The sequence below is a fragment of the Rhodoferax sp. ZS1R8 genome (genome assembly GCF_056521325.1).
Genome location: NZ_JBWMBA010000003.1, coordinates 1 through 56,836, shown reverse-complemented (window position 1 = coordinate 56,836; position 56,836 = coordinate 1). Strand labels below are relative to the sequence as shown.

Here is a 56,836-nt window from a genome sequence, read left to right as displayed (position 1 = left end):
GCGCAAAAGCTCGGGCGTGGCTGTGCTGCCCGGCAAGCTGACCGATTGTGAAAGCAAGGACACGGCTTACAACGAGGTCTTCCTGGTCGAGGGCGATTCCGCAGGCGGCAGTGCCAAGATGGGCCGTGACAAGGAAAACCAGGCCATATTGCCCTTGCGTGGCAAAGTGCTCAACACCTGGGAGGTCGACCGCGACCGCCTGTTTGCCAATACCGAAATCCACGACATCTCGGTGGCAATTGGCGTCGATCCACATGGCCCCAATGACACACCCGACATGTCCGGCTTGCGCTACGGCAAGGTTTGCATCCTGTCGGATGCGGACGTGGACGGCTCCCATATTCAGGTGCTGTTGCTGACTCTATTCTTCCGCCACTTCCCCAAGCTGATTGAATCCGGTAACGTATTTGTGGCCCGTCCGCCGCTTTTCCGTGTCGACGCGCCGGCGCGTGGCAAGAAGCCCGCATCCAAGGCATACGCGCTGGATGAAGGCGAGTTGACCGCCATTTTGGACAAATTGCGCAAAGAAGGCGTACGCGAGGGCGCGTGGAGCATCAGCCGCTTCAAGGGCCTGGGGGAAATGAATGCCGAGCAGCTGTGGGACACCACGCTGAACCCCGACACCCGCCGACTGCTGCCTGTCACTCTCGGTGTTATCGATTTCGGCCAGACCGAAGCCCTGATCACCAAGCTGATGGGCAAGGGTGAGGCTGCGGCCCGGCGCGAACTGATGGAGTTGCACGGCGACTCGGTCGAGGTGGACGTCTGATGCAAGCACGATACGAGAGCCAAAGGCCCCTGGCCAAACGGGCCCGTGCGTTTGCGCTGGCCATAGCGGCATTGCTGGCCAGCCACGCAGCCCGTGCCGACATGTGGATTTACACCGATGCGCAGGGCGTCAAACATTTCGCGTCCAGCCAGCTGGACCAACGTTACAAGCTTATGTTTAGGGGCATGCCTGCGCCAAGTACCGGCGAGGCCGAGAGCACAGGCGGTGCAGCCATGGATGCCCGTGTGGTCGGCTCAGCGGGAGTGTCTACCAAAAGCCTGGCTGCGATGGAGGCCTCTCCACGCTTCATGGCTGTCAAGGAACACCTGCACACGGCGGCCGACGCCAATCAGCTCGATGTTGCGCTGTTGCAGGCCGTCATCACCGCCGAGTCCGGGTTTAACCCGGGGGCAGTGTCTCCCAAGGGCGCCGTCGGTTTGATGCAGGTCATGCCGGCAACTGCGCAGCGTTATGGCGTGGCCAATGACCAGCGCGGAACTGTGTCGGCCAAGCTGACGGACCCCAAGACCAACATCCATACCGGCGCGCGCTACCTGCGCGATTTGATCAATATGTTCCCTGGCCAGCTGGAATTGGCCGTTGCAGCCTACAACGCTGGCGAGGGCGCAGTGCAAAGAGCGGGCAACAAGATCCCGAATTACGCCGAAACGCAAAACTACGTGCGTTCCGTGATGCAGCTTTACCGACGCCTCAATCCGCTCGCCCGTGTGTCGCCCGCTCCGGCTACTGGTGCCAGGGTCCACGCGCAGTTCCATAGCCCCAGTGCCAATATCAACTTGCGCTGGGACGAAGTCAATGCCCAGCAAGACGGTGAGTCACAAACCCGGAAAACAGGGCGCGACCCCGTGCAGCCGGGTGATCTGGTGATCGGCTCGGGCCAGGCGCCCAAGGCCGCACAGTCACTTACAGAATTGTCGAATTAATTAGCATCCATGACAGACCAAGCGATTCTTGACCTGACCGCCGAACCACCCCGCGATGGCGGCGACAACGAACTCAATCTAGCCACCTACGCGCAACGCGCTTACCTTGAATACGCCCTGTCGGTCGTCAAGGGCCGCGCCCTGCCGGACGTGTGCGACGGCCAAAAGCCCGTGCAGCGCCGCATTCTGTACTCCATGTCGCGCATGGGCCTGGGCTTTGGCGGGCCCAATGGCAACACCGGTGCCAAGCCCGTCAAAAGCGCCCGCGTGGTGGGTGATGTGCTGGGCAAATACCACCCACATGGTGACTCAGCCGCATACGACGCCATGGTACGCATGGCACAGGATTTCAACCAACGGTACCCCTTGGTTGATGGCCAGGGCAACTTTGGTTCTCGCGACGGTGACAACGCCGCCGCCATGCGCTACACCGAGGCGCGCCTGTCCAAGATCACCCGCCTGTTGCTGGACGAGCTGGACGAAGGTACGGTCGACTTTGCCCCCAACTACGACGGCAGCGAGCAGGAGCCCAAGCTATTGCCCGCGCGGCTGCCCTTTGGGCTACTCAATGGCGCCAGCGGCATTGCGGTGGGCCTCGCAACCGAAATCCCCAGCCACAACCTGCGCGAGATCGCCGACGCCTGCATTGCCCTCATCAAGCAATCGGACCTGTCCGAAGCCGATTTGTTGACCTTGGTACCCGGCCCTGACTACCCCGGTGGCGGCCAGATCATCAGCAGCGCCAGCGACATTGCTGATGCCTACCGCACCGGCCGCGGCTCGCTCAAGGTGCGCGCCCGTTGGAAGATTGAAGAGTTGGCCCGTGGCCAGTGGCAGCTGGTAGTGACCGAACTGCCGCCCGGTGTCAGCAGCCAGCGCGTGCTGGAAGAGATCGAAGAGCTGACCAACCCCAAGGTCAAGGCTGGCAAAAAAGCCTTGTCACAAGACCAGACCCAGCTGAAGGCCAGCGTGCTGTCGGTGCTGGATGTGGTGCGTGACGAATCCAATAAAGACGCTGCCGTGCGCCTGGTGTTCGAGCCCAAGACGTCGCGCATCTCCCAGCAGGAACTGATTACTGCGCTGCTGGCCCACACCAGCCTGGAAACCTCTGCGCCCATCAACCTGACGATGATCGGGCTCGATGGTCGGCCCACACAAAAGTCATTCCGTCAGATGCTGCAGGAGTGGATCGAGTTCCGCCAGACCACAATCCAGCGCCGTTCGCAGCACCGCCTGTCCAGGGTGCTGGACCGCATCCACATTTTGCAAGGCCGCCAACTCGTACTGCTGAATATCGACGAAGTCATTGCCATCATTCGCCAGGCCGAAGAGCCCAAGGCCGCGCTGATCGAACGCTTCAAGCTGTCCGACCGCCAGGCCGAAGACATCCTCGAAATCCGTCTGCGCCAACTGGCCCGGCTGGAGGCTATCAAGATCGAGCAAGAACTGTCCGAGCTGCGCACCGAGCAGGGCAAGCTCGAAGAGATATTGGGCAACCCCGCAGCGCTGCGCCGCCTGATGGTCAAGGAGATCGAGTTTGATGCCAAGACCTTTGCCGACCCGCGCCGCACGCTGATCCAGGCCGAGAAAAAAGCCGTGCTGGAGATCAAGGTGGTAGACGAGCCCGTCACCGTCGTTGTCAGCCAAAAGGGTTGGGTGCGCACCCGCACCGGCCATGGCCACGAGGCCACCTCGTTTGCATTCAAGGCGGGCGATGGCCTTTACGGCACGTTTGAATGCCGCAGTGTCGATACGCTGCTGGTGTTTGGCTCCAACGGCCGCGTCTACTCGGTGGCGGTGTCGCTGTTGCCAGGCGGTCGGGGCGATGGCCAGCCCGTCACCACACTGATCGAGCTGGAAAGCGGTACGCAGCTGCTGTACTACTTTGCCGGTCCGGCTGCTGCCACGCTGCTGCTCAGCAGCACTGCAGGCTATGGCTTCATGGCCACGGTGGACAACATGGTCTCGCGTCAGAAGGCTGGCAAGGCCTTTGTGTCGGTCAACGATGGCGAGAGCATTTGCTGTCCATCGCTGGTGTCGGGCGCGCAGGGCAAGGTTGCGGTGGCGGGTACGCCAGCCACTGTCGTGCCAGTGGCCACGCACGTCGCCTGTGCGTCAACGGGCGGCCGCATTCTGACATTTGAGATCAGCGAACTGAAGTCCATGGCCAACGGCGGCCGCGGCTTGATGCTGATAGACCTGGAAGCCAAGGACACGCTGGCCGGTGCAGCCGCCTACACCCGCAGCATCCGCATCGCAGGCGTAGGCCGGGGTGGCAAAGACCGTGAAGAAACGCTGGAGATCCGCAGCCTCAACAACGCCCGCGCCGCACGCGGACGCAAGGGCAAGGCGGCCGACCTGGGCTTCAAACCCCTTGCGGTCAGCCGGGTGGAGTAGCCGGAGTCTTATTGATGAATCGGGCTGTAGCCCTCGTGGGACGGGCGTAAGCAGCTACTAAATCTGTAGCAGAGTGGAGCCAAGCTGTCGACGGCCCGTCAGCTGCTGACTCTGCTGGGCTCGCCGTCGCAGGCGAAATGGTTCTGCGCTGGCTATTTCCAGCCCCCACCCAGCACCTTGTACAGCGTCACCCAATTCTGCACCTGCTGTGCCTGCACTTGCACCGCCGCCTGCTGTGTCGTGAACAGCGAGCGCTGGGCGTCCAGCACATCAAACGCGTTGGAGGCGCCGTGTTTGAAGCGCAGGTCAGTCAACTCCATGCGGGTCTTCTCGGCGGCCAGTTGGGCGTTTTGGGCCCGCAGCTGCTCGCCCAGCGTGGCGCGGCCGGCCAGGGCGTCGGCCACTTCGCGGAATCCGGTCTGAATCGCTTTTTCATACTGGGCCACTGCGATGTCCCGTGCCACCTTGGCCGACTCGAGATTGGCCTGGTTGCGGCCAAAGTCGAAGATGGGCAACAGCAATTGCGGAGCAAAGCTCCACGCGGAAGCGCCGTTGCGGAACAATGCGTCCAGATCGTTGCTGACCACACCCGCGCTGCCGGTCAGCGTGATGCGGGGGAAGAAAGCAGCCCGCGCCGCGCCAATGTTGGCGTTGTTGGCCAGCAGTTGTTGCTCCGCCTGTCGGATGTCGGGCCGCCGCGTCAACAGCTCAGACGGCACGCCGGCTGGCAAATCCGGCAGCATGCCCTGGTCGGTGATGGCCAGCCCGGCGGGCAGGTCAGCAGGCAGCGGCTGGCCGACCAGCAGCGTCAACGCGTTCTCGTCCTGTGCGCGCTGGCGCGTAGTCTGGGCCAATGCAGCCTTGGCCGCTTCATGCAAAGACTGGGCTTGGCTCAGCTCGAGTTTGGACGCGGCCTCGTTGTCAAACTTCAGTTGGGTCAGGCGTAACGACTCCTGCCGTGTGGACAGGGATTCGCGGGTCACGCGCAGCAACTCGTCGTCTGCCAGCAGGCTGATGTAGGTGTTGGCCACTGCGGCGATCAGGCTGATCTGCACGGTCTTGCGTGCTTCTTCCGACCCCAGCACCTGCGCTTGTGCCGCCTGGCTCAGCGCGCGCACGCGGCCAAATAAGTCCAGTTCGTAGGCGGTGACGCTGAAGCCTGCCGTGTAAGTGCTGGTGACGGCACCCGATGCCACTGGGCCGCGGGTGCCGGTGATGCCGGCATTCAGCGTGGGCAATTCATCGGCGCGGCGCAGGTTGTACTGCGCGCGGGTCTGTTCGATGGCGAGCACCGCCACGCGCAGGTCACGGTTGTTTTGCAGAGACAGCTCTATCAACCGCTTCAGGCGGGCATCTTTGAAAAAGTCTTGCCAGGCAAGGTCTGCAGCGGCGGGTGCTGAAGCGGGTGCAGAGGCAAAGGCCGTGTCTGGGGCAAAGCTGCTGGCTACCGGCGCGGGGGGGCGCTCGTAAGTGGGGACAAAGCTGCAAGCAGCCAGCACCATGGCCGCCGCCAAGGGTGCCAGTCGAGGCAGGGTACGTTTATTCATGGCTTTGCGCTCCGGATTGGTGACCATGGGCCGCATCAAATTGGCGCTGGCGTTCACTGCCCTTGAAGATGCCGCGCACCACCACAAAGAAGACGGGTACGAAGAACACGGCGAGGACGGTGCCGACCAGGCTGCCCCCGATCACGCCGGTGCCAATGGCGCGCTGGCTGGCCGAGCCGGCGCCGCTGGAGAGGGCCAGCGGCAACACACCCAGCATGAATGCCATGGACGTCATCAGGATGGGGCGAAATCGCATATGCGCGGCAGCCAGTGCCGCCTGCACGGCGGTCTTGCCTTGGGCTTGCAAGTCCTTTGCAAATTCGATGATCAAAATCGCATTCTTGGCCGACAGGCCGATGATGGTGATCAGCCCGACCTGGAAGTACACGTCGTTGGAATACCCGCGCAGCACCGTCGCCAGCAGCACACCCAGTACACCCACCGGCACGACCAAAATCACGGCCATGGGGATGGACCAGCTCTCATACAAAGCGGCCAGGCACAAGAACACGGCCAGGATCGCAAAGCCATACAAGACCATGGCCTGCGAGCCGGCAATCTTTTCCTCGCGTGACAGGCCGGTCCATTCAAACGCAAAACCTTCGGGCAACTGGGCAGCCAGTTTTTCCATCTCGTCCATCGCGTCGCCAGTGCTGTAGCCCGGCGCTGCCGAGCCGCCAATACGCATGGCCGGGTAGCCGTTGTAGCGAATGGTTTGCATCGCACCCTTGACCCAACGGGTGCTGGCAAAGCTGGACAGCGGCACTGCCACGCCACGGGCGTTGGGTGTGGTCAGCTTCAGGATGTCGTCGGGCTGCATACGCGCTGTGGCTTCCGCTTGCACCACCACGCGCTGCAGGCGACCCTGGTTGGGGAAATCGTTGATGTAGGCCGAGCCCAATGCGGTGGAAATGGTGCTGTTGATCGAATCAAAACTCACCGACAGCGCGTTGGCCTTGTCGCGGTCGATGTCGATTTGCAGCTGTGGCGCATCTTCCAGGCCATCGGGACGCACCTGGGTCAGCACCTTGCTTTTGGATGCCAGGCCCATCAGCTGGTTGCGTGCGGCCACCAGTGCGTCGTGTCCTTTGCCGCCGCGGTCTTGCAGGCGGAAGGTAAAGCCCGATGCCGTACCCAATTCGGGAATGGCCGGTGGGCTCAAGGGGAAGATGAACGCATCGCGTATGCCCATCAGGCCGCCAAAGGCCCGCCCGGCAATCGCCTGCGCGCTATGTGCTTCGCCCGAGCGCTCGGACCAATCCTTCAGCGTCACGAAGGCCAGCGCGGCATTTTGCCCCTGGCCCGAGAAGCTGAAGCCCAGCACGCCGACCATGCTTTGCACTTCGGGTTGTTTGAGGATGAAGGCTTCCACCTGTTCGATGACGGTTTGCGTGCGCTCACGGGTGGCACCCGGCGGTAGTTGTATGTTGACCAGCATCGTGCCCTGGTCTTCATTGGGCAGGAAAGACGTGGGCAGGCGCACATACATGATGCCGACCACGGCAATGATGGCGGCATAGATGATCAGGTAACGGCCGGCACGCGCCAGGATGCGCGCCACCCAGCTCTCGTAGGTCTTGGCCGTGCGGGTAAAGCCGCGGTTGAACCAGCCAAAGAAGCCGGTCTTCGCATGGTGGTGCCCAGCCTCTACGGATTTGAGCAGGGTTGCGCACAGAGCGGGCGTGAGCGACAGCGCCATGAAGGCCGAGAATCCGATCGACGCCACCATCACCGCCGAGAACTGGCGGTAGATATTACCCACCGATCCCTGGAAGAACGCCAGCGGTACAAACACTGCGATCAGCACCACGGTCACGCCGACGATGGCGCCTGAGATCTGGCCCATGGCCTTGCGTGTGGCCTCTAGCGGCGGCAGGCCTTCCTCGCTCATGATCCGTTCAACGTTTTCCACGACTACGATGGCATCATCCACGACGATACCGATCACCAGCACCATGCCGAACATGGTCAGCACGTTGATGGAGAAGCCCAGCGCCAACAGCGTGGCAAAGGTGCCCAGCAGCGCGACCGGCACCACGATGGTGGGGATGACGGTGTAGCGCCAGTTCTGCAGGAACAGGAACATCACCAGAAACACCAGCACAACCGCTTCGATCAGCGTCTCGGCCACCTGGGAGATCGAGATTTTGACGAAGCGTGATGCGTCATAGGGAATGGTCCACTTCACACCCTTGGGGAAGTAGGGCTGCAGCTGTGCCAGGCGTTCGCGCACGGCCTTGGCTGCTGCCAGCGCATTGCCGCTGGGCGCCAGCTGTACCCCAATGCCGGCGGCCGGTTTCCCGTTCAGGCGTGCCGATGTAGCAAAGGTCTGGGCGCCCAGTTCAATTCGGGCAACGTCCTTGAGCCGGACCGTAGAGCCGTCGGTGTTGGCGCGCAGCACCACATTGCCAAACTGCGTGGTGTCGCTGAGCTGGCCGTCCACCACCACCGTAGCGGCGATGGTCTGGCCGGCCACATTGGGCAGCTCGCCAATCGATCCGGGTGACACCTGTGCGTTTTGCGAGCGGATGGCGGCGTTAACTTCGGCAGTGGACAGGTTGTAGCCACTGAGCTTGGCCGGGTCCACCCAGATGCGCATGGCGCGCTCGGTGCCAAACAGTTGGGCCTGGCCGATGCCGGGCAGGCGCTGGATTTCAGGCAGCACATTGCGTGAGGCGTAGTCTCCCAAGGCCACGATGTCGATGTCCGGGTTGTCGGATGACAGCATCGTGAACAGCAGGAAGTTGGAGCGCGCCTTGTCCACCCGCACGCCGGACTGCGTGACCGCAGCCGGCAGGCGCGGCGTGGCGCGTGACAGGCGGTTTTGCACATCCACCTGCGCCAGGTCGGCGTTGGTGCCGGGCTCAAAACTGATGGAGATCGAACCCGTGCCATTCGCCTGGGCCACAGACTCCATGTAGATCATGCCGGGCGAGCCATTCATCTCGCGCTCGATGACGGACAGCACGCTGTCTTCCAGTATCTGGGCCGACGCGCCGGGGTAGCCGGCCGAGATCACGATGGTGGGCGGCGCCACCGGCGGGTATTGGGCAATGGGCAATTGCGTGATTGCGACCGCACCCATCACCGATACAAACAGTGCAATCACCCATGCAAAGATGGGGCGGTCAATAAAAAACTGGGCCATGTGGAATGCCTCTTCTTGATCTGCTTATTTGCTGGCAGCGGCCGATGGGGCCGCTGCGGGGGCGGAGGCGGCAGACGACGCAGGCGCCGAAGCCGCGGTGGCTGAAGCAGATGCGCCCGCCTTCCAAGGCACGGGTTTGACGGGTGCGCCGGGCACCATCATCTTCTGGAAGCCGTCCACAATGACCTGCTCCCCGGGCTTGAGTCCATCCAACACCACCCACTGGTTGCCCTGGGCGGCACTGCCGATCTTGACCGGGCGCGGCGTAGGTTTGTTGTCGGCACCCACCACGAGCACGGTGTCGCCCTGGCTGGTGCGGGTAACCGCCTGTTGCGGCAACAGCATGCCGGAGGGCAACTCGGCCTGTGATAGCCGCACGCGCACATACTGGCCGGGTAGCAGCAGACCATCGGGGTTGGGCACCTCGGCCCGCAGCGTGATCTGGCCGCTGGTCGCGTCCACTGTCAGATCGGTAAACAGCAGTTTTCCCTTCTGGGGTAGCTCGCTGCCATCTTCCAGCACGACACGCACCGGCACCGAGCCATCGCCCGCACTGCGCAACTGTTTGGATGCAATCGCCTTGCGCAGGCGCAGCACATCGGTTGTGGACTGGGTGAAGTTGACGTAGACCGTATTGGTCTGCTGGATCACGGCCAGTTGTGTGGCTTCTGCCGCGCTGACCAGCGCACCCTCGGTCACCAGGGACTGGCCAATGCGGCCGGAGATAGGGGCTTTTACAGATGCGTAGTCCAGGTTGATCTGGGCGGTCTGCGCTGCCGCCTTGGCGGTGGCCACATCGGCCTCGGCCTGCTTCTGCGATGTGACCAACGTGGTGTATTCCTGCTTGCTGACCGCGTTGGCTTCTACCAGTGGCTTGTAGCGTTCTACCTGGGCGGCAGCCTGTGCCAGATTGGCCTGGCCCTTGGCCACGCTGGCCTGGGCGCTCTCCATCGCGGCGCGGTACGGGCCGGCGTCGATCTGGTACAGGGCCTGGCCGGCTTTGACCTCGCTGCCCTCACGGAACAACTGCTTGAGCACCACACCGTTGACCCGTGCCCGCACCTGCGCCACGCGGTGCGCGCTGACGCGGCCGGGCAATTCGGTCTGCAGCGCCACGGTTTCATTCGCGACGGTCATCACGCCCACGGTGGCAGGGGGTGGGCCACCGGCACCGCTACCACCACCACCACCGGCCGCGCCGGGGGCCGCATCCTTGGCGCCGCACGCCGCCAGCAACAGTGCCACTGGCGCCAGCGCCAGCGTAAGGCGGTGCAGGGTGAACGTGCGGGCCGTCTGGTCTTTGGCAGGGCGCATGGGGAACATGGAGGATCCTTCTTTAGATGAGGGGCCTGGCAAACGCCAGCGTGGCAAAGGGGGTGTTGGGCCCAGGCATGCGGCGGCAACAAAGAATGGCAAGCAAGATCGGCAAGCAACGGTCGATAGATCGGCGATAGATTGGCGATTCACTGACCAGTGGCTGAAAATTAAAAAATTCTGAATTAGTATACATACATCGTTGAATGTATGTAGCCCGCGCCGCAATGTGCCCAAAATAGGTTGGAGATTCTTAGAACAAATGGCCAGACGCACCAAAGAAGATGCCCTTGTGACCCGCGACCAGATCCTGGACGCGGCGGAGCACGTGTTCCAGCGCCGCGGCGTATCACGCTCGTCTCTGCAAGAGATCGCGCAAGAGGCCGGCTTGACCCGCGGCGCCATTTACTGGCACTTCCAAAACAAGGCCGATGTGTTTGACGCCATGTTGCAGCGCGTGACGCTGCCGATGGAGGCCAATTTCAACAGCCAGCCCGAGCTGGAGGCGGCCGACCCGTTGCAGCACCTGCGCCGCAATGTCGGCACCGCCTTCCACCAGACCGTGCACGACCAGCAGGTGCGCCGCGTATTCGAAATCGCCTCACATAAAGTCGAGTACGTGGATGAACTGCAGGCCCTGCGCGAGCGCCACATCAACGAGCGCGCCGACTGCCTGGCCGATTTGGACCGGCTGTTGGCGCTGGCCGTTGCCTGCGGTCAACTGGCACCCGGCACCGTGCTGCCCACCGCCTGCATAGGCCTGCATTCGCTGATCGACGGGCTGATGCACAACTGGCTGTTGAACCCTGCATCCTTTGACCTGGAGGGTGTGGGCGCGCAGGCGCTGAACACCTATTTGGCGGGGTTGGGCGCGGCGGCTGCAAAACAGCCTTCAAAAAAATAGCTATTGATTTAGTAGCTGCTTACGCCCACTACGTAAGGGCTGCAGGCCAATCAGCCTGTGTGGTGCAGCGCTCTTTCTTCCAGTCGACGCTGTTCCCTCAGTAGCACCTTGCTGACTTTGCGCAAGTTCGCAATCTGCACATCCACCGCTGCGCGCTTCTCTTCCATCATGCGGGCACCCTGTGCGCAATTGATGCTTGTTGCCCGCCGCTGATGCCGCGCATGGAAATCGAGCTGCACGCGACGGGACCCCATTCCTATGGGGTCACTTGGCGCATGTTCAGCAGGAGCAACAGTCTGATCGTCCGGTACGCGATGCTGCCGCTGGTCAGGCGGGAGATGGGTAAGCGTGCAGCATTAGGACTGGCAGCACTGAAGCGCTTACTGGAAGAGGCTACGCTCTGACTCCGTGACACGCAGTCGATCGCCCGCGGCAGGGCCTCAGTGTGGCATCGAACGGAAGCGACGGCGCTGCGCGAATATTCTCAGCGAATGTCCGCCACAAACATTTGCCTTACCAAAGGCCCCTCCGTACCTGTCTCCGCGCCTATCCCCGCGTCGATCTCCAAGCCTGTCACCGCGACCGCAGCGGCCCCGGACGAACCCACCTTTTCGCGGCGGCGTCCATCGCCATTTTCTTTGGCTGCGTGGAAGCAGTTTGTGAATGTGGCCAAGCCATATTGGCTGGGTGATCAAAAGAAAGCCGCATGGACCTTGCTGGCGCTGCTGATCGTACTGATGCTGGCCGAGACCCAATTTGCCGTGATGCTGAACGACCAAAGCGGCGAGATGGCGTCCGCACTGGCGGGCAAGGAGGCCGACCGGTTCTGGAGTTCGGTGAAGGCTTGCCTGGGCATCCTGGTCTTTGCCGTGCCGATCTACGCTTTCTACTACTACATGCGCGACGCGTTCGCCAACCAGTGGCGGCGCTGGCTCACCGGCCGCTTCTTGGATGGCTATCTGAACGACCGCAGATACTATTCGCTGGGTTCGCAGGGCGATATCGACAACCCGGACCAGCGCATCAGCGAAGACATCAACACCTTCACCGGCCGGTCCACGCACTTTCTGCTGATATTTTTAGGCTCGTTGATGCAGCTGGTCGCGTTCAGTACGGTGCTGTGGTCTATCTCGCATCTGCTGGTCGGCGTGCTGGCGGTGTACGCGCTGCTGGGCACGTTCGTTGCGCTCTACATTTTCGGCAAGCCGTTGATCCAGCTGAATTTCTGGCAGCTGCGGCGTGAGGCCGATTTTCGCTTTGGACTGATGCGCCTGCGCGAAAACGCGGAGTCCATCGCGTTTTACCGCGGTGAGGCGCAGGAGCGCGCGCAGATCGACACCAAGTTCGGCAAGGCGTTTACCAATTTCTCGCGGCTGATCAAGCAACAGCGCGCGCTGAACATCTTTCAACGTGGCTTCAACCAACTGACCATCGTGTTACCCAGCGTGATCCTGGCCAAAGCTGTGTTGTCGGGCGAGATGGAAATTGGCCGGGCTGTGCAGGCGACTGGTGCCTTTGCCGCGGTGCTGGGTGCAGTCGCGCTGATTGTTGATAATTTTGAGAGCCTGAGCCGATTTGTGGCAGGCATTGACCGATTGCAGGCCTTGTCGAGATTGGTGCTGCCCGATCCCAATGCGCTGCCCGCCGAAGCCGACAAGGAACGTCCGCAGATACAGACCCAGGTCGGCGACCATCTCGCACTGGAGTCGGTCACGCTGTACACGCCCGAACATGAACGTTTGCTGGTCAAGGATCTGAGCCTGGAGTTGAAGCCAGGCGACGGCCTGCTGATCACCGGTGCCAGCGGCTGCGGCAAGAGTTCGCTGTTGCGGGCCATCGCCGGCCTTTGGCGCTCGGGCACCGGCGTGATCCACCAGCCGCCGCTGGACGATGTTTTCTTCCTGCCGCAGCAGCCCTACATGCAGCTGGGCAGCCTGCGCAGCCAACTGATTTATCCGAGCCTGGAGACGAGCCTCGGCGACGAACGCTTGCTGGAAATATTGAACGAGGTGCACATGGAAGAACTGGCCGAGCGCGTAGGTGGCCTGGATGCTGTGCACGATTGGGAGAAGCTGCTATCGGTAGGCGAGCAGCAGCGCCTGGCCTTTGGCCGCGTGCTCGTGCGCCAGCCCAGCGTCGTCATCCTGGACGAAGCCACCAGCGCACTGGATAGCAGCAACGAAAGCGCACTGTACGAGCGTCTGCGCAAAGCGGGTACCACCCTCATCAGCATCGCCCACCGCCCCGCGGTGCTGCGCCACCATACGCATGTGCTAAAGCTGGTGGGAGGCGGGGCGTGGGAGTTGCACGCTGCGGAGGGTTACGACTTTGACGAGCCTTTCTGCTCTTGATTGCCCCCTGCCATTTTTGCCGTCGCGCTGCTTGCTGCCCGAGCTGCACAGCCCGATCTCACCACTGCTAGCGCAGCACTAGTGTTTAGGGTCAGGCCCGCCAAGTTGCTACGATTTGAGTAGCTGCTTACGCGTGCTGCGTGAGGGCTAGCGGCCGATTTAACCAATAACTCGGGCCTCATTAGGTTCTCCGGAATAGGCGTGCGAAATGCGATCACCTTGCAGCTGCTTGTTGTTTATAGCAAATTGCTATAAACTGCCGCAATGGCAATGAAGTTGATCTCCAACAAAGCGTTGCGCGAATTCGCTGCAGTCCACCTGGACGCTGAACAGCCCTTGCAGGACTTCAGGCGTTTGATGGAAGCGGGTAGTTTTTCCAACTTTGCCCAGTTGAAGGCCACCTTTGCCAGCGTCGACAAGGTGGGCGACAAATATGTTTTTAATATTGGCGGCAACAAGTACCGGTTGGTCGCGGCAATCGCGTTTCATCCCGGCCTGGTATGGGTCAAAGCGGTGCTGACGCACGGCGAATATGACAAAGGAGCATGGAAATGAACCTCTCTGACATCACATCCCACTGGGTTGCTCTGCATGAATCGCTGGGCTTGGGTGGCCCCGTACGCGATGAGGCGCATTACGACCAGCTAATGGGCGTGGTTGAAGCCCTGATGAGCGATGTGTCTGCGTTGGAGAGCGGCCCTATGAGCGGCTTGGTGGACTTGGTTGCAGACCGCCTCCGCGAGTATGAGGACCGAGTGCACCCATGGCCTGACACCAGCACACCTGCAACCCGACTGGCTTTTTTGATGGAGCAGCACGGCCTGCGTCAAAGCGATCTGCCCGAGGTGGGCGCGCAAAGTGTGGTGTCTGCGGTACTGTCAGGCAAACGGGATCTGAACTTGCGCCAAGTCCAGGCGCTGGCAAAGCGGTTTGGCGTTGCTATGGATGCGTTGGCTTGAGTTGACTATCGGACGGCGACGTGCTCGAAGTAGCTACAGCGAATCATTCATCGTTATCCACAGTGCTACACAAAGCATTGCCTCTAGCCCCAAAAATCTTTATTTCTCGGATCTTTGCCGCTGCTGGTGCAAGGCGTTTAACAACGAAAGAAACATGTCATAGATGTCAAAGGCAGACGGCGATCAGCAGCCGAAAAACCTGAAAGAGGAGTGCGCGATCCATTAGCCCCACGCTCTGCTGCCACGATGCCTCAAAAGCCGCTATGTTTTCAGTAGCGGCTTACGCGCTCTGCACGGGGGCTGCAGCCCGATTTGACCAGTGAATACCCCGTCAGGCCGCCACCGCCTGCATCGTAATCGCCACTCCACCCAGCACCGCATTCCCCGACAACGGGTCACGCCGCTGATCATCCAGCAGCGCATTCAGATTCGCCCCTGGCCGCTCAGCCGCTACACGTAGCTGTGCGCCCCGAGCGTTGTGGCCCCAACCGTGCGGCAGGCTGACGACGCCGGGCATCATGTCTGCGGTCACATGCACTTGGGCCTGCACATGCCCACCGGCGCTGCGGATGTCAGCCAGCACGCCGTCCTGCAGGCCCAGGCGTTGGGCATCTGTGGGGTGGACCAGCGCGGTGCAGCGGAACGGGCCTTTGGCCAGGATCGGCAGGTTGTGCATCCAGCTGTTGTTGGTGCGCACATCACGCCTGCCGATGATGACCAGATCGGGCGCTGGCCCCCGTACATCCTGGGCTGCGCGCTGCAAATCTTGTAGCAATGATGGCGGTGCCAGCTCCACCTTGCCGCTGGGGGTGCGCAGCATCTCGGGGATGCGGGGTTGCAGCGCGCCCAGGTCTATGCCGCCAGTGGGGTTGGAGGCCTGCACCTTGGCCAGCGTCAGGCCGTCGGGCTTGCGGCCCCACTGGTCCCCATAAGGGCCGCTGCGCAGGGCGACTTCCAGCGTGCGCTGCGGGCCCTTTAATCCTTTGGTGGCCTCAATGACAGCGTTTGCGTGCTCGCCAAACAGGCGCTGCGCGTCTTCGGCAAACTGTGCGTCGTCCAGCGCGTTGGCGTCAGCATCTGCGCCCTTACCCTGCACGATGGCAGCGAGCTTGAGCAGCGTCTGCCATTCCTCGGGCTGACCCTGCGTGGGCGGCAGCACGGGCGGGCTGTAGCGCGCGTGGTTGCGCCACGAGAGTTGGGGGAAGGCCACGTCGTAGTGGAAATCCTGCAGCGGTGATTGGCCGGGCAGGATCACGTCCGCATGGCGCGTGGTCTCGTTCAGGTAGATGTCCATGCTGACCATGAAGTCCAGCGTGTCCAGCGCCTTGCTCAAGCGCGGGCCATTGGGGCTGGACAGCACGGGGTTGGTGGCCACGGTGAACAGCACGCGCATCTGGCCTTCGCCGGGCGTCTCGATCTCTTCAGCCATACAGGTCATTGGCAGCTCGCCATAGACCTCGGGTGCGCCGCTGACGCGGGCGTGGTGGCGGCCTGTAGATACACCCTTGCCAATGCCCGGCTTGCCCGCAGTGTTGGATGCAAAGGCGGCAGATTTCGCAAACAACACACCACCTTCCTTATCCAGATTGCCGGTCAGCGTGTTGAGCACGTCAACCAGCCAGCTGGCCAGCGTGCCGTACTCCTGCGTGCAGGTGCCGATGCGGGCGTACACGGCGGCGCGGGGTGCTGTGGCCAGCTCGCGGGTCAGGGCGCGTATGGTGTCGGCGCTGATGCCGCAGCGTGCTGCCGCGGCCTCAGGTGTAAATGGCGCGATGGCCTGCTGCACGGCATCCACACCGTTGACCCATTCGCCCACCGTGCCCAGTTTGACCAGGCTTTCGGCGAACAGCGTGTTCACCATGGCGGCCAGCAAGAACACATCGGAATTGGGGCGGATGAAATGGTGCGCATCGGCTACCGCGGCGGTCTCGGTCTTGCGCGGGTCCACCACCACCAGCTGGCCGCCACGTGCCTGCAGCGCCTTGGCCTTGCCTTTGAAGTCGGGCACAGTCCACATGCTGCCGTTGCTGACCAGCGGGTTGGCGCCCAGCACCAGCAGGTAATCTGTGCGGGTTATGTCGGGCAGTGCGATGGACAACCAATGGCCAAACATCAGCCCGCTAGAGAGCTGCTTGGGCATCTGGTCCAGCGTGGAGGCGGAGAATACATTCTTGGTGCCCAGCGCGCGCGCCAGCTTGCCAAAGTAGGTCAGCAGACCAATCTTGTGGGCGGATGGGTTGCCGACGACGATGCCGGCGGCATTGCGACCATGCGCGGCGAGTATCGGTGGCAGGCGCCGTTCAATCTCGGCAAAGGCCTCGTCCCAGGTGGCGGGTACGTGCACGCCGTTGCGCTTGATCAGCGGTGTGCGCAGGCGGTCCGGGTCTTCGTGCAAATCTTTCAGCGCCACGCCCTTGGGGCAGATGTAGCCGGCGCTGAACACATCGGCGTCATGCCCGCGGATGCTGATGACCTTGCTGTCCTGGACCTTGATCTCCAGACCGCAACAGGCCTCGCACAGCGGGCAGATGCGGTGGTGGGTGGTGGTCGTGGTCGCGGTGTTGGCTGCTGTCTCGGTATCGATCGTCGGCATAGGCTCCTCTTTGCGCAAAGTGGCTGGTGGCACATTTACGCATGGGGCCCCCGCCCGCGTCTATAACGCAGGTGACTCTTGCCGCGCCGGGCGGCGCAGCACCAGCATGCCAAACAGCGTGGCCGTCAGGTACATGCTGACCGAGTACAGCGCAGCCGGCAGCGCCAGCTGCAGATTGCCCAACACCGACAGCGCCACGTAGATGGCCAGCGTGGAGTTGTGGATGCCGATCTCGAAACTGATGGCCGTGGCCATGGACTTGTTCAGCCCCGCCCAGCGCGACAGGTAGTAGCCCAGCAACAGGCTGACCAGGTTGAAGGCCAGCACCAGTGGCCCCAGCGATGCGAAGGAGGCCGTCAGCGCGGTCCATTCCTTGACGATGGCCAAGAGCGCAAATGCCGCCAGCACCAGCGCGCTGAACAGCTTCATCGGCTGGCCCATGCGCTCGCTGAAGGCGTGCGCCTTGACGCGCACCACCATGCCGATGATGACCGGCAGCAAAATCACACCCACCACCTCCAGCACCTTGCCAAACTGCAGCGGCACGATCTGGCCAGACTGCATGAAGGTGGCAATGGCCCAGTTGGCAATCAAGGGCAGGCTGGCGATGGACAGCACGGTGTTGACGGCGGTCAGCGAAATATTCATCGCCACGTTGCCGCCAAACAGATGGCTGAACAGATTGGCCGACACGCCACCGGGCGACGCGGCCAGCAGCATCAGGCCTACCGCAAACACCGGCTGTATGCCCAGCAGCACGATAAGCCCATAGGCCACGGCGGGCAGCACCAGCGTCTGCAAGCCCAGCGCCAGCAGCACGGAGCGCGGGTGTTCCCGCAGGCGTTTGAAATCGTCAATAGAGAGTGACAGGCCCAGCCCAAACATCACCAGCGCCAACGCCAGCAACAGCAGCGTTGGCAGTAGCGCGGTGATGTTCATTACACGGCGACAGCTTGGTGGCCGCCGGGCTTGGCTTGTGTGCCCAGGCGTGCATCGATCGCGGCCTTGACCTCCATGCGCATATGGAAATGGAAGGCTGCTTCGGCCACCAGGAACAGCGGGCCAACGATCAGGCCGGACAGGTCATCCACAAAGGCTGGTTTTTTGCCCTCGTAGTAGTGGCCCAGGAATTGGATGGCCCAGCCCGCAACAAACAGCCCAAGGCCGGCGCTGAGCCAGATGGCGGTGCTCTGCGCCGCAAACCAGAAGCCGGCCGCCAGCGACAGCGCCATCAGCAGCGTCATCGTGATGCCAAAGCGTACGTCCAGGCGCAGGTAGAACAGGCAGCTCAGTACGGTGGCCACGGCGGCAAGGCTCATGGGCATATCGCCCACCATCCACATGGGGCGCGACAGCAGCGTGGCCACCGCCACCACGATCATCGGGATGCCGACAAAGTGGGTGGCGACATTGCGGCCGTCTTGGTGGTAGGCGGCGTATTGGCTCAGGTGGTCGGTCAGGGTTTTCATGGTGGAGGGCCCAGGTAATTGACAATGCCTTCATCATCTGGCCGTTGCATACTGGGTGTCTGTCAAGTACCCGACACAACCTGTTTTGCAAGATTGGTGCAAACCCTGATGTCTGCCATCACTCCCTACCTGCCCACGCTGCGCGCCGGCCGCTGGTTCGCCCAGTTGCCTGATGCGTTTTCGGATGCCCTGCTGGACATGGCCAAGCTGCGCCAGCTGCAGACCGGCGATGCGCTCTTTTTGCGCGGCGGGCCACCCTGCGGGCTGTACGCACTGGTGCGCGGCTCCATCCGCGTGTCGGGCCTGGTGGAGGCGCAGCAGGAGGACACGCGAGAGGCCTTGCTGATCCTGCTGACCCCACCCACCTGGTTTGCCGAGATCTCGGTGTTTGACGGCTCCACGCGTACGCACGATGCCCACGCCGCCGAACCGAGCACGCTGCTGCAGGTGCCGCACGAGGCGCTGCAGGCCTGGCTGCACGCCCACCCGCAGCATTGGCGTGACCTGGCCCTGCTGATGGCCGACAAGCTGCGCATGGCCTTCATCAACATGGAAGAGCAGGCCGTGCTGCCCGCCGCCACGCGCGTGATGCGCCGCCTGGTGCAGATGGCCCAGGGCTACGGCCAGGGTGCGGACGAGGGCAGCTCGCGCCGCACAGTGGCCATCACGCAGGAGCAGCTGGCGCTGATGATTGGCGTGTCGCGCCAGACGACGAACCAGATACTGAATGACCTGAAAGCCCGCGATCTGATCCGTGTGCAGCGTGGGGCGCTGGAGATTGTGGATCTGGCGGCGCTGCGCGAACTCTGTCTCTAGCGTTCAAGGCTCGCGCGATACGCGAATCTGCACCAGCCTCCGGCCTTCGCTGCTGCCGGCGCTGCTGTAGCTGCCGGCCCGCGCCGGTTTGCCGCTGCTGGCAATCGTGACCCATTTGTTCAGCGGCGCGCTGACCGTGCTGGTGTAGCGCTGGCGCTGGGTGGCCGGCAGGTCAGAGCTGATGCGTTCGTCCACGGCCGAAGACTGCGCCTCGATCTCGACCCGCACCGCCTGCTGGCCACCCGGCCAATGCGGCGTGACCGTCAGGCTCTGCCCTGATTCCATCCACGTCACCGCTTGCGTGATACCGCCGGAGGTGTTGCTAGCCGACGTGCCGGCCGCGCTGAGCGTGGCGCTTTGCGATTCGATCTTTTGCACCCACTGCATAGGCATGGATTGGTTGATGTGCAAGCTGGCCTTTTCGCCATTGCGCACCCGCACGTACTGCGGCGCAAAGTCCACGGGACGGCTGCCGGCTGTGCCCACCGTGTAGGCGCCACCGCCGGACTCCGCATTGTCCTCGTCTTCCTGGCCTTCGCGGACCTGGCGCAGCTCCACCGTGAGGTCGAGCAGGGCCTGTCGGACAACAACACGGTTGAGCTTCTCTGCTGCCGAGCCCAGAGGCACATGGCACAGCAGCAGGCCGGCCACAAGGGCGGTCAGGGCGCGGGCGGGCAGGCAAGTGCGTGGGTGCATCAGCAGATTCTGCGCTGCCGGCCCGCCGCTGAAGCACCAAAAAGGCCGTCTGACGGGGTGTATATATGGCAAATCTGGCTGTAGCCCCCGTGCAGAGAGCGTAAGCCGCTATCAAAACAATAGTGAATTTCGGCGGCCAACGTGCGGAGACAGGCCCCATGGGGCGTTGCGATTGCCCGGACCGCCAGCTTTCAGTCCGCACAGTCCGCCACATTGGCCCGCCACGGCAGCCGCGCCGCTGCTTCGCTGAACGGATCAATGCTGGCAGCCCGCGGGCGCTGCATCATCACGCAGGTGTTGCCTCGGCGAAAGCGGATGTGGTCGTGGTCCACGCGCTCCTCGGTCCACGGGCCCGTTGCCGCAGCCGCGCTGGCGATCTGCCGCTCCACCGTCGCGGGCAGGCGGCCATGGAAGGGGGACTGCTCTGCAAAGCTGCGCGGTGCCACCGACGCGATGTCCTTGCGGGACAGTGTCAGGTTCAGTGAGCCCGGGCTTGCAGGTTGCGCTTCGGCGGTAGCGCGCGTCTCGCTGGGTGCCACGACGCCATCCGAGACTGGTGCTGCAGATGCGTCCCCCACCGGACGCTCCGGCGAGACGATTTTCGGGTCAGCCCGCAGGTGCGGTGTACGGGGCTCCCGGCTTGGGATGGTCGCCGGTTTGGTGTCCACCGCTACGGGCAACGGCAGCCATACTGCGATGGTCGGCAGGCGCGCTTCGGTGCGAACCCATTGCAAGGCCGGCCCTGCAGTCCACCACACGAACAGCCCCGCGCAGTGCAGGCCTGCGATCACCAGGCCAACACCGGCTTGGCGCACACGGCGTTGCGCACTGGGTAGCAGCACGGTGGCGGGCAGGTGGTGATTCACGGGCCGTAGTATCGCCTCCGCTGCGATGACAATATCCCCATGCAAGACGAGGTCGTGGACGACAAACAAATTCTGATCGCCGGTGGTGGCATCGGTGGCCTGGCGGCCGCGCTGGCCTGCTCGCGCGCGGGCTGGGTGGTGCAGTTGCTGGAGCGTGCGCCGGCGTTTGGCGAGGTGGGTGCCGGCATACAGATGGGCCCCAATGTCGTGCGCGTGTTGCAGGGCTGGGGGCTGGATCCGGCGTTGACGCAGGTGGCGGCGTTTCCGGACGTGCTGCGCGTACGCTCGGCTGCCGATGGTGCCGAACTGGGCTGCCTGCGCCTGGGCGAACGCACGCGCACGCTCTATGGCGCGCCGTACGCCACCATCCACCGTGCCGACCTGCACCGCATGCTGCTGTCGGCCGTGGTGCAGCAGGGCAGCACGGTGCTGCACAGTGGGCAGCGTCTGGCATCGTTCGTTGACACCGGTAACGCCGTTCAGGTGCAGACCGACCAGGGCTTGCAATGGGTGGGTGATGCCCTGGTGGGTGCGGACGGTTTGTGGAGCAGTGTGCGCCAACAGCTGCTGCCCCAGCTCGGCGCACCGCGCGTCACTGGCCATTTGGCCTACCGCGCGATGGTGGCACAAGCTGATTTGCCGGCCGCGCTGCGCAGCCAGGATGTCACCGTGTGGCTTGGCTCCAGACTGCATGTGGTGCAGTACCCGGTGCGCGCGGGCACTTACCTCAATGTCGTGGTCATTGTGGAGGGTGCCGTCGGTGCAAGCAGTGTGCAGGATTGGGACCACGCCGCCGCCGCGCGCGATGTGCAGACCGCCATGGCGGGCACGTGCAGTCCCATGCAGGACCTAGTCGCAGCCATCCCCCACTGGGGCCTGTGGGTGCTGTGCGACCGCCCCCCGATGGCAGGCGCGCACGAGCAGGCGCAAGGCCGCGTGGCGCTGCTGGGCGATGCGGCCCACCCCATGCGGCCCTACATGGCCCAGGGCGCTGGCATGGCGATGGAAGACGCGGCCTGCCTGCAGGGCGCTTTGGCGCAGGGCGGGCTGTCCATGGCCGAACGGCTGCAGCACTATGCCCAGCAGCGCTGGCAGCGCAATGCGCGCGTGCAGGCCCGGTCCCTCCGCAACGGCGAGATTTTTCATGCCACGGGTGTCGTGCGCTGGGGGCGCGATGTGGCGATGCGGCTGCTGGGCGAGCGTGTGTTGGACGTTCCCTGGCTCTACCGCGGTTAACAAGCAAGAAAGCAGACGAATATGGCGATCGTGCGACGTACATTTCTGGCCCTGGGCGGTTTGGCCGCGGTGCAGGCCCGAGCGGCTTCCACACCACCCTGGCCCAGCAAAGCGGTGCGCATTGTGGTGGGCTTCCCCGGTGGCTCCAGCCCGGACCTGACGGCGCGCGCGTTGGCAGAGCCCTTGTCCAAGGCCTTGGGGCAACCGGTCATCGTGGACAACCGGCCCGGTGCCAGCGGCAATATCGCGGCCGACATCGTCGCCAAGTCCACGGACGGCCACACGCTGGGGCTGATGATCAATGGCAACCTGACGATTGCCAAGCTGCTCAACGCCAAGACGCCCTATGACCCGTTCAAGGACTTGCTGCCGGTGTCGCTGTTGGCGACGGCCCCTTTGGTGTTGGTGGTGCCGGCCAGTTACACCGGCGCGGCGCAGGATTTCATCAAGGTTGGTTTGCAGGCCGGCAACAGCTGGAGCTATGGCACGCCGGGGCAGGGCACGGTGGCGCACCTGGGCATGGAATTGCTGAAGGCCAAAACCGGCCTGGCCCCCGTGCACGTGCCCTACCCGGGTAACCCCCAGGTGGTGAATGCGCTGTTGGGTGGGCAGATCCAGCTCGCACTCTTGCCGCCGGGGCTGGCTATGCCCCAGGTGCAGGCCGGCCGGCTGAAGGCAATTGCCGTCACATCGGCGGGCCGCAGCACGCTGGTGCCCGAGCTGGCCAGCCTGGCAGAGCTGGGCGTCAAAGGGGTTGATCTGGAAGTGTGGAATGCGGTGGCGGTACCCACGACGATGCCACCCGCCGTGGTCAACACGCTGGCCGCCTTGGTGGGCAGCATTACGCGCAGCCCCGAGATGCGCCAACGCCTGTTTGCACAGGGCTGGCAGGTGGTGGGCTCATCGCCCGAGGGGCTGGCCAACCGCATGCGCCAGGATGTTGCGACGCTAGGGGCGGTGATTGCCCAGCAGGGGATTCGTAACGAATAGTTACGTAGCCCCCACGCTCCACCGCTGCGCGGGTCGCTGCCCCCCAAAAGATTCACTACTCCTGGCGGCCCAAGAGCAGGTATTCCATCAGTGCCTTTTGCACGTGCATGCGATTCTCGGCTTCGTCCCACACCACAGACTGCGGGCCGTCTATGACGTCGGCGTCCACTTCCTCACCGCGGTGGGCGGGCAGGCAGTGCATGAACAGCGCGTCGGGTTTGGCCGCGGCCATCATCTCGGCGTTGACGCACCATGCGGTGAAGGCCTTGCGGCGCGCTTCGTTCTCGGCCTCGAAGCCCATGCTGGTCCACACATCGGTGGTGACCAGGTCGGCATCCTTACAGGCCTCCAGCGGGTCGCTATAAACTTTGTAGCTGCCTACGCCCATTCCATCAGGGGTGACGGCCACTTTCTCATCCAGCTCATAGCCTCGCGGAGTGCTTACGCGCAGGTGAAAGCCCAGAATCGCGGCGGCCTGCAGCCAGGTGTTGGCCATGTTGTTGCCATCGCCCACCCAGACCACGGTCTTGCCCTGGATAGGGCCCCGGTGTTCGATGTAGGTGAAGATGTCCGCCAGGATCTGGCAAGGGTGGAATTCATTGGTCAGCCCGTTGATGACCGGCACCCGCGAATGCGCAGCAAAGCGTTCCAGCTTGGTCTGCTCAAACGTACGGATCATCACGATGTCGGTCATGCGGCTGATGACCTTGGCGCTGTCTTCAATCGGCTCTGCGCGGCCCAGCTGGCTGTCACCCGTGGTCAGGTGCACCACGCTGCCGCCCAATTGGTACATGCCGGCCTCGAAGCTCACGCGCGTACGCGTAGAAGCCTTCTCGAAAATCATGGCCAGCGTACGGTCCACCAGCGAGTGGTGGCGCACAAAGGTCTTGAACTTGTTCTTGATGAAAGCGGCACGGTCCATCAGGTAGTGGATCTCGTCCGCAGTGAGGTCGGTGAACTGCAAGAAATGCCGCACGGGCGGCGCACCTTTGGGAACCGTGCTGGGAATGCCGGTCAGGGGATTCATGGCGTTTGCTCTTTCAACAATGCACAGATCAGGGGGCACAGGATAGCCGCGATTTGGTCGGCCTCTGCCGTCGTCAAAATCAGCGATGGCACCAGGCGCACCACGGTGTCGGCGGTAACGCTGATCAGCAGGCCCGCGTCCAACGCGCGCTGGGTCAGAGCGCCGCAGGGCTTGGAGAGGTCTATGCCCAGCATCAGGCCGTTGCCACGGATTTCCTTGACGGCGCCGCTGGCCAGCTCGGATGCCAGCCCTTTTTTGAGCGCAGTCTTCAGGTGTTCGCCCACCGTGGCGGCATTGGCCAGCAGGTTCTCTTCTTCCATCGTGCGGATGGTCGTGACACCGGCGCGCATGGCCAGCGGGTTGCCGCCAAAAGTGCTGCCATGGTTGCCGGGCGCAAAAATGTTGGCGGCCTTGGGGCCGACTACGACCGCGCCGACCGGCACGCCAGAGCCCAGACCTTTGGCGAGTGGCATCACATCCGGTTTGATACCGGCCCACTGGTGGGCAAACCACTTGCCGGTGCGGCCCATGCCGCATTGCACTTCGTCAATCATCAGCAGCCAGTCGCGCTCATCGCACAGCTTTCGCACGTCGCGCAGGTAGTCCATGTGCATTTCATTGATGCCGCCTTCGCCCTGAATGGCTTCAAAGAACACTGCCACCACATTCGGGTTGTTGGCCGTGGCGGCCTTGAGCTGGTCGATATTGTTGATGCCGACGCGCACAAAGCCTTCCACCAGCGGGCCGAAACCAGCCTGCACCTTGGGGTTGGCGGTAGCGCTCAGCGTGGCGATGGAGCGACCATGGAAGGCCCTTTCGTAGACGACGATCTCCGGGCGCTCAATGCCCTTGTCATGGCCAAACTTGCGGGCCAGCTTCAACGCGCATTCGTTGGCCTCAAGCCCGGTGGAGCAGAAGAACACGTTTGTCATACCGGAGCGCTCGACCAGCAGGCTGGCCAGCTCTTCTTGCAGCGGCACGTGGTAGTAGTTAGAGGTGTGGATCAGTTTTGTAACCTGGTCCTGCAGTGCGGCGACCAGCTTGGGGTGGTTGTGCCCCAGTGTGTTGACGGCGATGCCACCCAGCGCGTCCAGGTACTCGCGGCCGTTCACGTCCCACACGCGGCAACCCTGGCCATGGCTCAGTGCGACAGGCAGACGGCCGTAGGTGTTCATCACGTGGGGTGAGGTGGGCGTGGCGGATGCAGCTGCGGTCATGTGAAAAAACTCCTGGGTCGGTGGTGTCGTTGTTGAACAGTGCAGCCCGCGGTGTCGGGGTGACGGGCTGTTGAAATGGATTCTAGGCGCTGCACTGCAGCAGTTATTTGATAGTTTGGCATCACTGTGATGTTGCGCCGCACTGGTTATGGGCACGGTATTTGCTGACCGCGTCAGCCTTGTGTAGCCCTGTCTCAGATAAAATCCATGCGCGTCGCAACCGCTCTGTTTGCATGCCGCAAACCACCAGTTGCCGACAACACCATGCCCGACACGTCTTCTAAAGAAATCTTCATCCTGGGAGTGACCCGCAGCGGAAAGACCTTCAGGCCCAGCGACTGGGCAGAGCGTCTGGCTGGTGTCATGAGCCAATTTCGCCCGGGCGGCCCCCAACCCGGCAGCCACTTGGGTTATTCGCCCTGGTGCGTGCCCACATCCATCGGCAACCAGAAGTGCGTCATCATCCACCGCGACTTGCGCGACTACGACGTCATGGCCTGGGATTTTTGCCTGAATTTTGCCAAGGACAACGAGCTGCAGGTCAGCGAGACGCGGCCTGAAATCAAACCTGAAGGATAGAGCCCCCACGTTCGCCCACAGCGTGTGGCTCTCTGCCCCCCGAGGGGGTGCGCTTGGCAAACCCCAAGTCCACGCCTTGGGGCGGCCCGGCGGCGAAACCAAGCGGGCAACAAAAAAGCCGTTCAATGAACGGCTTTTTTGCTTTGCTGGCAGCGCACCCGGTGCAAACGGCGAATTCCTTTTTACGGGAATTCGTGCGAGTTGCCTGAGTGATCAGGCGTGCAGGTTTTACGCTGCTGCGACGGCCAAGGCTTTCACCTTGGTGGACAGGCGGCTCTTGTCGCGTGCTGCCTTGTTCTTGTGGAAGATGCCCTTGTCAGCCACGGTGTCAACCACGGCTTGCATCTTCGCAAACAGTTCGGTGGCCTTGGTCTTGTCGCCGGCCAGAACTGCCTTCTCAACGTTCTTCACCGCGGTGCGGTATTTGGAACGCAAAGAGGTGTTTGCTGCATTGATTTTGGTGTCCTGACGGACGCGTTTACGGCCCGACGCCAGGCGCGGGTTCTTTTTCTTGGGTTTTGTAGATGCCATAGTAAATATTCCTTGTGTCTGAGGATGATGCCAGCAAAGCCCGCGATTGTAGCATTTTGGGCCTGAGCGGGCAAACCGGCGGGGGGCTCCAGGGCATCAAGCTATACGGCGGCGCTTAACCCAGCCGTGTGGCGGGCGCATGCCGACGGGCCCGCCTTGCGGGCTACACTCCCGTCGTGAGCCTTATCAAATCCGCCTCCATCGTTTCCGTACTCACGCTGGCCTCGCGTATCACCGGTTTGGTGCGCGACGTGCTGATGAATTCCATCTTTGGCGTCAGCGCCCTGACAGACGCGTTTTGGGTGGCGTTTCGCATCCCCAATTTGTTACGCCGCATGTTTGCCGAGGGTGCATTCAGCCAGGCATTTGTGCCGGTGTTGGCTGGCAACAAGGAGCAAGAGGGCGAAGCTTCCACCCGCGCACTGATCAATGCCGTGGCCACGCTGCTGACCATGTCACTGCTGGTGACCTGCATCCTCGGCATAGTGGGTGCCCCAGTGCTGGTCTACATATTGGCCAGCGGCCTGCCACCAGAAGGCTTTGACGCTGCGGTGCTTATGACGCGGTGGATGTTCCCCTACATCGCATGCATGTCGTTGGTTGCACTGGGCGCGGGGGTGCTCAACACCTGGAGAAATTTTGCCATTCCGGCAGCCACGCCCGTGTTGCTGAACGTGTCGATGATTGCGGCAGCCTGGTTTGGCGCGCCCTGGTTCAAACAGATGGGCATCGAACCCATTTACGCGATGGCCGCCGGCGTGATGTTGGGTGGCGTGCTGCAACTGGGGGCCATATTGCTGGCGCTGTGGCGCATGGGCCTGGCCCCAAAGGTCAGGCTTAGCTGGGCTGCAGCCCACGCAGCATGGGCCGATCCTGCTACCAAAAAGATAGTACACCTGATGGGGCCGGCCTTGCTGGGCGTAAGCGTGTCACAAATTTCCCTCATCATCAACACGCAGATCGCGTCGCATTTGGCGGTCGGGTCGGTGTCATGGCTGAACGGCGCCAGTTTGCTGATGGAGTTTCCGACCGCCATGTTGGGCGTGGCACTGGGCGTGGTGCTGATGCCGCAGTTGGCTGCGGCCAAGGCTGCCCAGGACCACGACAAGTTCTCGCAGATGATCGACTGGGGCTTACGCCTGGTGGTCTTGTTAGCGGTGCCAAGCGCCGTAGCGCTTGTTACATTTTCGCAGCCGCTGGTGGCGGTGTTGTTTCACAACGGTGCATATACTGACGAAAGCGTCTTGCAGACGTCGACCGCGTTGATGGGCTACGGCTCCGGCCTGCTGGGCCTGGTGGCCATCAAAGTATTGACGCCAGGCTACTTCGCCAACCAGAACATCAAGACACCGGCACTGATCGGTATTGCGGTACTCGTGATTACGCAGGGCCTGAACCTTGTGTTCGTGCCGCTGTTGGCCCATGCGGGTCTGGCGCTGGCGATTGGCGTAGGGGCTTTGTGCAACGCGCTGTGGCTACTGATTGGCCTGGTGCGCGGTGGCACCTATGTTCCTCAACCCGGCTGGGGGCGTTTTGCGCTGCAGGTGTTGGCGGCCAGTGCCTTGCTGGCTGTGTTTTTGATGTGGGCCAACGGCTCTGTGTCGTGGGTGGCCCTGAAGGCGGAGAAGCTACAGCGTATTGGACTGCTGGCTCTCTACATAACTGGTGGTATTGCTATCTATTTTGGAGCGATCTGGGCGGCGGGACTCAATGTGAGGCAGCTGCTGCGGCGCTAGCGCAAGAAAGAAAGGTTTGTTGCCATGAACCTGTGCTTTGAACAGCCCACGCCACTGGAGTACTTTGCGTCTCTGGTCGAAAGCGATAGCGAGTTTGCGCTGTTCGAGGCCGCCGTCTGCCTGGCGCACGACGAATACCCCGATATGGATGTGCAGACGGTGCTGGGCGAGGTCGACCAGTTGCTGGCCCGCGTGCGCCGGCGCCTGGCCACCGATACGGGCCCGGTGCAAAAGCTGCGGGTGCTGAACACATTCTTCTTTCAGGACTTAGGTTTCGGTGGCAACGCCAACGACTTCTATGACCCGGACAACAGTTTTGTCCACCGCCTGCTGCAAACCCGCCGTGGCATACCGATTGCGCTGGCCGTGCTGTGGATGGAACTGGCCCAGGGCCTGGGGTTGGCTGTGCGGGGCGTGGGCTTCCCAGGGCATTTTTTGGTCAAGGTCAACTTGCCGATGGGGCAGGTGGTGATAGACCCGCTCACCGGTAAATCCTTGAGCCGCGAAGAGCTATCAGAACGGCTGGAGCCTTACCGCAAGCGCAGCGGACTGCACGATGAGCTGGAAACGCCGCTGGGCCTGTACCTGCAAACAGCCCCGTCGCGCGAGATCATTGCCCGCATGCTGCGCAACCTCAAGGAAATCCACAAGTCCCAAAGCGACTGGCAGCGCCTGCTGGCCGTGCAGGAGCGCCTGGTAATTCTGCTGCCCAAATCCTGGCCCGAGTACCGCGACCGCGGCCTGGCCCATGCGGAACTGGGCCATATCGAACTGGCCCTGTCAGACCTGGAGTGCTACCTGGTGCATGCGGATGACCAGGTCAACCTGGACGCCATCGCCGACTGGGTAGATGCCTTGCGGCGCTCCTGAACCATATTTGATCTCCACGCGCTCCGCCGTTGCGTGGGTCGCTGCCTATAATCCCGCAGCCCTAGCGCCCAGAAGGCGGTCTGGGGTCTGCCGGCACCAGCCGGTCAATCCCTTTCTCAACCCGATTTCAGGATTGCCATGAAGCTTCAAACCACGGTGCTTGCGGCCTTAGCCGCGTGCTTTTTACCCTATCAAGCCATGGCCGCCGCGCCAACCATGCGCGGTGTGATCGCCCAGCCCACGGCGGCTGCCATCCCCAAGCTGTGCGAGCAAAGCATCGCCCAGGCCCGCAGCCAGATCGAGAAGATCAAAGCCTTGCCGATGGCACGGGTCAACACCAAGACCGTGTTGCATGCCTGGAACGTATTGGACATGGGCTTGCAGGATATAGGCGGCCCTATCGGCCTGCTGTCCGAGACCAGCCCCGACCCCGAGGTGCGCAAGGCCGCTGAAGCCTGTGATCTGTTGCTGTCGGCCTTGCCCAACGAATACCTGCAAAGCGAAGCCCTGTTCCAGCGCGTCAAGGCGCTGAAGACCACCGATGCAGTCGACGCCATGGCGCGCCAGAGTATCCTGGACGACTTTGAAGAGCGTGGGGTTAGCCTGCCAGCCGCAAAGCGGGAGCAGGCCAAGGTGATTTTTGAACGCCTGGACAAGCTGTCGCAAGACTTTGCGCGCAACGTGCGCGACACCAAGACCAAGCTGGCGTTTTCCGAAGCCGCGCTCCAAGGCATGCTGCCCAGCGCACTGGTCAACCGCGCCAAGGATGCTGAGGGCAACTACCTGTTTGGCCTGGACTACCCGGAGTTCGATGCCATCATGAACAACGTGCAGGTGGAAGCTACCCGCAAGGCGTTCTGGACTGCATTCCAACAGCGTGGCGGCCAGGAGAACCTGGGCCTGCTGCAAGAAGCCGTCAAGCTGCGCCTGGAGTTGGCGCAGTTGATGGGTGAAACCAATTTTGCGGATTGGACGATCAAGCGCAGGATGGCCGGTAAGGCAGTGGCCGTGACCCGTTTCCTGGAAGACGTGCAAGGCAAGGTTGAGGCGTTGGAGCGCAAGGAACTGGACGAGCTGCGCATGGAAAAAGTCGCGACAACGGGCGACAAGGATGCCATGCTCAAACGCTGGGACGTGCCGTTCTACCAGCAACGCCTCAAGAAGCTGCGCTACAGCGTGGACCAGTCGGAAGTCCGCGCCCAGTTTCCCACCGACCCGACGATCGCGTGGATGATGGAAGTGACCAGCAAACTGTACGGCGTGCAGTTCAAGGCCAACACGACCCTGCCCGTGTGGCAGGCCGATGTGCGCGGCTATGACGTCTTCGACACAGCCAGCGGCAAATACCTGTCCAGCTTCTACCTGGACCTGTTCCCGCGTGACGGCAAATACAAGCATGCGGCGGCCTTTCCGGTGCGCGGCGTGTCGATGGTGGCAGGGCGCACACCCGTATCAGTGCTGGTGACCAACTTCAGCCGCGAAGGCTTTGACCAGCGCGAGCTGGAGACGCTGTTCCACGAGTTCGGCCACATCATGCATGGCGTGCTGTCCAAGACCCGCTACGTGTTGAATGCCGGCACTGGCGTGAAGCGCGATTTCGTCGAAGCACCGTCGCAGATGTACGAAGAGTGGTCGCGCCGGCCTGAGACCCTGGCCTTGTTTGCACAGGTGTGCCCCACCTGCAAACCAATTGACCCCAAGCTGATGGAGCGCATGAATGCGTCACGCGCCTTTGGCAAGGGCATCACGTACGCCCGCCAGCGTTTGTATGCGGCATGGGACATGGCTTTGCACGCGCCCACCGTGGTCGACCCCATGCAAACCTGGGCAGAGCTGGAAGGCAAAACGCCGCTGGGCTTTGAGCCCGGCACCATGGTGCCCGCCAATTTTGGACACGTGATGGGTGGCTACCAGGCCGGCTACTACGGCTATATGTGGTCGGAAGTGCTTGCACTGGACATGCGCTCGGCCTTTGGCAGCAATGTCATGGATACCAAACTGGGCACACGCTACCGCAAGCTGATTCTGGAGAGTGGTGGCGAGCGGGCACCGTCGGAATTGGTTGAAGCCTTTCTGCAGCGCAAGCCATCGCCTGATGCGTTCTTCCGCGAAATCTCTGGAAAGTAGGGTTTTGCGCCTTGGACACTAGCTACCGCATTCCCGGCATGGTCTTGCGCGACCATACGTTTGCACTGCCGCTGGATTACGCCCAACCCGGCCAGACCATCAGTGTCTATGCCCGCGAGGTGGTTGCGCCGGGCAAGGAAGAGGCGAACCTGCCCTACCTTGTCTACTTCCAGGGCGGCCCGGGGTCTGGTTCGCCACGCCCCACGGCCGACAGCGGCTGGATCATGCGGGCGCTGCAAGACTTCCGCGTGCTGTTGCTGGACCAGCGGGGCACTGGTCGGTCTACCCCCATCACGGCACAAACACTGGCCAGCATGGCCAGCCCCCAGGCCCAGGCCGACTACCTGATGCATTTCAGGGCCGACAACATCGTGCGCGATGCCGAGGCCATCCGCCAGCGGTTGATCGGCAACCAGCCCTGGAGCATCCTCGGGCAGAGCTACGGCGGTTTTTGCGCCATGCGCTACCTCAGCGCGTCCCCCGAGGGGTTAAAGCAGGTGCTGATCACCGGTGGCATTGCGTCTCTGACGCGCCCGGCCGACGATGTGTACCGCGCAACCTACCGCCGCGTGGCCGACAAGAATCGCTTGTACTACCAGCGCTATCCGGGTGATGCCGCGCTGGTCCGCAAGATCGTGGACCATCTGCGTGAGCATGCCGTGCGCTTGCCCGGTGGCGGCGACCTGACCGTGCAGCGTTTCCTGCAGTTGGGCTTGCAATTGGGCATGGGCGGTGGCTTTGAGGCGGTGCACTACCTGCTGGAAGAAGCGTTCGTCAGTGGCGCTCTGGGCCAGACGGTGCTGAACTGGAATTTCCTGTTCCATCTGGAGCAGATGCAGACCTTTGACACCAACCCCATCTACACGCTGCTGCACGAAGCCTGCTACACCCAGGGCACGGCCAGCAACTGGTCGGCCCAGCGCCTGCTGGCGGAGTTCCCGGAGTTCGCGTTGGACGGTGTGGAGCCTGTGCTGTTCACTGGCGAGACGGTCTACCCGTGGATGCTGGACGCGTACACGCAATTGCGGCCACTCAAGGATGCAGCCAACATACTGGCGGCCACTGCGGCATGGCCCCAGCTGTACGACGTGGAGCGTCTGAAGCGCAACACCGTGCCGGTAGCCGCCGCCGTCTACTACGACGACATGTACGTGCACCGCGAGTTTTCGGAAGAAACGGCGGCCGTGGTGCCCAACATGCGGCTGTGGGTCACCAATGAGTACGAACACAACGGCCTGCGCGCCGATGGGGGCGCGGTGGTTGGGCGTTTGCTGGCGATGCTGCGCGGCGAGCTGTAACGCGCACAGGCGCCGTCCCCAAAAAACAAGGGCCTCGTTGGAGGCCCTTTTCATTTAGACGGGAGGCGTTGCCCCCAACTGCCTGACGCGGCCGGAGCCCATCGCGGAGGAATCACGCAACACACCTTCGCCGTAGTAGCGGACATCGCCCGAACCAGCGATGCTGACTGTGAGGCCTTTGCGCACCCATAGCGTGGCGTCACCCGATCCGGCAATGCTGACCTTCACGTCCTGCGCCGACAGTTTGCCGGTGCGGACGTCACCAGAGCCCGCAATGCTGACCTCCAGGGCCTTGGCCGCGCCGTTGGCCTCGAAGCGTCCGCTGCCCGCAATGGACACCGACAGGTTGTCGCTTTGCAGCTCCTTGATCGTGATGCTGCCCGAGCCTGCGATGTTGCTCGCCAGCTTGGGGGCCTGCAGGCGTGCCGCCGTCAGGTCAGCAGAACCTGCCAGCGACAGGTTGTCTATGCTGCGCACGTTGAGGGTTATCTTGATCTTGGTGCTGCCGGGGAAGTTGATGCCCTTGACCGGGCGGATATGCAGTTCACCATTCTTCACCACCGTCTCTATCAGCGGCAGCAGGTTGTCGTCGGCTTCGATGACCACCCCTTCGGTCTCACCCTGGATCAGTTCGATCTTGCCCGGCAGATTGGCCGTTACTTCATGGAAGGGCGAGAGTTCGCGCTTGACGCTGCTGGCATGGCCGGAGCCCGCCACGGTCTTGCCCCCAAACCAGTCTGCGGCCTGCGCAGGGGCGACTGCGAGGCCCAGAGCGCTGGCCAGCAACAGCGCAGAAACAACGGATAGAGTGCGGGGGGCTTTGGTGCGCATGGTGGGCTTCTCTAGGGGGTTGTATCAGGCCTGGTGTCCGTAGACGGTAACCGTGGGCAGCGTGATGGCAGTGGGCGAGGCCTGCGCCAGTTCGCCAAAGTGCATCAGCATGGACCCGTTGACCGCCAGTGTCATGAACGCGGCAAAGGCGAGGGCAACAAGCTTGAATTGGGTAGGGTAGTGGTGCAGCATGGTCTTCTCCGATTGGCGGGCCACAGCGGTCCGATGGGTGAAATGTAGGCGTGGGCTGGCGAACTTTCACCCGGGTTGCGACGGACTGCGGTTGCGTGCGAAGCACGGTCCCTTTGGCGGCATCGACGGCGCGCAGGCCCCGGTTACTGCCGCAACAAGGCAGGCGAAAACACCGACAGGCGGCTGCCGTGCACCAGTGACTCCTGCGCGGGCATCAGGCTGGGCGCGCGGGGTGTGTGGGCAGGTGTGGCCACGGGGGGCGGTGGTGGCTTTGGCGCGGCCGGCTGCAGCTGCGTCACGGGCTCCAGCCACTGCAGGATGGGGGCCCACTGGTCCAGATCGGCCTGGACGGCGGCGCTGCGTTGGTCAAAGATGGTTTCACCACTGTCCAGGCTGCGCACATAGATCTGTGTTTCGCGCAGCACACCCAGAAAAGGCAGGTTCAAGTCTTCTGCCCATTCCCGCAGGCTTTGGGTTGCCCGGGTGCGTGCATCGATGCGCATGCCGACGATGCCCAGTTTGCAGCGGCCGCTGGCCAGCCGGGGCAAGGCCATCAGCTCGGCTATGCAGGCGGCGGCGGATTCGCGGTCAAACACGGAATTGCAGACGGGGATCAGTATGGCGTGCGCGGCCATTACGACTTTGGCCAATTCAAAGCCATGCAGGCCACCGGGGGTGTCTAGCACCACGTGGGTAACGCCCACCGGCACCTTCAGTACATTTTTTTGGTCAATGGTCCACGGCGCGATGGCTGGCAACGCGGCACTGCGCCGTTTCAGCCAGGTGCGGGTGGATTGTTGGCGATCAACGTCGCCCAGCATGACGGCTGCGCCTTGGCGCGCCAGCCAGGCTGCCAAGTGGGTGGCCATCGTGCTTTTGCCACTGCCACCTTTGCGATTGATCACTGCGATTACTGGCATGGAACCCGTTTCACCACCATTCGATGGCCGGATTCTGAACCCAAAAACGCCACAAGTCCACTAGGGACGCGCGTAAGCAGCTATAAATATCCTAGCAAGCTGCGGGGCCGCCCAGATGCGCTGCACCAACTGCAGCCCGCAATTTGCCCGTTCAGGCGACGATGACGGGCGCAGAATCGCCGCGTTCGGCGATCACGCCAATGCTGTACACCGTTTCGCCCGCAGCGCGCAGGGTCTGTGCGCAGGCCTCGGCGCTGGCTGCAGCTACGACCACCACCATGCCGATGCCGTTGTTGAACGTGCGGTTCATCTCCATGTCGTCGATGCCCGCTGTCTTTTGCAGCCAGGCAAACAGCTCGGTCTGCGGCCAGCTGCCCTTTTTGAGGTGGGCGGCTGTGCCGTCGGGCAATACGCGGGGAATGTTTTCCAGCAGGCCACCACCGGTGATGTGGGCAAGGGCCTTGATGCCGCCGGGCGAAGTGGCGTCGTCTGAATGGGGGTGGGCGGCCAGCGCGGCCAGCACGTTCTTCACGTATAGGCGGGTGGGCTCCATCAGCGCCTGCTTGAAGGGCTTGCCGTCTAGCGTGGCGGGGGCGTTGGCGCCTGCGCGCTCAATGCACTTGCGCACCAGGCTGAAGCCGTTGGAGTGCACGCCGTGGCTGGCCAGGCCCAGCACCACGTCGCCGGGCTTGACCTCTTTGCCGGTCAGGATCTTGGATTTCTCGACTGCGCCAACGGCAAAACCGGCCAGGTCGTATTCGCCAGCGGGGTACATGCCGGGCATTTCGGCGGTTTCGCCGCCGATCAGCGCGCAGCCGGACAGTTCGCAACCTTTGGCAATGCCTCCAATGACTGCCGCCGCGGTATCTACATCCAGCTTGCCGCACGCAAAATAATCCAGAAAGAACAGCGGCTCTGCACCCTGCACCAGCACGTCGTTGACGCTCATGGCCACCAGATCGATGCCTACGGTGTCATGCATGTTCCACTCAAATGCCAATTTGAGCTTGGTGCCCACGCCGTCGGTGCCGCTGACCAGCACAGGCTCTTTGTAGCGCTTGGGCACCTCAAACAGCGCGCCAAAGCCGCCAATACCGGCCAATACGCCCTCGCGCATGGTTTTCTTGGCCAGCGGTTTGATGCGTTCGACCAGGGCGTCGCCTGCGTCAATGTCAACACCGGCAGCTTTGTAGGACAGGGGAGTGGGGGTGCTTGAATCGGTCATTTGAAGGGGTGGGCCATGGTCGCGTAGGCGAGCCCGATAGAATTTGCCCAGATTTTAAGGGTTCACCCGGTCGTTTCTGTATGCAATTCACCCCTCCACAAAAAACTTTTGTCGCCTGGAGCCTGATCGCCGCACTGCTCGCATGTGTGCTGTGGCTGTTGGCCCCGGTGCTGACGCCTTTTGTGGTGGCGGCCGTACTGGCCTATGCCTTGACCCCGCTGGTGGACTGGCTGGACAAGCTGGGGCGCGGCCGCATTCCGCGTCTTTTGGCGGTGGTTTTGGTGGAACTGGTCTTTATCGTAGCGGTGCTCGCGGTGTTGCTGCTGATGGTGCCTATCGTCGCCAAGGAATTGCCGTTGTTGCGCGAGCAATTCCCGCTGTTGATGGAGAGCTTAAACACCAGCCTGAAGCCGTGGCTGGCCCAGTGGGGCATACGCGTGGCGCTGGATGTGGCAAGCATCAAGTCCTTCATCGTGACCCACCTCAACGGCAACGTGGAGGACGTGGTCGGCTCCTTGCTGACCTCACTCAAGTTGGGTGGAAGCGTAGCGTTTTCATTGGTAGGCAATGCCATCCTGATTCCGGTGGCGTTGTTTTACCTGATGATGGACTGGGACCGTTTGGTCGGGCAATTGCGCGCCCTGATACCGCCGCGCTTGCGTGGCGCCACCGACAGTTTCATGGCCGAAGCGGATTCGGTGCTGGGCCAGTATTTGCGCGGCCAGCTGCTGGTAATGCTGATATTGGCGGTCTTCTACAGCGTGGGCCTGGGCCTGTTTGGTCTGGACCTGGCGTTGCCCATTGGCATATTCACCGGCCTGGCGATTTTCGTGCCCTACCTGGGTTTTGGCATCGGCTTGGTGTTGGCCGCGTTGGCCGGCTTGTTGCAATTTTCGGCCACGTCTGGCCTGGGCCAAACAGCGGCCATGCTGGCCGTGGTTTTTGGTGCCGGGCAGATCGTAGAGGGGTTTTTCCTGACCCCGCGATTGGTCGGTGAGCGTATAGGCCTGCACCCGCTGGCCGTCATCTTTGCGCTGCTGGCCTTTGGACAGTTGTTTGGCTTTGTCGGCGTACTGATTGCGCTGCCAGTCAGTGCCGTGATACTGGTTGCCGTGCGCCGCGTGCGCGCCGGCTACCTGTCCAGCCGTTTGTACCAAGGCTGAGCACAACCGACCATGAAGCAATTGGCATTGGATATAGGGCTGTCTGCAGGCCCCACGCTGGCCAACTTTTGTGCTGGCCCCAATGTGGCTGCGGTGCGCCACTTGGAGCTGTGGGTGGGTGCAAAGGCCACTGCCAGCAACCGCTCGCCGGTGCCAACTTATCTGTGGGGGCCAACAGGCAGTGGCAAGAGCCATTTGCTCAAGGCGGCGCGCGAGGCCTTGCGTGAGCAGGGTGCCCGCGTGGGCTGGATGGATGCTTCGGTGCTGGAGCCTGCGGAGTTCAACGAAGCCTGGGCCGCCGTGCTGCTGGACGATGTGCACTTGTACACAGCTGCGCAGCAGCACGCTGCGTTCAACTGGTTCATCAATGCGCAGACCCACCAACGCCCAGTGGTGGCCGCCGGCGAGTTTGCGCCGGTAGAACTGAAGCTGCGTGACGACCTGCGCACCCGCCTGGGCTGGGGCCACATATTCAGCCTGCTGCCCCTGAGTGAGCCCGAGCGCCGCGCCGTGCTGCGCCAGGCGGCCGACGCCCGTGGCGTGTTTTTGGGCGATGAGGTTATGGACTACATGCTGACCCGCTTCAGCCGCGACTTGGGACACCTGATGCAACTGCTGGAGTTGCTGGATGGCTACGCGCTGCAAACCCAGCGGGCCATCACGATACCGCTGATCAAATCCATGATGGACAACAATTGATGCCAGATATACCAAGCATGAGCGCCGCTGGGCCGTCCCAAGGCGCGAAGGCCCCCTCGGGGGGCAGCGAACCACACGCAGTGGCGCGCGTGGGGGTCGCACTCTTTGACCTGGACCACACGCTGATCCCCTTCGATTCAGATCACGCATGGGGCGAGTTCACGATTGGTGAGGGCTGGGTGGACCCGGTCGAATTCAAACGCCAGAACGACGACTTCTATGCGCATTACAAAGCCGGCACGCTGGATGTGCACGCCTATGTGCGTTTTGCTACGGAAGCCATCCGCCGCCAGGGCGCTATCAATTCCGTAGCTGCTTACGCACGTTTCATGAGGGCTAGCGTCCAAAACGCCATACAACCCCAGGCGCTGGAGCTGGTGCGCCAGCACCAGGCGGCGGGAGACATCGTGGCCATCGTCACCGCCACCAACGAATTTGTGACCCGCCCCATAGCCCAGGCTTTTGGCGTGGACGAACTGATCGCTGTGGAGCTGGAGCGCGAACCCGCCGCCGACGGCAACGGCTGGTTTACTGGCGCCATCCGGGGCGTGCCGTCCTTTCGGGAGGGCAAGGTGGTGCGCGTCGAGGCCTGGTTGCGGGCGCGCGGGCTGGACTGGGACACGGTGCACACCACGTTTTACTCGGATTCCATGAACGACCTGCCGCTGCTTGAAAAGGCCTCGGTACCGGTCGCCACCAACCCCGACGAGCGCCTGCGCGCGTTGGCCCTTGCGCGCGGATGGCGCATACTTGACCTGTTTTGACTGAGAGAAAACGGCGGGCGAAAACCCGCCATGGAAAGAGCAGAGAACCGTTCTGCATGAGAAAAGAATGATCAAAAAATTTATCGACAAATTGATTAGCAAGTCGTCCGACGCGCTATCCCGCAAAAAACCCAAATTTGGCAAACGGGTGGATGTGACGGTAGAAACCCACGGTATTGACCCTGCGTTGGTGGATGAGCGGGCCCTTAACGTGGTGCGCACCTTGCAAGACGCGGGCTTTGAGGCCTATGTCGTTGGCGGCGCGGTGCGCGACTTGCTGGTGGGTTTGCGCCCCAAGGACTTTGACGTAGCCACCAATGCCACGCCCGAGCAGGTCAAGAGCCTCTTTCGCCGCGCCTTCATCATCGGCCGTCGCTTTCGTATCGTGCACGTGGTTTATGGCCGCGGTCGCGAGCACGAGGTCATCGAAGTCTCGACCTTCCGCGCCTACCTGGACAACGCCGCCGCCGAGCAGGTGGCCGGCAACGAGAAAACCAGCCGCAGCGAGCTGGCCGGCATGAAGCATGCAGTGGACTCCACGGGCCGCGTGTTGCGCGACAACGTCTGGGGCCCGCAGGAAGAAGACGCCGTGCGCCGCGACTTCACGATCAACGCCATGTATTACGACCCGCAAACGCAGATCGTCGTGGATTACCACAATGGCTTCAAGGACGTGAAGAACCGCGTCATCCGCATGATTGGCGACGCGGCCACCCGCTACCGCGAAGACCCGGTGCGCATCATCCGCGCCGTGCGCTTTGCCGCCAAGCTCAGCCCGCTGGGCTTTGCGCTGGAGACCAAGACATCGGCACCATTGGTCAAGTCGCAGGAGTTGCTGGCCGATGTGCCGCAAAGCCGCCTGTTCGATGAGATGCTGAAACTGCTGCAGACAGGGCATTCACTGGCGTCCATCGAGCAGTTGAAAAAGCTGGGCATGGCCCGCGGCATCTACCCCCTGCTGGATGTGGTGGTAGAGCGCGCAGACCAGCCCTTTGTCAATGCCGCGTTGAAAGACACCGACCGCCGCGTCGGCGAAGGCAAGCCCGTGGCGCCCAGCTTTTTGCTGGCCTGCGTGCTGTGGGCTGATGTGCGCGACGGCTGGGCCCGCCGCGTGGAGCAGCGCCAGCATTCGCACCCCGCGTTGATGGATGCGATTGACGAGGTCTTCCATTCCCGCATTGGCGATGTGTCCGGCGGCGGCAAGCTGGCCGGCGACATGCGGGAGATATGGGTCATGCAACCCCGGTTTGAGAAGCGCGTTGGCAGCGCGCCCTTTGGCATGGTGGACCAGCCGCGCTTCCGCGCGGCGTTCGACTTCATGCGCCTGCGCGCCGATATCGGCGAGGTCGAAGAAGTGCTGGCCGACTGGTGGCAGGAATTCAGCATGGCCAGCGACGCGCTGCGCCAGGACCTGGTAGACCAGGTGCGTGAAGAGCAACAAAAGCGCCAGCGCCCAGCACGAGTAGCGCGCGCGCCCAAGGCGGAGGGGCATGCCGCAGAGGGCACTCCATCCGCAGCACCCGCTGACCACGCGCCACAAGAATCCGCACCCGCCTACCCAGAAGGGGGCGATGACGGTGCGCCGCGCAAACGCCGCCGCCGTCGCCGTACCGGCGCAGCCAAGGGCGCTGGCGGTAATGGCGAGACAGGTGGCGAAGCGGGTGGTGAGGCCGGTGGCGGGAGCGGCTCCGGTAGCTGAGAAAGGCCGCTCAGCCATGCGGGAACCCGTGACCGCCTACCTGGGCCTGGGTGCCAATCTGGGCGACCCAGCTGCCGCGCTGGCACAGGCCACAGCCCAAATTGGCCGCCTACCTGGCACCACCGTGACGGCCTGCTCGTCGTATTACCGCACGGCGCCGATAGATTCCACCGGCCCCGATTACACCAATGCAGTGGTCCAGGTGCACACCACGCTGACGGCACCAGCGCTTCTGGCGTTCTTGCAAAGCGTTGAGGCCGATGCTGGTCGCGAACGCCCCTACCGCAACGCACCCCGCACGCTGGACCTGGACATCTTGTTGTACGGAGACGCGCAGGTGTCCAGCGCAGCCCTGCATATCCCACACCCACGCATGTGGCAGCGCGCCTTTGTATTGTTGCCCTTGGCGGAGCTTGCACCCCACCGTGTGTCTGCTTCGCAATTGTTCGCGGTGGACCACCAGGTAGTTTCAAAGTTGCGCTGACATAGCGCCCGCGCGCCAAGGATGTGCTTGTTGTTTGCACAGTTCTGGTGCTATTCTTCGGCGAGAACCCCACAAGCCCGCGCGGGTCGACCAAAGGAGCACCAACGATGAACCTTAACCGCCTCAAAATCGCAACCAAGCTGTGGGTCTTCATTGGCGTTGTCCTGGCGTTGCTGGTTGGCATAGCCAGTGTGGGCTTGGTGCGCAGTGGCGCCATCCTCGCCGAGGGCCGCGCGCAGCAACTGGTAGCCAATCAATTGGTCCAAGTCGCCACACGCTGGAATGGTTTGACAGAAACCAATGCAGCGCGCAACCATGCCATCATCGTCAGCAGTGACCCGGGTGTTGCGCAAGCATTCAAGGATGCGGTCACCGCCACCACCAATGAAATATCAGAAATGCAAAAGCAGCTGGAGAGCCTGCCGCTGACTGATGTGGACAAGGCTCAGCTACAGAAGATTGCAGACCTGCGCAAGTCGGTGATCGCCTTCCGTGAGAAGGCCAGGGCTGCCCGCACGGAGGGCAAAGGGGACGATGCACTGCAAATCCTCAACGCCCAGTACCTCCCGGCCATGTCGAGCTATATCGCCGCGCAGAAGGAACTGGTGAAGATGCAGGAGAGGCGCTTGGTCGACGTACAGACTGAAACCGAAGCCCGCCGCCAGGCCAATAGCGTAGGCATACTCATCGGCCTTGCATTGGTCGTGGCGCTGATTGCAACCGGGACGATCTGGCTGGTGCGTTCGATCCGCGACCCGCTGGACCAGGCCAATGACATAGCGGCCCGCATTGCAGAGGGCGATTTGAGTGCGCAGATCAGCACGCGCCGGGAAGATGAGTTCGGCACCCTGCTGCGCTCGCTGGCGACGATGAATGATTCGCTGGGTCGCATGGTGTCGCAGGTTCGGTTGAGCACCGACAACATCGCCGTAGCCAGTGCCGAGATCGCCAGTGGCAACAATGACCTCGCGCAACGCACCGAGCAAACCTCCAGCAACCTGCAGGCCACCGCCAGCAGCATGGATGCGCTGACCGCCACCGTGCAGCACAGCAGCGACAACTCGCGCCAAGCCAGTGCTCTGGCGGCTAGCGCCTCTACCGTCGCGCAGCGCGGCGGCGCGGTGGTGACCCAGGTGGTTGCCACCATGCAGGAGATTGATGCCAGCAGCAAGAAGATAGCCGACATCATTGGCGTCATCGACGGCATTGCCTTCCAGACAAACATACTGGCGCTGAACGCGGCGGTGGAAGCTGCCCGTGCCGGCGAGCAGGGGCGGGGCTTCGCCGTGGTGGCCAGCGAGGTGCGCAGCCTGGCCCAACGCAGTGCCGCAGCAGCCAAGGAAATCAAGGGCCTGATCAGCACGTCGGTAGAGAAGGTGGAGTCGGGCACACGGCTGGTTACCGACGCCGGTGCCACGATGGAAGAGATCGTGCAATCGGTGCGCCGCGTAGCCGACGTGATTGGCGAGATCACCGAAGCCGCACACTCGCAGAGCAGCGGCATTGCCGAAGTCAACGACGCCATTGGCAACCTGGACCAGATGACGCAGCAGAACGCTGCCCTGGTCGAGCAGAGCGCCGCCGCTGCCGAGAGTCTGCGCGAGCAGGCGGATCGCATGAAGGAATCGGTGGCCGTGTTCCGCGTGGCGGCACAGCACCAAGGCGCGCTGTCGCTGCGCTGAACGGAAGTTCAGCCGATCGTGGTGTGGCGCACGCAGTTGCGCCCATCGCGTTTGGCGTCATAGAGCGCGCGGTCGGCCGCAGACACCAGGTCCTCCAGAGCCAGTGAGGCCTGCGGCACGACAGACACCACACCAAAGCTTGCCGTGATTCGCAGCGGTTTGCCCTCAAACTCCACACGCAAACGGTCTGTGGCGGTTCGCAGTTCTTCGGCCAGTGCGACGGTGCCGTGTAGATTGACGCCGGTCAACGCAATGACGAATTCTTCGCCACCATAGCGGGCCAGTATGTCACCGGCACGGTCGATGCGCGGGCGCAGCATGTCGGCCAGGGCGCGCAGGCAGGCGTCACCGGCCGGGTGGCCGAAGGTGTCGTTGATGCGTTTGAAGTGGTCAATATCCAGCAGGATGATGCTCATTGCACCGCGCTGCCGCTGCGCGCGCCGCAACTCGATGAGGGCGGCCGCGTCGAAGTAGGCTCGGTTGCCGATCTGGGTCAGACCATCGGTGGTGGATAGCATCTGCAGCCGTGCGTTGGCCTGGCTCAGCTGCTCCATGGCAGCGTTCAGGTCGTTGGTGCGGGACAGTACGCGCTGTTCCAGCTCCTGGTTGGCCAGCTCCTTGGTGCGTATCAGGGCGGCCTGGCTCGCGCGGGCCTTGCGTGCGTGGACCAGGGCCACAGCTTGCGCGTTGATGCGCAGCATGCGGTCGTTGTTGATGCGGTCGGCCAGCGTGAACGACAGCAGTATCACCAGCATCACGATGCCGATCTGCGAGGCGTTTGCCGTCCACACATTGATCGGCAGCCAGCCGAACTTGCTGGCGTTCAGCACGATGATGCCGATCAGGATCGCAGTCCAAGCCAGGCAGTAAAAGCGTGCAAACCGTGCACCCGCCAGCCAGCGCCAATAGCCCAGCAGCAGCGCGGTGATGGTGATCGGTAGCGTAATGGCGGCGGCAATCCGTATCGTCAGGCTGTAGGGAAGTACAAAACTCAATACGAACAGCGCCGCACTACCCACCATCATCGCCCGCACCGCGTAAAACGCTGGCCGAGAGAAACCCCGCAGCTTTAGAAAGCTTTCGGTGAACAGGCAGGTGAAGACCGCGGAGCTGGCTGCAAAGGTGGAAATGGCAAAGCTGTTCCAGCGCACCGCCTGGGGCCAGATGTAGGCGAAGCTGTAGCCCGTCAGCGTCAGGTGAAACATCAGGTAGTTGGCGATGAAGCAGATGTAGTACAGGTAATTGATGTCGCGTGTGGAGGCGAACACAAACAGGTTGTAGACCACCATGATCAGCAGGATGCCGATCACCGCGCCCTGGGCCAGGTTCTCGTCGTTGCTGGCGGTATGGAACTCCACCGGATCCCAAACGCGCAGCGGGGCCTCTACGGTGCCGGCCGAGGCCAGGCGCAGGTAGATGTCGTTGCGGCCCGGCGCCAACTGCACCGGCATGATGAAGTTGCGGTGGCGCACCGCCCGTTGGGCAAAGGGCTGCTCATCGCCCAGGCTGTACTGGGTTAGCAGCTTGCTGTCGGCAAAGTGGAACAGACGCACATCGTCCAGGAAGGGGATGGGCAGCTCGATGAAGCGTGCCAGCGGCTTGCTACTGCGGTTGTGCAGCTGGAAGCGAAACCAGTAGCTGTCTTGTGTGAAACCGAAATTGGGTGATTGGCGGGCGATGGGTTCCCACCCGACGGGGGCCGCACGCACCTGCTCCAGTGCCAGTGTGCGGCTGGCGTCCACCAGCACACCCATGCGCGGACCGATGTCCAGACGGCCAGCGGCGTCCGGGTCGAGGTCAAAAACGGGGAAACTGGCCGTGGATGGTGACGGCAGTGGCTCCGGCGGGGCGGCCGCGGCTGGCAGCGGTGCGAAGACCAGCGCCAGTGCATACAGCAGCAGGGCCAGACAGTTCACGCGCATGGCTGCAGTGTGCCAGTTTCAGTTACAGAAGGATGACCGTGCGGCGGCCAGAGGCTGCCGGTCGTCGCTTGGCGGCGCTGCCGTCGCCGGGCCGCACCAAGACGGCAACGGCCCCCTCGGGGGCAGCAGGCCACACGCAGTGGGCGAGCGTGGGGGCAATATCTTCAGGTCAATTCGGCGATCAGATCGATCTCTACGCAGGCGCCCATGGGGTTTTGGGCCACGCCGAATGCGCTGCGTGCATGGGCACCTTTGTCGCCAAACACCTCGGCCAACAGCTCGCTGGCACCGTTGGTGACCAGGTGCTGCTCGGTGAAGTCGCCGGCCGAATTGACCAAGGACATCAGCTTGACGATGCGCTTGATCTTGTTCAGGTCACCTACTGCGGCGTGCAGCGTGCCCATCAGGTCGATGGCGATGGCGCGGGCGGCGGCCTTGCCTTCTTCGGTGGCCATGTTTTTACCCAGCTGGCCCACCCATGGCTTACCGTCTTTCTTGGCAATGTGGCCGCTCAGGAAGACCAGGTTTCCGGTCTGTACAAAAGGCACATAGGCTGCCACCGGTACGGCGACTGGGGGCAATGTGATGCCCAGGCTGGTGAGGGTTTCGTAAACGTTCATGGTGGCCCCTTGGCTGGTGAATTTATCGTAAATGCGGCTGTAGCCCTCGTGGGGAAAGCGTAAGCCGCTATGAAAAGAGTAGCGACTTACGCGCCCTGTTAAGCACCCTCGCAGGCGCCCTAAAAGGTCTGGGACTGTGATTGTGACTGATTCTGACCCTGGCTCTGGCCCGCCCACGGCCCGGTGTCAACCGGCTCCACCGTGACGGCCACCTTGAGCCGGTGGTTGGCTCCGCCGTGGATGACGCCACGCAGCGGCGACACGTCGGCGTAGTCGCGGCCCAGCGCCAGCGTTACATAGTCTTCGCCGGGACTGCCCCAGCCGTCGCGGTTGTTGGTGGGGTCGAAATCGCACCAGCGTCCGCCGACGGCGCCGGCCCGTGCATCGGGCAGGTAGACCGATACCCAGGCGTGCGATGCGTCGCTACCCACCAGGCGCGGCTGGCCGGGGGCGGGGTGCGTCAGCAGGTAGCCGCTGACATAGCGTGCTGGCATGCCGTAGGCGCGCAGGCAGGCGATCATGATGTGGGCAAAGTCTTGGCACACGCCGGTGCGCTGGGCCAGCGCCTCGCGGGCGGGGGTGTTGATCTCGGTGCTATGGCTCTCGTACGTGAAGTCGTGGTAGATGCGCTGCATCAGGTCGCGCGCAGCCAGCAGCAGCGTGGGCTGGGCACTGAAGCTGGCGCGCGCATAGTCCGCAAAATCCGTATGGCGCGGTACGTAAGGCGATGCAAATACAAACTCGGCCGCGGCATCAAAGGGTGTGGCGGCGCTATAGCGGAAGCCTTCACGCACCTGCTCCCAGGGCACCGTGTTGTCCCATTGCGGCGGCGCCTGGGTGGCCACCAGGCTGTGGGCCACCACGTGCAGCTGGGTGTGCGCAGCCTGCAGCGCGAAGAAAGCGCGCGTGTTGCCATACACATCCTGCACCGTGGTTTGCTGGGCAGGCTCGGGGCTCACGGACAGCGTGTGGCTCAGCACCTGCTGGGTGGCGGTGTTGAGCGGCTGCAGGTAGGCCATGTGCTGGGCAATGTCCACGGCCGGCACATAGTCGTAGCAGGTCTCGTGGGTGATGTGCAGTTGCATGGCCGGCCTCTTGCGTCTAGGCGCCCAGGCTTTGTCCGGCCTCGCCGGAGTGCGTGAAATAGGTGGCGCTGATTTCCTCGGACACTTGGTAGGCGGCTTCACTGCAGCCACCCAGTAGGTCGGTCAGCGCCGCGTAGCTGGCATCTGCACCCGGGTCGCAAAGGGTCTCCAGCTGCCATGCGCTGGGGTCCGGCACGCTGTGCGACAGCAGGCCCAACTGGTCGGGTGCGCTGCCTGCCAGTTTGGCCAGGCGGCCGCGCAGCGTGTGGGCCACCCAGGCCAGGGCGCGTGGGTTGTCGCGGTCCAGCACCAGCAGGTCCACCAGCGGCGCGATGTCGTGGCTTTGCTGGTACTGGCCGTGGAAGGTGATGGTGCTGTCAAACAGCGCCACCATGGCCTCGAAGCCACCGTCGTGGTGCACAGCGCCGTGGGCAAAACCGGTGGCCAGCGCATGCGACAAAAATGCCAGGCGCTCGACGTGGCGGCCAATGCTCAGCAGGCGCCAGCCATCGTCGCGCGTCATGCGGTCGGTCTGAAGGCCGGTGATGGCGGCCAGGTGGTCGCTGGTGCGTTTCAAGGCGGCCAGCGCATGCAGTGCAGAGTAGTCGGCACCGGTGGGCGTGTGGGCACAGCTCTGCAGGAAGGCGTCTTCGGTGCGCTGCATCAGGCTCCAGTGTTCTTGCGACAGGCGCTCGCGCACAGCAGCACCCGCCAGGCGTACTGCGCGCAGGTTGTAGCCCACGCTGGTGGCCAGTTCGCTGCTGCCCAGGCTGGCAATCAGCGAGCGTTCAAACACGCGTCGGGCCTGGGGGGCGGTGCTCAACGGCGGAACACCGGCCAGCACCAGGTTGTTGTTCAGCGCCATCTGGCCCAGCCAGCTCAGCAGCGTGGGGGATGATTGGTCTTCGCCGGCCAGGCTCTCCAGCGTGAGCCGGGCCAGGCGCACGGAATTTTCTGCGCGTTCGGTGTAGCGGCCCAGCCAGAACAGGTTTTCTGCGGCGCGGCTGGTGACTTGGCGGGTGCGTTGGGCCAGCACCGACGGCGTCAACGCGGGGCGCAGCAGCGTGGTCTTGTCGACATCGCCATGCGTCATGACCCATACATCGGCACTGCTGCCGCCATGCTGCATGGATGCCACATCGACACCGGCCCCACCGGCCACGCGCGCCAGTCCGCCGGGCAGCACGCACCACGACTGCGGGCCTTGCGACACCGCAAACACCCGCAACATGACCGAGCGTGGCACGACGCCACGGTGGCCCGCACTATCGTTCTGCCAGGTCGGCATTTGCGATAGAGGCATGTAGTCCTGCACCGTGTGGTCGTCGGCGTGCTGCGCAATGCGGCCAGCCCATTCTTCCAGCTCGCGCTCAGACAGTTTGCGCCCCAGCACAGCGTCAAAATTGCCATGCACCGCAGAGCCAGGGTAGGTGGGTTTGATGGCGCAGGCATGCAGGCGCGGCAGCACCTCCTCCATCGCAGAGCGTTCGCCGCACCACCAGGTTGGCAGCGCGGGCAGCAGTAGCTCTTCGCCCAACAGGTGCCGGGACAATGCCGGCATAAAGCCCAGCAGCGCCGGCGACTCCAGAAACGCAGTACCCGGCGCATTGGCCACCAGCACATTGCCCGCGCGTATCACTTGCAACAGGCCGGGCACGCCCAGTGTGGAGTCAGAGCGCAGCTCCAGCGGGTCCATGAACTGGTCGTCCAGGCGCTTGAGCAGGCCATGCACCGGGACCAGCCCGCGCAGCGTCTTCAAGAACAGATGCTGGTCCCGCACGATGAGGTCACTGCCTTCGACCAGTGTCAGGCCCAGGTAGCGGGCCAGGTAGGCGTGTTCGAAATAGGTTTCGTTGTACGGGCCAGGCGTCAGCAGTGCAATGTGGGCATCGTGCCCGGCGGGGCTCATGGCCTTCATGCTGTCGATCAGCGCGCGGTAGGTGCCAGCCAGGCGCTGCACGTGCAGATTCTCAAATCCCTGCGGGAAAAGGCGCGAGACGGCCAACCGGTTCTCCATCAGGTAACCCAGGCCGGACGGTGCCTGCGTGCGCTGCGAAACCACCCACCAGTTGCCATCTGGCCCGCGAGCCAGGTCGAACGCCGCCACGTGCAGGTGCGAGCCGCCCACGGGCTTCACACCGTGCATGGCCCGCAGGTAGCCGGGGTGGCCTTGTACCAGCGCAGGTGGGATCAGACCCCGGGCCAGCAGGTTCTGCGGCCCATAGACGTCGGCCATGACCCGGTCCAGCAAGCGCATGCGTTGGGTGATGCCGCCTTCCAGTTCCGCCCATTGGTCGGGGGCGATGATCAGAGGAAACAAGCCTAGGGACCACGGCCGTTGCGGGCCGTCGGTATCGGCATAGACGTTGTAGGTGACGCCGTTGTCACGAATCTGGCGTGCCAGTGTTTCCGTGCGCAGGTCCATGTCACCTAGGCCATCAGACTCGGCATGTGCAAAGAATTGCCGCCAAGCCCCGGTAATATCTGGTTTTTCTGCTATTGAATCCGGAGCAATTTCGGAAGGCGGGGAACCCATAGCCGATGTGCGATTCCGCAACTCATCGAAATGGCCGGGGGCGGCCTCAGCAGACGCGAGCGCATGGTCCAGCGCTGACTGGCTAATCGGTATAGGGGCGGCCACGGTATCGGCAGGGGCTAGGAATTCGGATAGATGGCTCACTGCCCGCAAGTATGCCGTAAACCGTTTACGCGCCCGCCCCCGGGCGCGACGCGAAACTTACGACTTGCGAGTGGCCATCAGCAGAACCAAACCACCGGCGATGGCACCGATGCCAACCCACAATGGGATGTTGATGCGTTCGCGTTCGGTTACCTGCAAAGTCAGCGGGCCAATATTGGCGCTGCTGGTTTCCTTGGTGTAGCTGAAGCCGCCGTACAGCAAGCCTAGTGCACCTGCAGCGATCAAAATAATGGCGACCAGTTTGGTAGCGTTCATGGAAGTTCCTATTTCGTTGGGTAGCCTAAAGGGGCTGCCGTCAATCGGTTTGAGCCGATTGTGCTGTGTCTGCTACGGCGCGTCGGTGCGCCAACCCACAGATGAATCGCAGGTTTGCGACGATGATGTCGCCCCATGGTACGCATTGAATTACAACTAGCCCTGAACTATCAGATCGACTCGCCCGACGCCGATTTCGTGTTCAACATCCACGCCGCACAAACGGCCAGCCAGAGAGTCAGCTTCGAAAACCTGTGGGTCAGCCAACCGGTGAAACCCCAGCTCCATACCGATGCCTTCACCAACACCCGCTATATGCGCATTCACGCGCAGCAGGGTGAGTTGAACCTGAAGTACACGGCGACGATAGACCTGACACACCACTTTGCCGACCCCGTACAGATTGGCGAAGTGCCGATACGCGCGCTGCCGGCGGAGGTGATGGAGTACATCTACCCCAGCCGCTACTGCCAGTCTGATCGCCTGTTCAAACTGGCCAACAACAACTTCGGCCATCTGCCCCAGGGCTACAGCCGGGTGCTGGCGATTCGAGACTGGGTGCAACGGCATGTGGCCTTCACCTCCAATAGCTCAACCAGCAGCACCTCGGCCGTGGACACACTTATTGACCGTGTTGGAATTTGCCGCGATTTCGCCCACGTCATGGTAGCGCTTTGCCGCGCGTTGAGCATACCGGCGCGCTTCACGACGGGTACCGACTATGGTGCCGACCCCGTGCTGGGGCCGCCCGACTTTCACGCCTATGTGGAGGCTTTCATCGGTGACCGGTGGTATATCTTTGACCCTTCGGGTACCGCAATACCCATGGGCCTGATCCGTTTCGGGACAGGGCGCGACGCGGCTGATGTGGCCTTTGCCACGATCTTTGGCAGTGTCCAGTCCCACGCGCCTACGCTTCTGGCCACGGCTTTGGTGGATACGAATCTGGGAGCTGTGTTGCCTTACCACTGCCCGCAAGCGCTGTCTACTGACAGTGGTGTCACGCGCGGCTTCTCGGCCTAGGCCTCGGCTTTTATCAGCTCCGCGTAGGCATGCTGCAGCCACATAGCGAGCCGCTGGCGCTCCATCAGGCGCAGGCCGTTGTCGCTTGCAGCCGCCTCGTTTTGCGCTGCCCAGAAGCTGGTGTTGCTGGCATCGATTTTTTGGACGACGGCGTCGGCCAAATGCTTAAGGGAAATAACCTTGGCGCCCAGGGCGCGTGCGCGTTCCAGCTGACCCGATCGCTCCAGCTGACCAAAGTCGTCGCCCCGCAATTGGTTCAGCACCAGAACGTAGTTCAGGTTTTTTCCGTAGCGGTCCAGCAGGCGTGTCAACAGGTCGACCGAGTCGCGACCCGAATCCATGACATGCCAGTAGTGCAGTGTGAAGCCGGTGTCGTCGGCCATGTTCAATACGCCGGAGTCGTCGATCCACCGCACCAGTGGTTCATGGGTTTGGGCGGCCAGGTCAACCAATACGCGCACGCCCGGAATTTCGACTGCGGCTTCCACGATATGGTCCAGCGCCTCGTAGCGGTCGATCAGCACCGCCGATGCGTAATCGCTGTAAAAGCGCAGCAGCGCCCCGTGCGAGCGGTCGGTATCGAAGCCGACAAAGGGGATGTTCTTGTCAATGAAATACTGGGCCAACAGACGCGCCACCATTGACTTGCCAACCCCGCCCTTTTCGCCGCCGATCATATGGATTTTGGATACCGCAGCTGGGCTGCCGCCTGTGGAATAGAGAGAAGACATGTGAGGGTTTTCCGTGGGTTGGGCTGGATGGGCATCAAGCAAATTGGGTGCCATAGAGCTTACTATGCTGGCGTAATGGACGAATTTTTTACATCGAGGTCTGAATGTTGAAACCATATCACCGATCTTTTAACGTCTGGGCCGCAAGGTGGATGCTTGGCCTGACGCTGGTGGGCGCCGCTTTGCTGTTGAGCGCCTGTGATACCCAGCGCATCGCCGAACTGGAGGAGGGCGTAGCTACCGAAGGCGATGTGAGGATGAAATTTGGCGAGCCCGAGAAGGTGTGGGACGGCGAGAACGGTGCCCGCATCTTTGAATACAACCGCCAACCGGCCGGTGCCAAGAATTACATGATCACCATTGGCCCGGACGGCAAGATGACTGCGCTGCGCCAGGTGCTGGCCCCCCATGTGTTTGCCAAGATACAACCCGGTATGCCGATGGAAACGGTGCGCAGGATGCTGGGCAAGCCGATGAAGGTGACACCGTTTGAGCTGAAGAAGGAATGGCACTACGACTGGCGCTACATGGATGGCCCCAACGCATCCGATGCCAAAATCTTTACCGTGGTGTTTGACAGCGACTTGCGCGTGTTGTCCACCGGATCGGTGGCGGACCCGGCTTTGTCGCCGAACTAATCCATGCACGTTGCGAGCCAGTTTTGTTTGAATTCTCTCATGAGGATCATCGCCTACATTCCCCACGACCGTCAATGACCAGAAGTGAAAGGTGTAAAGGCTTTTTGTGTAAACAGCCAGTTGACAGGAGACTGCTACACCCAGTGAAATTGCAAATCAATGACCGTAACGAACGATCTGATCGACAGCCTTGAAGCCAGCTCTGCTCGTGAGTGGTTCAGGAATTCGAACTGGCTTCAACATAGAGCCCTAGCGGCGGCAGTAGCCGCCGCCAGCACCTTAAAGGCAAGCCTTCTGTCAACTGTACAAAGCAGCCCTGAGGCTATTTTGTTTATCTTTGGTAGTTTCATCACAGAAGCAATTTTCCGAAGCTAACACTTCAATAATGCCCTGCCCCAACGAACGTACCTTCAGCCAGTCAGCAGACAGTAAAGCTTCCTTGTGGTCTTCACCGACACTTTCCCAGAATGGCTTACCCAGCCACATTGTTGCGCCGATAGCCTCTACATAGCCCGGTCGCAGTGACCAGCGACCCGGATTGTTGGACGTATCAATTTCCAGCTGTTCCAGAGGCGGCGGCAGACCATTCGATTTCACTGGCAAGTGCGAATAACTCCGCCCCACGGCTTGGTATTGCGATGGGTCTTTCGCATTTTGCCAATAGTCGTAATCCACATCAGATATCCACGCCTGGACAAAGCCGTCGACTGCAAAAAAGGCCTCTGCCCAAACTGACCAAGATACAGCCAAACCTGTATTTACCTGCTCGATCGAAATAAAGCTGTGTTTGAGTGCTACGACGTGGCCAAAACGAAAGCACAGTCCGCCAGCCTCTACAGGCCTGCTCCACTTTCCTTGTTTTTCCACTTTACTCAAATATTCGTTCGCAGAAATTTTCTTTCCATGGTCGTCGAACTCCGTCAGTCCAAACTTTTGCATGGTGCGAACAATCATCTGTAATGCCTGAACATCACTGAGGCCCCCGACCTTAACTATTGGCCGCAAGGTGTTTGTGCCAATCTGCGTTTCCTCATGACCTTGTTCGCTGTCAAGCGTAAAGACCATCTTCAACTTTTCTTGTCTCTGCTCGTTCATTTGACTTCCTTGGCGATTACGGCCAGAGAATTGTCCAAGCCATATTGAAGCAACGGTTGGGCATGCACGTCCACCCGCATCCAGTCCGTTTTAGAGAAATGATGCGGGGACTGTAGTCGAGTCAGCAACATGCTGTTTGATCTATTTTTCCAGGCTTGGCGAAAAATTCCAAGCAGGAACCAGTAGCGCATTCCAATCTATTGGATCGTATCCATATACCACTTCGTATTTGCTATCGGAGGTGACGTGGAGCTTGCATTTTGTGAAGGGGGGTCTTTTTGCTTGCGCAAGGTGTCCCCGAAGTTTTCGGAGCAACGAATCGAAACTGTCTACTAGCGGAAGTGGTTTTTCTTTAACAAGCCCATCTTTCTCAATCAAATAGCTGTTGCAAAAGTCACTCTGGAAGTCGTCGACGGAATAGTTAATAATCATTTCACGCCAACCCGTTTCCGCGACTTTCATCGCGCGAGTTACGACTTCCTGAGTGATTTGGAATTGATTCACGTCTGTCACTTTAACCCTCGGTTGCTGGATGGGGAAAGACGTGTTTGCAATGAATTCGACCAAGTGTGCTGCCCCACCACAGCAAGAAGGTCTACAAGCTGAGGTGGGGTTTTGGTCTCAATTTAGGGCTAAGCGATCTGAAATGTATCCAGCATCAAGGCTGGATTGGAAAGTGCGAAAATTTTTCGTCGCCATATCGACTGAAGTGGCGCGAGCCATTTAAACCAATCTCAGATTTATACGACGGCGGCCGTACACCGCTCGAACGCCAATCGCAATGCGGCGCCAATTTCAGAGGGCTTACTTTCACAGGGGATTTCAACCGTTGCCTCGGTGCCTACGCCTAAACCAGCCCAGCCCTCTGCCCCGTCTCGTTGCATTGGGGTGATTTTGAGTACAGCGTTCTTTAACTCAATCCCACAATTCTTCAAGTCCTTGAATAAAGTGCGTTTGGTTTTGTAGCCATAGGTATCCATCAAGTTCTTTATCCATTGAGCATTTCTTTCGGCTACGAGCTTGTAGTCGTATTGTTCCATATCAAACTCAAGGCCTGGGGGAGGAACAAAGCCATTGCGAGGACTCCCAAGAAGCCAACGGCTATGCTCCAAAGAATCCAAGACCGCCATCCCCAATTTTTCGTCGGAGACGTCAGTTGCTAAAAGATGAAGTGTTCCCTTGGAATCACGACAAGCACTTCCTAGATACCCAGACCAAGTTTCGACACAAATAAAGTCGGCATTGCAATATGCCGCCGCCCATTTTCCTCTAACTACTTCGTTCATCATTTCACCACCGTAACGATGACAGTCACTCCATTGGATTGACAGTACTCAATTGCTTTTTTTATAACTTGACCACGAGCGAACGCGAGCAACTCAAGGCATTGCAGCGTGAGGTCAAGGATCTGCGCCGGGCCAATGACATTCTCAAAACGGCAAGTGTGTTTTTCGCCCAGGCGGAGCTCGACCGCCGACTCAAGATCTGAAGGCTTACATCGACCGCTACCGACATGCGTACGGGCTCGAGCCGATCTGCAAGGTCCTTCAGGTTGCCCCGTCGTGTTACCGGCGCCACGCAGCCCAAATGCGCAACCCAGCCTTACGCTGTGTACGAGCCCACCGTGAAGACGCTTTGATTCCAGGCATCCAAAGGGTCTGGCACGTCAATATGCAGGTCTATGGCGCTGACAAGGTTTGGAGGCAAATGAACCGCGAAGGCATTGACGTTGCCCGCTGCACGGTCGAGCGGCTGATGAAACGCTTGGATCTGCGCGGTGTGCGCCGTGGCAAGGTAGTGCGAACCACTTTCGGGAACACCAATGCACCGTGCCCGCTGGATCGGGGCAACCGGCAATTTAAGGCAGACCGGCCCAACCAGCTGTTGGTGCCGGACTTCACGTATGTATCGACTTGGCAGGGCTGGCAATACTCGGCCTTCGTGATTGACGTCTATGCGCGTCGGATCGTGGGATAGCGGCAAAGCAGTTCCATGCGGACAGACTTCGTGCTGGACGCGCTTCGCCAGTCGTACAACTAACAAATGCGGGGGCTTCTTCACCAATCAGTCAGCAAAATTCGACCTTGCAATCGCTCAGTGCGAACGCGCGACCGTCCGAAACTAAGAACCGGATGCCTTCGATTCGGGCCAACGGGAGGTGCAGCGCCTGTGCGCCAGCTTCGATGTCCTTACCCCAACCGTCGAGGTCTCCATGGTAGGAGATGGCATGGAATAGTTGACCGTCAGGAAGTGAAATTTTGCAGCCTCTGTCCGACCTGCCGCCGCTCTTTGCTTGACGAGGGGTGACCTGATTTGTGAGGGCATTGAACTGGTCGCTGAATTTGTTCAAGCCATCGTCCGCAAAGTAGACGACCCGCGACCCTTCGATTTCAACCGTGCCGGGGATCACACGTGCATCACGTTGTTCAATCTTCCCGCCAAGAATATTCTCCAGCCGCTCAAGTTTAGTAGTCATGTGTTTCTCCGTGCTCATTTGATCGGCGTGATGATGAACTTGAAGTTCGTGATCCCTGCCTCGCTGAAAATTTGAGTGTAGTAGGCCGCCAGTTCCGCGCTATTAGTATGGTAAACGACGCCACCCTCAAAACCAGCCGAGTATTGTGCCGCCTGATCGATCATTCTCTGTTGTTCGGCTAAGGCCCAAGGCTGCGAGCCGTTTGCGCTGGCGGGATTGCGAATCGAAGACGCCCAGTCCTCAACAAACTTGGCATCGACCGCCGTGGTCTTGCCACCAATGAAGGTTACCTCATCGGCCACGCCTTTGACGACCTCGCCGTTGACAATCGCTTCATATTGACGTGCGGCGTAAGGTGTGCTGCCGTACATGTCACGTACCGCAATTTCGTAACTCTGTCCTTTGTCTATGGCACGTGTACCAGTTATGGATACAGATTCTGTCGTCTCAAAAGCCGTTCCTGCCAGCTCCGGCGCCACGAGCTTCACTGGGATCGGATTCGAGTAAAGCGTTCCCGGTGTGCCGGTGTTCAGCTCTACCGAATAATCCCCATACTTTGCACCAGCCCAGCACATGGCGAGATTGGTCAGCAGCGCCGCTCCGGCCTGTGTCTTGTTGTCGTAGGTGAACAGCGGTGTGATGTTGTAGGGGTCAGTCTCCCTGAAGCCAGAAAACGTACCGTCATCGGCACCGAGCCGCTCGGCAATCAGGGTCCAGCCATTCAGGCTGAGCTTCACCGTGTTGGTTGCACCGTTGAACAGGTCGGGGCCGAAGTTTACGACGCCCTTGGCGACACCGGCTACCACATCGGAGGGGTTGTCGTAGGCGCCGACTGCGGCATCGGCGATGCTGTAGCCGACACCCGCCAGGGCCTTCATCGTGCCACCGAAGGCGTAAGTCAGAAAGCTGCCGTCGCTCACTGCGGCGTCCTGCACACTGCTCCAGAAATCGTTGGCCGAAGCTCGCCCCTCTGCCAAACTGCTGATATTGATGGATGCAGCAATGGGCGTCAGTTCATGCGTTTCGATGACTGGCGTTGGAACACCATACGTCGTTGCGCCGCTGTCGTACTCCGTCCAGGGTCGGCCGTTGCTGTCCACGCCGGTGGCCACGATGGCCGGGTTCGGGAAGAAAGATTCCCCTGAGCCCTTGCCGTCGCCGCTGCTCGAAAGGTTGGAGGTATTGAGGTCGCTTGTATTGGTCCAGTTGCCGAGGTCTTGCCCGAGAAGGCTGGTATTGCTGAAGCCGATATCGGAACCATTGCTCCAGGCCAAGTTGGCATCGTCCCAGGCAAGATCGCCCGTTTTGTACCACGCAGTGTCAACGTTTTGGTTGGCCGAAGTGAAGTCGATGACGACGCCACCGTTGTAGCTGTCTACTGACTGTATCGTAGGGATGAGCGTATCGACCGTGGCGCTCGAGACGCTGTTGTCGTCAACCGCAACGTTGTCCCATGACGAGGCGTCCCAGTTTGCCGTGCCGAAGTCCAGGTCGCTGCTTAAACTTCCCCAATCAAAGCTGCCATAGCCTGGTGTGGTGTAGCTAAATCCGTAGTCCGGCGTGCTGAAGCTACTGGTGTAGTCCGGCGTCGAAAAGCTGGAACCATAATCAAATGTGCTAAAGCTACTGCCGTAGTCTGGCGTCGAGAAGCTGGAGCTGAAATCCGGCGTACTAAAGCTAGAGCCGTAGTCGGGTGTGCTAAAGCTACTGCTGTAGTCCGGTATCGAGAAGCTAGAGCCGTAGTCGGGTGTGCTGAAGCTGCTGCTGTAGTCCGGTATCGAGAAGCTAGAGCCGTAGTCGGGTGTGCTGAAGCTGCTGCTGTAGTCCGGTATCGAGAAGCTAGAGCCATAGTCGGGTGTGCTGAAGCTACTGCTGTAGTCCGGTATCGAGAAGCTAGAGCCATAGTCGGGTGTGCTGAAGCTGCTGCTGTAGTCCGGTATCGAGAAGCTAGAGCCATAGTCGGGTGTGCTGAAGCTGCTGCTGTAGTCCGGTATCGAGAAGCTACTGCTGTAGTCCGGTATCGAGAAGCTAGAGCCATAGTCGGGTGTGCTGACGCTGCTGCTGTAGTCCGGTATCGAGAAGCTAGAGCCAAAGTCCGGTGTGCTGAAGCTGCTGCTGAAATCCGGTGTCGAGAAGCTGCTACCAAAGTCCATCGGCGCGAAGCTGAAATCCGACATGGAGAAACTGGGCATTGAGAAACTATCCATATACAGTTCTTTCTAATCCTGATTAGAACCTGCATGTCGT

49 protein-coding genes, 1 pseudogene and 1 other annotated feature (1 of these 51 cut by a window edge) are annotated in these 56,836 nt (G+C 61.7%); of the genes and pseudogenes, 24 read left to right on the top strand and 26 right to left on the bottom strand.

Features of this window, described 5'->3' with window-relative positions; all coding sequences use genetic code 11:
- The 3 genes in view from AC097P_RS11140 to parC are tightly spaced (at most 9 nt apart) and all read left to right on the top strand, a layout consistent with a single transcriptional unit that may run on beyond the window.
- Positions 1 to 769, top strand: partial view of a DNA topoisomerase IV subunit B gene (locus AC097P_RS11140; RefSeq protein WP_479610488.1) — the 3' end only. It extends 1,202 nt beyond the left edge of the window; 769 of the gene's 1,971 nt are visible here — the last part of the coding sequence; its start codon lies off the left edge, out of view; it ends in the stop codon at positions 767 to 769.
- Positions 769 to 1,713: a lytic transglycosylase domain-containing protein gene (locus AC097P_RS11135; protein ID WP_479610487.1), complete on the top strand. Its 945-nt coding sequence runs from the start codon at positions 769 to 771 to the stop codon at positions 1,711 to 1,713. The genes AC097P_RS11140 and AC097P_RS11135 overlap by 1 nt, the downstream gene beginning before the upstream one ends.
- Before the next feature lie 9 nt (positions 1,714 to 1,722).
- Complete coding sequence (gene parC, locus AC097P_RS11130) at positions 1,723 to 4,110, top strand: DNA topoisomerase IV subunit A (protein ID WP_479610486.1); 2,388 nt, start codon at positions 1,723 to 1,725, stop codon at positions 4,108 to 4,110.
- A gap of 152 nt (positions 4,111 to 4,262) precedes the next feature.
- Here the strand turns inward: parC and AC097P_RS11125 are convergent, their stop codons facing one another.
- The 3 genes from AC097P_RS11125 to AC097P_RS11115 are packed head-to-tail and all read right to left on the bottom strand — an operon-like array spanning position 4,263 to position 10,128.
- Positions 4,263 to 5,657 carry an efflux transporter outer membrane subunit gene (locus AC097P_RS11125; protein WP_479610485.1) on the bottom strand — a complete coding sequence of 465 codons (1,395 nt, stop codon included), beginning with the start codon at positions 5,655 to 5,657 and terminating at the stop codon, positions 4,263 to 4,265.
- Positions 5,650 to 8,805: an efflux RND transporter permease subunit gene (locus AC097P_RS11120; protein WP_479610484.1), complete on the bottom strand. Its 3,156-nt coding sequence runs from the start codon at positions 8,803 to 8,805 to the stop codon at positions 5,650 to 5,652. The genes AC097P_RS11125 and AC097P_RS11120 overlap by 8 nt, the downstream gene beginning before the upstream one ends.
- 24 nt (positions 8,806 to 8,829) lie before the next feature.
- Entirely contained in the window at positions 8,830 to 10,128 is a 1,299-nt protein-coding gene (locus AC097P_RS11115) for an efflux RND transporter periplasmic adaptor subunit (RefSeq protein ID WP_479610483.1), read from the bottom strand.
- 253 nt (positions 10,129 to 10,381) lie between these two features.
- Between AC097P_RS11115 and AC097P_RS11110 the strand changes: the two genes are divergently transcribed.
- From AC097P_RS11110 to AC097P_RS11095, 4 genes are all read left to right on the top strand, one after another.
- Positions 10,382 to 11,023: a TetR family transcriptional regulator gene (locus AC097P_RS11110; RefSeq protein ID WP_479610482.1), complete on the top strand. Its 642-nt coding sequence runs from the start codon at positions 10,382 to 10,384 to the stop codon at positions 11,021 to 11,023.
- A 491-nt stretch (positions 11,024 to 11,514) separates the two neighbouring features.
- A complete protein-coding gene (locus tag AC097P_RS11105) occupies positions 11,515 to 13,374 on the top strand; it encodes an ABC transporter ATP-binding protein/permease (RefSeq protein ID WP_479610481.1) in 1,860 nt (619 codons plus the stop codon).
- 270 nt (positions 13,375 to 13,644) lie between these two features.
- The gene (locus AC097P_RS11100) at positions 13,645 to 13,929 is read left to right on the top strand and encodes a type II toxin-antitoxin system HigB family toxin (RefSeq protein WP_479610480.1); all 285 of its coding nucleotides are present in this window, start codon (positions 13,645 to 13,647) and stop codon (positions 13,927 to 13,929) included.
- On the top strand, positions 13,926 to 14,333 hold the full coding sequence (locus AC097P_RS11095; RefSeq protein WP_479610479.1) for a helix-turn-helix domain-containing protein: 408 nt from the start codon (positions 13,926 to 13,928) through the stop codon (positions 14,331 to 14,333). Before AC097P_RS11100 ends, AC097P_RS11095 begins: the two co-directional genes overlap by 4 nt.
- A gap of 331 nt (positions 14,334 to 14,664) precedes the next feature.
- Here AC097P_RS11095 and AC097P_RS11090 read toward each other — a convergent pair whose 3' ends face one another.
- Genes AC097P_RS11090 through AC097P_RS11080 form a run of 3 tightly spaced genes read right to left on the bottom strand, consistent with a single transcriptional unit; the run spans position 14,665 to position 18,395 of the window.
- Positions 14,665 to 16,926, bottom strand: a complete 2,262-nt coding sequence (locus AC097P_RS11090) for a molybdopterin-dependent oxidoreductase (protein ID WP_479610478.1) — start codon at positions 16,924 to 16,926, stop codon at positions 14,665 to 14,667.
- A 60-nt stretch (positions 16,927 to 16,986) separates the two neighbouring features.
- On the bottom strand, positions 16,987 to 17,865 hold the full coding sequence (locus tag AC097P_RS11085) for a bile acid:sodium symporter family protein (RefSeq protein WP_479610477.1): 879 nt from the start codon (positions 17,863 to 17,865) through the stop codon (positions 16,987 to 16,989).
- Complete coding sequence (locus AC097P_RS11080) at positions 17,865 to 18,395, bottom strand: Mpo1 family 2-hydroxy fatty acid dioxygenase (RefSeq protein ID WP_479610476.1); 531 nt, start codon at positions 18,393 to 18,395, stop codon at positions 17,865 to 17,867. The genes AC097P_RS11085 and AC097P_RS11080 overlap by 1 nt, the downstream gene beginning before the upstream one ends.
- Positions 18,396 to 18,503: 108 nt before the next feature.
- Between AC097P_RS11080 and AC097P_RS11075 the strand changes: the two genes are divergently transcribed.
- Positions 18,504 to 19,211: a Crp/Fnr family transcriptional regulator gene (locus AC097P_RS11075; RefSeq protein ID WP_479610475.1), complete on the top strand. Its 708-nt coding sequence runs from the start codon at positions 18,504 to 18,506 to the stop codon at positions 19,209 to 19,211.
- 3 nt (positions 19,212 to 19,214) lie between these two features.
- On the opposite strand, the gene AC097P_RS11070 is transcribed toward AC097P_RS11075, so the two are convergent.
- Complete coding sequence (locus AC097P_RS11070) at positions 19,215 to 19,907, bottom strand: hypothetical protein (RefSeq protein WP_479610474.1); 693 nt, start codon at positions 19,905 to 19,907, stop codon at positions 19,215 to 19,217.
- A gap of 191 nt (positions 19,908 to 20,098) precedes the next feature.
- Positions 20,099 to 20,773, bottom strand: a complete 675-nt coding sequence (locus AC097P_RS11065; RefSeq protein WP_479610473.1) for a hypothetical protein — start codon at positions 20,771 to 20,773, stop codon at positions 20,099 to 20,101.
- Between the two features lie 39 nt (positions 20,774 to 20,812).
- Between AC097P_RS11065 and AC097P_RS11060 the strand changes: the two genes are divergently transcribed.
- Both AC097P_RS11060 and AC097P_RS11055 read left to right on the top strand, forming a co-directional pair.
- Complete coding sequence (locus tag AC097P_RS11060; RefSeq protein WP_479610472.1) at positions 20,813 to 22,009, top strand: FAD-dependent monooxygenase; 1,197 nt, start codon at positions 20,813 to 20,815, stop codon at positions 22,007 to 22,009.
- Between the two features lie 21 nt (positions 22,010 to 22,030).
- Positions 22,031 to 22,999: a Bug family tripartite tricarboxylate transporter substrate binding protein gene (locus AC097P_RS11055; protein ID WP_479610471.1), complete on the top strand. Its 969-nt coding sequence runs from the start codon at positions 22,031 to 22,033 to the stop codon at positions 22,997 to 22,999.
- Positions 23,000 to 23,054: 55 nt separating this feature from the next.
- Here AC097P_RS11055 and argF read toward each other — a convergent pair whose 3' ends face one another.
- Positions 23,055 to 24,026: an ornithine carbamoyltransferase gene (gene argF, locus AC097P_RS11050; protein WP_479610470.1), complete on the bottom strand. Its 972-nt coding sequence runs from the start codon at positions 24,024 to 24,026 to the stop codon at positions 23,055 to 23,057.
- Positions 24,023 to 25,243 carry an acetylornithine/succinylornithine family transaminase gene (locus AC097P_RS11045; RefSeq protein WP_479610469.1) on the bottom strand — a complete coding sequence of 407 codons (1,221 nt, stop codon included), beginning with the start codon at positions 25,241 to 25,243 and terminating at the stop codon, positions 24,023 to 24,025. The genes argF and AC097P_RS11045 overlap by 4 nt, the downstream gene beginning before the upstream one ends.
- 264 nt (positions 25,244 to 25,507) lie before the next feature.
- On the opposite strand from AC097P_RS11045, the gene AC097P_RS11040 reads away from it, so the two are divergent.
- Positions 25,508 to 25,822 (top strand): DUF3579 domain-containing protein, encoded by a 315-nt coding sequence (locus AC097P_RS11040; protein WP_479611059.1) that lies wholly within the window; start codon positions 25,508 to 25,510, stop codon positions 25,820 to 25,822.
- A gap of 228 nt (positions 25,823 to 26,050) precedes the next feature.
- Here AC097P_RS11040 and rpsT read toward each other — a convergent pair whose 3' ends face one another.
- Positions 26,051 to 26,353: a 30S ribosomal protein S20 gene (rpsT, locus tag AC097P_RS11035; RefSeq protein WP_479610468.1), complete on the bottom strand. Its 303-nt coding sequence runs from the start codon at positions 26,351 to 26,353 to the stop codon at positions 26,051 to 26,053.
- 176 nt (positions 26,354 to 26,529) lie between these two features.
- On the opposite strand from rpsT, the gene murJ reads away from it, so the two are divergent.
- The 4 genes from murJ (at position 26,530) to AC097P_RS11015 (ending at position 32,384) form a co-directional block, all read left to right on the top strand.
- Positions 26,530 to 28,089 (top strand): murein biosynthesis integral membrane protein MurJ, encoded by a 1,560-nt coding sequence (gene murJ / locus AC097P_RS11030; RefSeq protein ID WP_479610467.1) that lies wholly within the window; start codon positions 26,530 to 26,532, stop codon positions 28,087 to 28,089.
- Between the two features lie 24 nt (positions 28,090 to 28,113).
- Positions 28,114 to 28,959 carry a SirB1 family protein gene (locus AC097P_RS11025; RefSeq protein WP_479610466.1) on the top strand — a complete coding sequence of 282 codons (846 nt, stop codon included), beginning with the start codon at positions 28,114 to 28,116 and terminating at the stop codon, positions 28,957 to 28,959.
- Between the two features lie 138 nt (positions 28,960 to 29,097).
- On the top strand, positions 29,098 to 31,086 hold the full coding sequence (locus AC097P_RS11020; protein ID WP_479610465.1) for a M3 family metallopeptidase: 1,989 nt from the start codon (positions 29,098 to 29,100) through the stop codon (positions 31,084 to 31,086).
- Positions 31,087 to 31,097: 11 nt separating this feature from the next.
- On the top strand, positions 31,098 to 32,384 hold the full coding sequence (locus AC097P_RS11015; protein ID WP_479610464.1) for an alpha/beta fold hydrolase: 1,287 nt from the start codon (positions 31,098 to 31,100) through the stop codon (positions 32,382 to 32,384).
- A 54-nt stretch (positions 32,385 to 32,438) separates the two neighbouring features.
- Here AC097P_RS11015 and AC097P_RS11010 read toward each other — a convergent pair whose 3' ends face one another.
- The 4 genes from AC097P_RS11010 to purM form a co-directional block, all read right to left on the bottom strand.
- Positions 32,439 to 33,215 (bottom strand): head GIN domain-containing protein, encoded by a 777-nt coding sequence (locus tag AC097P_RS11010; protein ID WP_479610463.1) that lies wholly within the window; start codon positions 33,213 to 33,215, stop codon positions 32,439 to 32,441.
- Positions 33,216 to 33,239: 24 nt separating this feature from the next.
- A complete protein-coding gene (locus AC097P_RS11005; RefSeq protein WP_479610462.1) occupies positions 33,240 to 33,407 on the bottom strand; it encodes a hypothetical protein in 168 nt (55 codons plus the stop codon).
- 143 nt (positions 33,408 to 33,550) lie between these two features.
- Positions 33,551 to 34,327, bottom strand: a complete 777-nt coding sequence (locus tag AC097P_RS11000; RefSeq protein ID WP_479610461.1) for a nucleotide-binding protein — start codon at positions 34,325 to 34,327, stop codon at positions 33,551 to 33,553.
- 151 nt (positions 34,328 to 34,478) lie between these two features.
- Positions 34,479 to 35,552 (bottom strand): phosphoribosylformylglycinamidine cyclo-ligase, encoded by a 1,074-nt coding sequence (gene purM / locus AC097P_RS10995; RefSeq protein WP_479610460.1) that lies wholly within the window; start codon positions 35,550 to 35,552, stop codon positions 34,479 to 34,481.
- A gap of 80 nt (positions 35,553 to 35,632) precedes the next feature.
- Between purM and AC097P_RS10990 the strand changes: the two genes are divergently transcribed.
- The 6 genes from AC097P_RS10990 (at position 35,633) to AC097P_RS10965 (ending at position 42,043) form a co-directional block, all read left to right on the top strand.
- Positions 35,633 to 36,715, top strand: coding sequence for an AI-2E family transporter (locus AC097P_RS10990; RefSeq protein ID WP_479610459.1), 1,083 nt, complete (start codon positions 35,633 to 35,635; stop codon positions 36,713 to 36,715).
- Positions 36,716 to 36,727: 12 nt separating this feature from the next.
- On the top strand, positions 36,728 to 37,414 hold the full coding sequence (gene hda, locus AC097P_RS10985; protein WP_479610458.1) for a DnaA regulatory inactivator Hda: 687 nt from the start codon (positions 36,728 to 36,730) through the stop codon (positions 37,412 to 37,414).
- Positions 37,415 to 37,503: 89 nt separating this feature from the next.
- On the top strand, positions 37,504 to 38,178 hold the full coding sequence (locus AC097P_RS10980) for an HAD family hydrolase (protein WP_479611058.1): 675 nt from the start codon (positions 37,504 to 37,506) through the stop codon (positions 38,176 to 38,178).
- A 67-nt stretch (positions 38,179 to 38,245) separates the two neighbouring features.
- Complete coding sequence (pcnB, locus tag AC097P_RS10975; RefSeq protein WP_479610457.1) at positions 38,246 to 39,877, top strand: polynucleotide adenylyltransferase PcnB; 1,632 nt, start codon at positions 38,246 to 38,248, stop codon at positions 39,875 to 39,877.
- A 16-nt stretch (positions 39,878 to 39,893) separates the two neighbouring features.
- Entirely contained in the window at positions 39,894 to 40,361 is a 468-nt protein-coding gene (gene folK, locus AC097P_RS10970; protein WP_479610456.1) for a 2-amino-4-hydroxy-6-hydroxymethyldihydropteridine diphosphokinase, read from the top strand.
- Between the two features lie 107 nt (positions 40,362 to 40,468).
- Positions 40,469 to 42,043, top strand: a complete 1,575-nt coding sequence (locus AC097P_RS10965; protein WP_479610455.1) for a methyl-accepting chemotaxis protein — start codon at positions 40,469 to 40,471, stop codon at positions 42,041 to 42,043.
- An 8-nt stretch (positions 42,044 to 42,051) separates the two neighbouring features.
- Here the strand turns inward: AC097P_RS10965 and AC097P_RS10960 are convergent, their stop codons facing one another.
- From AC097P_RS10960 to AC097P_RS10940, 5 genes are all read right to left on the bottom strand, one after another.
- Positions 42,052 to 43,965 (bottom strand): sensor domain-containing diguanylate cyclase, encoded by a 1,914-nt coding sequence (locus AC097P_RS10960; RefSeq protein ID WP_479610454.1) that lies wholly within the window; start codon positions 43,963 to 43,965, stop codon positions 42,052 to 42,054.
- Positions 43,966 to 44,129: 164 nt separating this feature from the next.
- Positions 44,130 to 44,585 carry a RidA family protein gene (locus AC097P_RS10955; protein WP_479610453.1) on the bottom strand — a complete coding sequence of 152 codons (456 nt, stop codon included), beginning with the start codon at positions 44,583 to 44,585 and terminating at the stop codon, positions 44,130 to 44,132.
- Between the two features lie 119 nt (positions 44,586 to 44,704).
- On the bottom strand, positions 44,705 to 45,670 hold the full coding sequence (locus tag AC097P_RS10950) for a transglutaminase family protein (RefSeq protein WP_479610452.1): 966 nt from the start codon (positions 45,668 to 45,670) through the stop codon (positions 44,705 to 44,707).
- A gap of 16 nt (positions 45,671 to 45,686) precedes the next feature.
- On the bottom strand, positions 45,687 to 48,350 hold the full coding sequence (locus tag AC097P_RS10945) for a circularly permuted type 2 ATP-grasp protein (RefSeq protein WP_479610451.1): 2,664 nt from the start codon (positions 48,348 to 48,350) through the stop codon (positions 45,687 to 45,689).
- Positions 48,351 to 48,407: 57 nt separating this feature from the next.
- Positions 48,408 to 48,626 (bottom strand): hypothetical protein, encoded by a 219-nt coding sequence (locus AC097P_RS10940; RefSeq protein ID WP_479610450.1) that lies wholly within the window; start codon positions 48,624 to 48,626, stop codon positions 48,408 to 48,410.
- A 135-nt stretch (positions 48,627 to 48,761) separates the two neighbouring features.
- Between AC097P_RS10940 and AC097P_RS10935 the strand changes: the two genes are divergently transcribed.
- Positions 48,762 to 49,649: a transglutaminase-like domain-containing protein gene (locus AC097P_RS10935; RefSeq protein ID WP_479610449.1), complete on the top strand. Its 888-nt coding sequence runs from the start codon at positions 48,762 to 48,764 to the stop codon at positions 49,647 to 49,649.
- Here the strand turns inward: AC097P_RS10935 and AC097P_RS10930 are convergent.
- Positions 49,646 to 50,380 carry a nucleotide-binding protein gene (locus AC097P_RS10930; protein WP_479610448.1) on the bottom strand — a complete coding sequence of 245 codons (735 nt, stop codon included), beginning with the start codon at positions 50,378 to 50,380 and terminating at the stop codon, positions 49,646 to 49,648. The genes AC097P_RS10935 and AC097P_RS10930 overlap by 4 nt on opposite strands.
- Positions 50,381 to 50,484: 104 nt before the next feature.
- Here AC097P_RS10930 and bamE point away from each other — a divergent pair, with 104 nt between their 5' ends.
- Positions 50,485 to 51,018, top strand: a complete 534-nt coding sequence (gene bamE, locus AC097P_RS10925) for an outer membrane protein assembly factor BamE domain-containing protein (RefSeq protein ID WP_479610447.1) — start codon at positions 50,485 to 50,487, stop codon at positions 51,016 to 51,018.
- Positions 51,019 to 51,315: 297 nt separating this feature from the next.
- On the opposite strand, the gene AC097P_RS10920 is transcribed toward bamE, so the two are convergent.
- The 3 genes from AC097P_RS10920 to AC097P_RS10910 form a co-directional block, all read right to left on the bottom strand.
- A complete protein-coding gene (locus tag AC097P_RS10920) occupies positions 51,316 to 52,113 on the bottom strand; it encodes a hypothetical protein (RefSeq protein ID WP_479610446.1) in 798 nt (265 codons plus the stop codon).
- 141 nt (positions 52,114 to 52,254) lie between these two features.
- The gene (locus AC097P_RS10915; RefSeq protein ID WP_479610445.1) at positions 52,255 to 52,617 is read right to left on the bottom strand and encodes a hypothetical protein; all 363 of its coding nucleotides are present in this window, start codon (positions 52,615 to 52,617) and stop codon (positions 52,255 to 52,257) included.
- 236 nt (positions 52,618 to 52,853) lie between these two features.
- Entirely contained in the window at positions 52,854 to 53,399 is a 546-nt protein-coding gene (locus tag AC097P_RS10910) for a contact-dependent growth inhibition system immunity protein (RefSeq protein WP_479610444.1), read from the bottom strand.
- Positions 53,400 to 53,467: 68 nt separating this feature from the next.
- On the opposite strand from AC097P_RS10910, the pseudogene AC097P_RS10905 reads away from it, so the two are divergent.
- Positions 53,468 to 54,087: pseudogene (locus tag AC097P_RS10905) on the top strand (IS3 family transposase); the annotation flags it as partial.
- Positions 53,557 to 53,673 (top strand) — a sequence feature (AL1L pseudoknot). (Overlaps the previous pseudogene by 117 nt.)
- Positions 54,088 to 54,181: 94 nt before the next feature.
- On the opposite strand, the gene AC097P_RS10900 reads toward AC097P_RS10905, so the two are convergent.
- Together AC097P_RS10900 and AC097P_RS10895 are read right to left on the bottom strand one after the other, a co-directional pair.
- Positions 54,182 to 54,589, bottom strand: a complete 408-nt coding sequence (locus AC097P_RS10900) for a hypothetical protein (protein WP_479610443.1) — start codon at positions 54,587 to 54,589, stop codon at positions 54,182 to 54,184.
- A 14-nt stretch (positions 54,590 to 54,603) separates the two neighbouring features.
- Positions 54,604 to 56,796 carry a hypothetical protein gene (locus AC097P_RS10895; protein ID WP_479610442.1) on the bottom strand — a complete coding sequence of 731 codons (2,193 nt, stop codon included), beginning with the start codon at positions 56,794 to 56,796 and terminating at the stop codon, positions 54,604 to 54,606.
- Between the last annotated feature and the right edge of the window lie 40 nt (positions 56,797 to 56,836).

Excerpts from the sequence above, each read along its gene's own strand:
- folK (WP_479610456.1), top strand. The coding sequence starts at position 39,894 with ATGCGGGAACCCGTGACCGCCTACCTGGGCCTGGGTGCCAATCTGGGC.
- AC097P_RS11055 (WP_479610471.1), top strand. The coding sequence starts at position 22,031 with ATGGCGATCGTGCGACGTACATTTCTGGCCCTGGGCGGTTTGGCCGCG.
- AC097P_RS10910 (WP_479610444.1), bottom strand. The coding sequence starts at position 53,399 with ATGAACGAAGTAGTTAGAGGAAAATGGGCGGCGGCATATTGCAATGCC.
- rpsT (WP_479610468.1), bottom strand. The coding sequence starts at position 26,353 with ATGGCATCTACAAAACCCAAGAAAAAGAACCCGCGCCTGGCGTCGGGC.
- AC097P_RS11070 (WP_479610474.1), bottom strand. The coding sequence starts at position 19,907 with ATGCACCCACGCACTTGCCTGCCCGCCCGCGCCCTGACCGCCCTTGTG.
- AC097P_RS11100 (WP_479610480.1), top strand. The coding sequence starts at position 13,645 with ATGAAGTTGATCTCCAACAAAGCGTTGCGCGAATTCGCTGCAGTCCAC.
- pcnB (WP_479610457.1), top strand. The coding sequence starts at position 38,246 with ATGATCAAAAAATTTATCGACAAATTGATTAGCAAGTCGTCCGACGCG.
- AC097P_RS11005 (WP_479610462.1), bottom strand. The coding sequence starts at position 33,407 with ATGCTGCACCACTACCCTACCCAATTCAAGCTTGTTGCCCTCGCCTTT.
- bamE (WP_479610447.1), top strand. The coding sequence starts at position 50,485 with ATGTTGAAACCATATCACCGATCTTTTAACGTCTGGGCCGCAAGGTGG.
- AC097P_RS11045 (WP_479610469.1), bottom strand. The coding sequence starts at position 25,243 with ATGACCGCAGCTGCATCCGCCACGCCCACCTCACCCCACGTGATGAAC.
- hda (WP_479610458.1), top strand. The coding sequence starts at position 36,728 with ATGAAGCAATTGGCATTGGATATAGGGCTGTCTGCAGGCCCCACGCTG.
- AC097P_RS10930 (WP_479610448.1), bottom strand. The coding sequence starts at position 50,380 with ATGTCTTCTCTCTATTCCACAGGCGGCAGCCCAGCTGCGGTATCCAAA.
- AC097P_RS10955 (WP_479610453.1), bottom strand. The coding sequence starts at position 44,585 with ATGAACGTTTACGAAACCCTCACCAGCCTGGGCATCACATTGCCCCCA.
- AC097P_RS11020 (WP_479610465.1), top strand. The coding sequence starts at position 29,098 with ATGAAGCTTCAAACCACGGTGCTTGCGGCCTTAGCCGCGTGCTTTTTA.
- AC097P_RS11135 (WP_479610487.1), top strand. The coding sequence starts at position 769 with ATGCAAGCACGATACGAGAGCCAAAGGCCCCTGGCCAAACGGGCCCGT.
- AC097P_RS11095 (WP_479610479.1), top strand. The coding sequence starts at position 13,926 with ATGAACCTCTCTGACATCACATCCCACTGGGTTGCTCTGCATGAATCG.
- AC097P_RS11115 (WP_479610483.1), bottom strand. The coding sequence starts at position 10,128 with ATGTTCCCCATGCGCCCTGCCAAAGACCAGACGGCCCGCACGTTCACC.
- AC097P_RS11075 (WP_479610475.1), top strand. The coding sequence starts at position 18,504 with ATGTCTGCCATCACTCCCTACCTGCCCACGCTGCGCGCCGGCCGCTGG.
- purM (WP_479610460.1), bottom strand. The coding sequence starts at position 35,552 with ATGACCGATTCAAGCACCCCCACTCCCCTGTCCTACAAAGCTGCCGGT.
- AC097P_RS11125 (WP_479610485.1), bottom strand. The coding sequence starts at position 5,657 with ATGAATAAACGTACCCTGCCTCGACTGGCACCCTTGGCGGCGGCCATG.
- AC097P_RS11025 (WP_479610466.1), top strand. The coding sequence starts at position 28,114 with ATGAACCTGTGCTTTGAACAGCCCACGCCACTGGAGTACTTTGCGTCT.
- AC097P_RS10900 (WP_479610443.1), bottom strand. The coding sequence starts at position 54,589 with ATGACTACTAAACTTGAGCGGCTGGAGAATATTCTTGGCGGGAAGATT.
- AC097P_RS11080 (WP_479610476.1), bottom strand. The coding sequence starts at position 18,395 with ATGAAAACCCTGACCGACCACCTGAGCCAATACGCCGCCTACCACCAA.
- AC097P_RS10965 (WP_479610455.1), top strand. The coding sequence starts at position 40,469 with ATGAACCTTAACCGCCTCAAAATCGCAACCAAGCTGTGGGTCTTCATT.
- AC097P_RS10895 (WP_479610442.1), bottom strand. The coding sequence starts at position 56,796 with ATGGATAGTTTCTCAATGCCCAGTTTCTCCATGTCGGATTTCAGCTTC.
- AC097P_RS11060 (WP_479610472.1), top strand. The coding sequence starts at position 20,813 with ATGCAAGACGAGGTCGTGGACGACAAACAAATTCTGATCGCCGGTGGT.
- AC097P_RS10940 (WP_479610450.1), bottom strand. The coding sequence starts at position 48,626 with ATGAACGCTACCAAACTGGTCGCCATTATTTTGATCGCTGCAGGTGCA.
- parC (WP_479610486.1), top strand. The coding sequence starts at position 1,723 with ATGACAGACCAAGCGATTCTTGACCTGACCGCCGAACCACCCCGCGAT.
- AC097P_RS11085 (WP_479610477.1), bottom strand. The coding sequence starts at position 17,865 with ATGAACATCACCGCGCTACTGCCAACGCTGCTGTTGCTGGCGTTGGCG.
- AC097P_RS10960 (WP_479610454.1), bottom strand. The coding sequence starts at position 43,965 with ATGCGCGTGAACTGTCTGGCCCTGCTGCTGTATGCACTGGCGCTGGTC.
- AC097P_RS11110 (WP_479610482.1), top strand. The coding sequence starts at position 10,382 with ATGGCCAGACGCACCAAAGAAGATGCCCTTGTGACCCGCGACCAGATC.
- AC097P_RS11010 (WP_479610463.1), bottom strand. The coding sequence starts at position 33,215 with ATGCGCACCAAAGCCCCCCGCACTCTATCCGTTGTTTCTGCGCTGTTG.
- argF (WP_479610470.1), bottom strand. The coding sequence starts at position 24,026 with ATGAATCCCCTGACCGGCATTCCCAGCACGGTTCCCAAAGGTGCGCCG.
- AC097P_RS10920 (WP_479610446.1), bottom strand. The coding sequence starts at position 52,113 with ATGAACGAGCAGAGACAAGAAAAGTTGAAGATGGTCTTTACGCTTGAC.
- AC097P_RS10990 (WP_479610459.1), top strand. The coding sequence starts at position 35,633 with ATGCAATTCACCCCTCCACAAAAAACTTTTGTCGCCTGGAGCCTGATC.
- AC097P_RS10950 (WP_479610452.1), bottom strand. The coding sequence starts at position 45,670 with ATGCAACTGCACATCACCCACGAGACCTGCTACGACTATGTGCCGGCC.
- AC097P_RS11090 (WP_479610478.1), bottom strand. The coding sequence starts at position 16,926 with ATGCCGACGATCGATACCGAGACAGCAGCCAACACCGCGACCACGACC.
- AC097P_RS11000 (WP_479610461.1), bottom strand. The coding sequence starts at position 34,327 with ATGCCAGTAATCGCAGTGATCAATCGCAAAGGTGGCAGTGGCAAAAGC.
- AC097P_RS11105 (WP_479610481.1), top strand. The coding sequence starts at position 11,515 with ATGTCCGCCACAAACATTTGCCTTACCAAAGGCCCCTCCGTACCTGTC.
- AC097P_RS10935 (WP_479610449.1), top strand. The coding sequence starts at position 48,762 with ATGGTACGCATTGAATTACAACTAGCCCTGAACTATCAGATCGACTCG.
- AC097P_RS11120 (WP_479610484.1), bottom strand. The coding sequence starts at position 8,805 with ATGGCCCAGTTTTTTATTGACCGCCCCATCTTTGCATGGGTGATTGCA.
- AC097P_RS11040 (WP_479611059.1), top strand. The coding sequence starts at position 25,508 with ATGCCCGACACGTCTTCTAAAGAAATCTTCATCCTGGGAGTGACCCGC.